Below are 57,671 nucleotides of genomic sequence, written 5' to 3' on the forward strand. Positions count from 1 at the left end.
TTTACCAATACATCAATCACTTTAGATGGACTCAATGCATTTGATACATATACAATAGGATCTTCAGACCATTCAACTATGTCAATCTTCTCGCCCTTTAATTCGTCAACGATTGCTTGTACACGCTGACCCTTTTGACCAACACATGAACCAACAGGATCAACTTCCGGGTCTCCGGCATATACAGAGATTTTCGAGCGGTCCCCAGCTTCTCTTGCTACCGATTTAATTTCAACTGTTCCATCAAAAATTTCCGGAACTTCCATTTCAAATAGACGTTTCAATAGACCGGGATGTGATCTTGAAATATAGATTTGTGGGCCCTTACTTGTATTCTCTACTTTGGTCACAAATACTTTCAAACGATCATGAACATGATATTCTTCACTTGGCATCTGTTCCGCTTCAGCGAGCTTTGCCTCCACTTTACCAAGATTAACATAGACAAAACGTGGATCTTTCCGTTGAATGATACCTGTCATAACATCTTCTTCTCGGTCAATATATTCTGAGAATATCACACCACGTTCAGCTTCTCGTACGCGCTGCGTAACAACCTGTTTTGCTGCCTGTGCAGCAATCCGACCGAAATCTTTCGGAGTCACTTCCACTTCTATAGTATCTTCTAGTGAATAATTCGGATCAATTCTTTTCGCTTCCTCCAGTGAAATTTCAAGTTGAGCATCTTCTATTTCTTCCACCACTGATTTCCTCGAATAGACACTCATTTTCCCTGTTCCTTCATTTAATTCAATCCGAACATTGGTTGCAGATTTGAAATTTTTCTTGTAAGCAGAAATCAGAGCAGCTTCTAATGCTTCCATTAGAATATCTTTTTCAATCCCTTTTTCCTTTGCCAAATTATCAATCGCGTCAAACAACTGACTGCTCACTATTATTTTCCCCCTTCAATTAAAACATAACAGCAAGTCTAGCTTTTGCTATCTTGTCATATGGTATTTCGACTATCTTTTTCCGCGTTTTAATTTTGTATTCGATTATGGCGTTATCTTCTTTAAATTCCTTGAGGATACCTTCGAATTCTTTTTCACCATCAATAGGCTCATAAAGCTTTATGAAAACATTATTATTGATATTATTTTTGAAATCTTCTTTTGATTTCAATGGTCGCTCCACTCCAGGTGAGGAAACTTCCAGGAAATAGGCTTCTGATACTGGATCGGTTGCATCCAATTTTTCACTTAATTGCTCAGATACCTCTCCACATTCGACAATATCGACGCCGCCTTCTTTATCAATATATACTCTTAAAAACCAGTTTTTCCCTTCTTTAACATACTCAATATCTGCAAGTTGTAAGTTTTTTTCTTTTAAAATAGGATCTAATAATTCTTCCGTAATTTTAATTACTTGGGAGCTCAACTTTCGTCCTCCTTAAATAGCGGTATTTATGCTTATTATAAACCAACCTGACTAATTTCATTTAAAAACAAGCCTAATCAATATAAAACCCCTGCCGAATTTCTGGTAGGGGGAAGCTTTAAAATCAAAACAATAACCTTTGTTAGCGACTAATTATAATTACTTTAGCCTACAAGATATAAAGGCAACACAATGAACGAAAGTGAACTGATGCCTTACTTATCGCACTGAGGTGAGTGAATACCATTAGTCACTGGGTACTGGAGCTTAGACGCGGCTGGTGCGGCATGAAAAATATTAATGCCGAAATTGTTATACTTTCCCACAGTATGAAGAAAGAGCGGGTAAAAACCCACTCTTTCAAACCGTCCGTATCGTTACTTTCCAAAATATAGTATAGCATATGTGATTTTCCAGTGCAAGATATGCACCACCTATACTATTTTTCCTGAAGAAATTCTTTTAATGCCTGCTGAAGTGTTGCTTTCGTTTCAATATTTTTACTATAATGCACGTCTCGGTTAATAAAATGGGAAACTACTTCTGGCCGCATCCCCGTAATTATTCCTTTACAACCTAACATGGTAATACCATCAATCAGCTTTATGAATAATTGGATGGAATCGCCGTGCATTTCAGCTAGACCTGAAAAATCTATAATCAAGGTTCGTACACCTTTTTGGCTTATATCATTCAAGACTTTCTCTTCAAGAATATTTCCGCGAAACTCATCAAGCATACCAATTAGTGGTAAAATACTCACATATCTTGTGACTGGGATAATTGGCGCAGAAAGACTCTCAACTAGTTTATTTTTAGACTCAAGTAACTGATCCTTGTAAGCTGAATAGCTTAAGAAAAAAGAACGGAAAAATTCATCAATCAAACTATTAATTTCAATTTGTAAATTATAAAATTCCTCTTTTTCGTTCAATTTCTTACCAATACGGTCAAACTCATAAAGAAATTCCCAAAGTGTTTTCCGTATCGCCTGGATCCATTCCAGTTTAAAGGCAAGTGTGAGTTTATGCGTAGCCCACGCAATACCTTCTCTCGTTCCTAGCTCTGTAACTGCTTCCTGCTTATTATCCACCACACTTAACACAAGATTGTAAGCATTCTCTAGTAAATTAATATTTCCAATCAAATTAAACTCTTCGATTTTATCACGAACATGTACGGCTTCCTCTAACAACATTCCTTCAAAAGCTACTCGATTATCTATTATAAATTCTTTAATTTCTTGATCCTCATTGTAGTTAAATTTCATTTCATCATCCCCTAATAGTATAAAACTGTAATAATGCTCTATAAGTAATGTAACTTCTAACTCCCTTATTAGTGTAACACGTTAACTTAACTTGAGGATATCATGCACATAACATGAGATTAACAATATTACGTTATTAGTTAGCTTCATATTGTTACTATTAGAATAAGGCTCTTTCCACAGTGCTTGTTGCTTCGCAGTTTATAGATATTCTGAGACAAACAACAATACTTTTCGGTGAAACGAGTAAACGAAGTCCCGGTATTCTAGAATAAAGATAATTGATTCTTATCTTCCATACCTTCCAAACAGCCATGGTTATCCAAATATTCGAGGACTGTTTTTGAAATTTTGCTTCTTTCGCGCAAATCTTCTTTAGAAAGAAATTCCCCTTCCCCACGGGCCTTTACAATATTGAGGGCTGCATTCGTTCCCAAACCATCCACAGCATTAAATGGAGGAAGTAATGTATTGCCATCCACAATAAATTCTGTTGCGCTAGATTTATACAAATCAACTTTTTTAAACGAAAATCCACGTTCACGCATTTCAAGAGAGATTTCCAACACCGTCAACAAACTTTTCTCTTTTGGTGATGCATCGTTTCCTTTTATGGTTATGCCATCCATACGACTGCGAATTGCATTAGAACCTTTAACCATTGTATCTAAATCGAAGTCATCTGCTCTTACGGTAAAGTATGCTGCGTAGAACAATATTGGATGATGAACTTTGAAGTAGGCAATTCTTATTGCCATCAATACATATGCTGCAGCATGGGCTTTTGGAAACATATATTTTATTTTTTTACAGGACTCAATATACCAATCAGGTACATTATTTTTGCGCATTTCAACGATCCATTCTTCCTGGAGTCCCTTCCCTTTTCGGACAAATTCCATAATTTTAAATGCGAGGGACGGCTCAAGACCCTTGTGCATTAAGTACACCATAATATCATCACGACAACCGATAACATCAGGAAGTTCACAAATTCCATCATTGATTAGGTCCTGTGCATTACCTAACCATACATCTGTACCATGTGATAAACCAGAAATGATTAACAATTCTGCAAATGTACTTGGTTTGGTATCTTCCAGCATCTGTCTTACGAATTTCGTCCCGAATTCCGGCACACCTAATGTGCCAGTTTTACAATTAATTTGTTCAGCGGTGACGCCAAGAACCTCAGGGCTCGAAAAGATCTTCATTACTTCCGCATCATCAGTTGGTATTGTTTTTGGGTCAATACCACTAAGATCCTCTAACATTCGAATTACGGTTGGATCATCATGTCCAAGTATGTCCAGTTTTAGTAAATTCTCATCAATGGAATGAAAATCAAAATGGGTTGTCCGCCACTCACTATTACGATCATCTGCAGGGAATTGTATCGGTGTAAAATCATAGATTTCCATATTGTCCGGTACAACAATAATTCCTCCTGGATGTTGGCCTGTCGTTCTTCTTACTCCAGTACATCCTTGAACAAGTCGATCTACTTCGGCATTTTTGTATATTAACTGTTTATCCGATGCATAGCCTTTCACATACCCATACGCAGTCTTTTCCGCAATGGTTCCAATTGTGCCCGCACGATATACATAATCAACACCAAATAGTTCCTTTGTATAGTTATGTGCTCGTGGCTGATAATCACCAGAGAAATTTAAATCAATATCGGGAACCTTATCACCTTTAAATCCAAGGAAAGTTTCAAATGGGATATCCTGTCCGTCTTTTGTTAATTCTGAATCACATTCTGGGCAATTTTTATCTGGCAAATCAAATCCGCTGGCAACGGAACCATCCGTTATAAATTCATTGAAATGGCATTTTTCACAAACGTAATGTGGTACTAATGGATTTACTTCCGTTATTTCCGTCATTGTTGCTACAAAGGATGATCCTACCGATCCCCTTGAACCAACCAAATATCCATCATCAAGTGACTTTTTAACGAGTTTATGTGAGATGAGATAGATGACGGCAAATCCATTACCAATAATACTTTCCAACTCTTTTTCAAGCCGATCCACTACAATCTGCGGTACAGTTTCTCCGTATATCTTCTTTGCACGACTATAACAAAGATCACGAATATCTTGTTCCGCACCCTCTATTGTTGGTGTATAAAGTCCATCTTTTACAGGGGAAACCTCTTCCAGTTGTTCAGCCATCGCATTTGTGTTTTGGACAACTATTTCATGTGCTACATCCTTACCTAGAAATTTAAAGCAATCCAGCATTTCATTTGTTGTTCGGAAAGGTGTATCTGGAAGTGTTTGCCTGTTTAGCGGGTTTCCAGCTTGGGAACTTATTAAAATTTGACGATACTGTTTATCATGGTCATCAATATAATGTACATTGCCTGTCGCAACAACAGGTTTATTCATTCGTTTACCCAATTCAACTAATTTCTTGATAATATCCAGAATCTGTGATTCATTCTGCACCAAATCTTTTTCAATGAGATGCGCATAATTAGCTGGTGGTTGTACCTCTATATAATCATAAAATTCCGCAGCTTGTTCCGCTTCTTCCGCAGACTTTTGCATCATCGTCTCGAAAACTTCACCTTTATCACACGCAGTCCCTATCAAAAGCCCTTCACGAAGCTTTTTTAAGAGAGATCTTGGTATCCGTGGTACTCGAAAGAAATAATCCATATGGGCACTGGAAACAAGCTTGTACAGATTTTTTAAACCTACTTGTGTTTGAGCAAATATTATACAGTGATAAGGACGTGAACGCTTATAAGCATCCCCTTCACCCATATGATTGTTTAACTCATTATGGTTGGTAATTTCTTTATCTAATAATTTTTTAACAAGCTTCCATAACAAATAACCGGTCGCCTCAGCATCATAGATTGCCCGGTGATGTTGTGTCAGTTCGATATCCAAGTGTTTACAAAGTGTGTTTAAGCGATGGTTTCTTAATTCCGGGATTAAAAATCTGGCGAGCTCCAATGTATCAATTACTGGATTCTTCGCTTTTTCATAATCAAACCGATTGAGTCCTTGATTTAAAAATCCCATATCAAAACTTGCATTATGTGCAACAAGAATATCGTCGCCCATCCATTCATGGAAATTTTTTAACACTTCTTCCACTTCAGGTGCATCTTTGACCATATCATCGGTAATCCCCGTTAAATTAATCGTTGTTTCAGACAATGGATGATGTGGATTTGCAAATGCTTCAAAGCGATCGATAATCTCACCTTGATGTATTTTAACTCCAGCTAGTTCAATAATCGTATCGTAAACGGCTGATAGCCCTGTTGTTTCCACATCAAAAACGACGTATGTTTCATTTTCAAGTTCCCGGTTAGCTTGGTTATAAGCTATTGGAACTCCATCGTCCACCAAATTGGCCTCAACACCGTAAAGCACCTTAATATTATGTTTCTTACCTGCAGCATGTGCATCTGGAAACCCTTGGACACCAGCATGATCAGTTATTGCAACTGCTTTATGTCCCCATTTTGCGGCCTGTGTCACAAGAACCTCCGGGGACACCACAGCGTCCATCTGACTCATTGTCGTATGTGCATGAAGTTCAACCCTTTTTTCGTCTTCCGGTGCTTCATCGATTCTTGATGTTACCTTAATTTCATGAATATCATTTGCCATCATCGCGAGTTCATTGGTATACATATCTGTTTGAATGCTGCCTCTAGCTTTAATCCACATTCCTTTTTTTACATTTGCAAACTTCGCTGCGTCCTCGTCCCCTTTAGAAAACATTTTAATCTGCAGGGAATCTGTATAGTCTGTTGCCTTAATAATTAGCAGACTTCTTCCAGAGCGAAGTTCTCTTACTTCAGAGGCAAAGATATAGCCTTGAACAGTTATGCGACGCTCTTCCTCAAGAATTTGGTCCATCGTTATTGCTTCATCTTTTATTTTGTAACCGATAGCGAGCGGTCTATTTTCATGACCTTCTTTTTCTTTATCTCGTTTTTCTTTTTCCTGTACTGTTTTTAATACTAACTGCTGATCTTCAATCGCCTTTTGATCTCTAAATTTTTGAATATCTGCAGCGTCGGTCTTAACATGAATCTCAAGCATATATGTCAGAACACCAATTTTACTACAATAGTTTCTGAAATCATTTTCAAGTCTTTTCTTTAATGCGCTGGCCTCTGCTTCATTTCTCGCTGTTAACATAAGCTTATTATTATTAACCTCGGGTATTTGGTTTTGCACTAAATCTCTATAACCAGGAGATAATTGTGTTAGTGATGTAATAAAATGCTTCCAGTAACCAATAATTGTTTCATCATTACATTTTTTATCATTAGCTTCAATCGTTACCTCGACCGTTGCAATCTGCTGAAAGGTTGCTTGTAATTTCAAAATAAACACTTGATATACTTCGAATGGGAGTATGCGATCAACATGTATATGAAAATGCCACATCTTCGTACTTTTAAATACTTCTAGTTTTTCTAAATAACTATCTTTAAAATAATTTGTAATGTGATCCTCCGACATTTCTAATTGCTTCAATAATAATTCCATTTTTTCCTTTTGCGATATGTCCATCCCATACACCTCCTATAACTTTTTAAAATTGCGATGCCCTTGTCAGCAAAAAGACAAGGGCATCACTTTCTTATGAACTTCTGAAACTCAGAGGAACAGGCGTTGAATATCATTCCATGTAACTACAATCATGAGCAGCATTAAAAATGCAAAACCAACAAAGTGAAAAATACCTTCTTTTTCAGGTGCAATCGGCTTCCCTCTTAATGCTTCGATACCAACAAATAACAATCTTCCCCCGTCAAGTGCCGGAAGTGGTACCAAGTTAACGATACCTAAGTTAATGCTTAACATTGCCGTCCACAGCATTAAATTCATAAACCCAGTTTGAACTACTTGATCTGTAGCGTCATAAATACCAACTGGTCCTGATAGCATGTCTATCGAGACTTGGCCGGTAACCAGCATCATTAAATTCGTTAAAATCATTTTAGTTGTTTCGTATGTACGTTCGAAACCATAAGTGAACGTACCTAGAAATGACTTCTCGAATCCTTGATATACGCCGATTTGTCCAACAGAGATAGGCTCACCAGTCTGATCTACCGTTTCTGCTTCATCAGGAATTACTGTTACCGGTTCTTCTGTATCGTTACGCAAGACAATCATATCTAATTCCTGTCCAGGATTTGCTCTAACTATAGAAGTAAACTCTTCCCATGTGGAAATGGAATTATCTTCAATTTGGATAATGACATCATCCGTCTGCAATCCAGCCTCTTTTGCTGGTGTATCAGGTAAGATATCGCCCATTTTTGCCTCTTCAACTGGTACTCCTTGTATTAAACCAATGATTACAAAGATAAAGATTGCTAATATAAAATTCATCATTGGCCCGGCAAATAACTGTATTGCTCGTTGTCCTGTAGTTTTAGATGCAAATTGGCGGTCATATGGTGCAATCTGTGTTTCACGTTCATCCATGACAAAAAATGCTTTAGGGTCTATATCAAAATGCAATTTATTATCCTCATCATCGATTTCATAGCCTTCAATTATAAGCTTATGGTCCAGATCCGCATGTTCTACTTCAATCACTCTGGCATTTGGATGTTTGGATTTATTATTAACTATAATTTTGGTAACATTACCTTCATTATTGAATTCAAGGCCGATATGATGCCCTGGTTTTAATTCAATAATCTCTGGGTCTTCACCGGCAACACGGACATACCCCCCTGCAGGAATAAGACGAATCGTGTATAATGTTTCATTTCTTGTAAAAGAGAATATTTTTGGACCAAATCCAATTGCAAATTCACGAACAAGCATGCCTGCACGCTTAGCAAATATCATATGGCCCCATTCATGGATAAAAACAAGCAATCCAAACATGAAAATAAATGCTATAACAGTGGTCAATAGAAGCACCTTCCTTTTTACTGGAACAGGTAATTTTTGATTTTAATTCGTAATCCATCTTGAAATAAGTTTAACCTGCTTATAAGAGAATGTTCAAGTGTTTTATCGCAATGATAAAATGAATATTTTAGAGATTGTTCAAAAAGCGGATAAAATGGACAAGACACTTAGCTCCCAGCAGCAATACGCATGCAATTAAAACGTGAGGAGCGGACGAGTGCGTGTTAAGTTGACTTCTACATATTCCACAAATATTTTAAAGTCGGACGAGTAACCGCAGTCCCAAGGCGGGGGCAGTCTTTAGTAGAGGTTTTACAATCGCCAACTGAAAACCTCGATGTATCTTTTGCCACGCTATCTAAGCATTCCATTTTATATAAAATGGATAAAGTGGAGTAAAGGAAGAACGAATAATAAACTGTCAAACCTGTCCAGTATTCCACCATGACCAGGCAATATATTACCGGAATCCTTTACACCATAATAACGCTTGAAAGCAGATTCAACAAGATCACCAATTTGCCCAAAAATTGATGCAATAACCGTAACAGCAATTACAATTATGATTGGGTGTGGAAATGGATTTACCATATGGAAAACAACGGCAACTATACATGCAAGCAAAATTCCACCTATAGCACCTTCAACCGTTTTATTAGGACTGATGACAGGCCATAATTTTCGTTTACCGAATGCACGTCCAAAAAGATATGCACCAGTATCTGTTGCCCAGATAATGAAAAAGGCATAAAGAATATTACTTAATGCATTACTTCCTTGGCGGGTCTCAATCAAGTAAAAAAAACCAAGACCAACATAGAATGCTGACAAAAGAATAAACCCAACATGGTCAAAAGTAAATTTATTCTTGACCAATACTGTATATGACAATAGGAGAAGAATTATGAGTGCCACCAGCTCAAATTTACTAAACCAACCAGTAGACAGTAGCGAAGACGAACTTGGGATGAGAATCATCCATAATAGTATAACAACCAAAATATTCGGTATTGCATATTTCCCTAAATCCTTCATTTTAATTAGTTCCATAAGTCCTACCGTAGCAATTAGATAAACTAGGAAGGTAAACGGAAGTCCCCCGATTATGACAAAAGGGAGGAGGACAATTATTGCAAGTATCGCTGTTATTGTTCTTTGTTTCATATGCCATCCATCACCTTAAATACCTCCATACCTTCTTTTCCGCTGTTTATAATCTTCAAGTGCATTTAAAAAGTTACTTTCATTAAAATCAGGCCATAATACATCAGAAAAACAAAATTCAGTATAGGCCAACTGCCAGAGCATAAAGTTACTCAGACGCTTTTCACCACCGGTTCGGATAAGCAGATCAGGGTCAGATAAATCAGTTGTAAAAAGATATTGGGAAAACTGTTTATCGTCTAATGAGTCAATTGACAGTTTTGACTCATCAATATCATGAATAATTTTCTTTACAGCGTGAATAATTTCAAGTCTACTGCCGTAATTTAAAGCAAAATTCAATAGAAGACCGTCATTACTTTTTGTTTTATCAACTGCATACTGAACTGCTTCTTTTGTATGATCTGGAAGCGCATCAAAATCACCAATTGTATTTATTCTAACATTATTGGAAATCAAACCCGGCAAATAAATGTGTAAGAATTCTTTTGGTAACCTTAAAATAAAGTCGATTTCAGACTTAGGTCTTTTCCAATTTTCAGTGGAAAAGGTATAAAGAGTAAGAATCTTAACATCAGCTTTTACCGCAGCTTTGACGATTTTATTTACAGCAGACACACCTTCTTTATGTCCTGCTATACGTGGTAAACCACGTTTTTGTGCCCAACGCCCGTTTCCATCCATAATAATAGCAACATGATTTGGCACATTGTCTACCCGTTCCACATCGATTTCTTTATTTTTTTTAGTAGTAAAAAAAGGAATTTTCCTTGACATAGTCTGTCCCCCGAAATGTTGTTACCTTCAATCCTCTAAACTTGTTTCTATGTTTGTAAAGGAATGATAGCTTATCCTAAAAACAGGATGAATCTATTTAGTGTTCCTATTATCCTTTTCCATTATAACGACTTTTACTGTTGAATACAAAAGCCCCCTTTAATAAGAGGGCTTTTGCATCTTACTCTGCAATATATGAATTATTAATACATTTAATGTTAAAGTAAGGTAAAAATATAATTTTTATCAGTTATACTTCTAATATTTCTTTTTCTTTGTTTTTGGCTACTTCTTCAAGTTTTGTAATATGATCATTGGTTGATTTTTGTACATCATCTTGAAAAGCACGCAAATCATCTTCTGTAATATCACCGTTTTTCTCCATTTTTTTCAAATTATCATTGGTATCACGACGAATATTACGAATTTGGATTCTTGACTCCTCTGCATACTTACCTACAACTTTAACAAGATCCTTACGTCTTTCTTCAGTTAGTGGAGGTATATTAATTCGAATCATATTACCATCATTCGACGGTGATAAGCCCAAATTAGCGATTTGGATAGCTCGCTCAATATCAGAAACAGCTGTTTTATCATATGGTGTAATAGTAAGTAATCTTGCTTCCGGGGCACCTACATTGGCCAACTGATTTAATGGAGTTGATGCACCATAATAATCAACATAGATATTATCCAAAAGACTCGGATTTGCCTTGCCGGCTCTTACAGATGCTAAGTTTTTTGAAAAAGCCTGTACTGCTTGTTCCATTTTTTCCTGCATTTGCTTCATAATTGCTTCCGACATAATTATTTCCCCCTTATTGTTGTGCCGATTGTTTCACCTTCGACAACTCTTTTAATATTGCCTTCTTCAGTAATAGAAAATACAATTAATGGAATATTATTATCCATACATAATGAGGATGCTGTTGAATCCATAACACCAAGACCTTCATTTAGCATTTCCATATAAGTCAGGCTCTCATACTTCTTGGCATCTTGGTTAGTTTTTGGATCGTCTGTATATACACCATCCACATTATTTTTAGCCATTAGAATAACTTCCGCTTCAATTTCCGCAGCTCTTAATGCCGCTGTTGTATCCGTTGAAAAATAAGGATTCCCTGTACCAGCCGCAAAAATGACAACACGCTTCTTTTCTAAATGACGAATTGCTTTTCTCCTTATGTATGGCTCAGCTACCTGGCGCATCTCAATTGATGTCTGTACTCTAGTTTGTATACCAATTGTTTCCAGACCATCCTGCAGGGCAAGTGAATTCATGATTGTAGCGAGCATACCCATATAGTCTGCTGATGCCCGGTCCATTCCCATTTCACTTCCAACTTTGCCGCGCCATATATTTCCTCCGCCTACAACGATAGCTATCTCAACACCAAGTTCTGCTACCTCTTTTACTTGTTCAGCGATGGAGTGAATCACTTTTGGATCAATCCCATAACCTTGATCACCACTTAAAGCTTCTCCACTTAATTTTAACACAATTCTACGGTACCGTGCTGTTGTCATAATAACCTCCATAGAAATTTAATATTTTATTATGATTTATAGAATACAGAGAGTAATTCATAAAATTATAAAATAGGGAACAGGTTACTGTTCCCTTTTTAGATTGAATACCTTATTTTTTAATTTGACTCATAACTTCTTCCGCAAAGTTTTCTTCACGTTTTTCCATACCTTCGCCTACTTCAAAGCGAACGAATGCTTTAACAGAAGCGCCTTTATCAGCTACATATTTTTTAACCTTTTGATCTGGATCTTTCACAAAGCTTTGTTCCAAAAGAACAATCTCTTCAAAGAATTTACCTAAACGGCCTTCAACCATTTTTTCAACAATTTTCTCTGGTTTTCCTTCGTTTAGCGCTTGTGTTTTTAATACTTCACGTTCGTGATTCACTTCTTCTTCAGAAACTGCATCACGAGATACATAACGAGGATTTACAGCCGCAACATGCATAGATACATCTTTTCCAACTTGTTCCTCTGTTGTCCCCTCAAGTAAAGATAGCACACCAATGCGTCCACCCATATGCAAGTACGCACCGAATGAATCATTGTCAGTTTTTTCCATTGCTACAAAACGACGAAGTGAGATTTTTTCTCCGATAGTCGAAACTGCTGCATTAATAACTGCTTCAACAGTTTCACCTTCACCATTCAATTTTTGTTGTAAAGCCTCTTCAACAGTAGCTGGTTGTTGGCTAACAACATGTTTGCCTAAGTCAGACAATAGTGTTTTAAATTGGTCATTTTTTGTAACGAAGTCAGTTTCACAGTTCACTTCGATAATTGCAGCTTTGTTACCTTCCACTTCAATATGTGTTAAACCTTCAGCAGCTATGCGGTCTGCTTTTTTAGCAGCCTTTGCCATACCTTTTTCACGAAGATAGTCAATTGCTTTATCAATATTGCCATCTGTTTCTTGAAGTGCTTTCTTACAATCCATCATTCCAGCACCAGTTTTTTCACGTAATTCTTTAACCATTTGAGCAGTAATAGCCATGAGAAATCCTCCTTTGAATAGTTACGCAATATATTTTTTAGAAAACTAAGGCTTATCGCCCAGTTTCAGTTGCACTTATACTAATTTCAGGTAAAAAGTTTACTTCCCTATCCGTGTAAAAAAGGTGATAAAAGGTTCATATCCTCTTATCACCCCACCTTTTCTAATTTATTCTTGAGTTGAACTTGTAGCAGTTTCTTCTGTAGCTTCTTCTGTTTGAGCTTTAGCTTCTTCTGCTTTAACTTCAACTTCTTCTGTTTCTTCTCCCTGTTTCACTTCTAAAATAGCGTCCGCCATTTTTGAAGTCAAAAGTTTAACTGCACGAATAGCATCATCATTTGCAGGGATAACATAATCTATTTCATCAGGATCACAGTTTGTATCTACAATTCCGATGATAGGAATATTTAATTTGTGTGCTTCAGCTATTGCAATACGCTCTTTACGAGGATCGACAACAAATAAAGCATCAGGGATTTTAGTCATTTCTTTAATTCCACCAAGGAATTTAACTAAACGATCTTTTTCTTTTAATAAATTAACAACTTCTTTTTTAGGAAGCACGTCAAAAGTACCGTCTTCTTCCATTTTTTCAATTGATTTCAATCGGCTGATACGTTTACGAATTGTTTGGAAGTTAGTAAGTGTACCACCCAACCAACGCTGGTTAACATAGTACATACCAGAACGTGTTGCTTCGTCACGTACAGAGTCTTGTGCTTGCTTTTTAGTACCTACGAAAAGAATAGTACCGCCATTTGATGCGATTTCTTTTACATAGTTGTATGCTTCATCAACCTTCTTAACCGTTTTTTGCAGGTCAATGATATAAATTCCGTTACGTTCCGTGAAGATGTATTTTTTCATCTTAGGGTTCCAACGGCGAGTCTGATGTCCGAAATGTACACCAGCTTCTAGCAATTGTTTCATAGATATAGCTGCCATAAATAATTCCTCCTAATGGTTTTTTTCCTCCGTTCAGATCATTTTTGTATACAGACTAGTCCATACAGACAGCACCAAATATACAAATTACCGAACGTGTGTATTTTTATTAACTTGTTCCATCTTTAAAGATAAACAGATTATTTACACCAAAAGTTAATATAACATACAGTTTCCTTGTAATCAAGCTTTTAAACATTTTTTTTGTGTAATTTAAGAATAATTTCTATTTCTGTTTTTCCACACTCTAATTTCCTGGCAATGTCACCGATAGCCATGCCTTTACCATGCATTTGAAGTACTTTTGATTCCAAAGAGGCTTCAAGCGTGTCTTCGTAACTAGTGGAAATATGCTGTTCCATACCTTGTTCCAATTCTTCTTCCATCCATTCCGTTCTTTGTGTTTTTTTATCTGTTGTTGGCTTGTTACTTGAGATTGTTTCATGTTTGCTCTTCTTCTCTGTTTGTAAATGTGCTTGTAGGCGACTATTTTCAGTTTTAATTTCCTGTAAATAGACTTCGAATAAACCTTCTATTTCTTGTAAATCTTGAGATTTTATAGTTTGAATCTGTTGAAACAGCTTATAGATTGCTCCAAGGGCAGCCAACTGCAATAAAAAACTAATTATTAATAGGAACGTCACCATCATAATTCTCCTTCAACAATGCTTATATCCGTTAACTTCGATAAACTTAGTAAGGACATGCTAGTGTCGGCGTTACAGCAATATCTATTTGCTCCGAGTAACCATAGCAAAGGATGTCACCCTAGCCGACCGGTCCTTTTTATACCTTTTTTGAACAGCACTATAAAGCATGCATTTTGTTTAATGTTTTTCTTAACTTAAAAATAGCTTTTTTGTGTATTTGTGAAATTCTTGAAGTGGTTAATTCAATAACTTGTCCTATTTCCGTAAACGTTAGTTCTTCATTATAAAATAGACTGATGACAAGTTGTTCTTTTTCATTCAAGGATTTGATACCTTCCATAAGCTCTTCTTTTATTTCATTCTTTAGTAAGTTCCTATCTGGCGAGATTACTGAATCATCAGGAATGGAATAACCAATCCCTTCTCTCATTTCACCTAAGTTCCCCTGTGGTTTTTCCTCGATAGAGAGAATATTCCCGAAAAGGGAATCCTTTATTGTTGTTTCTACTTCCTCTGCTGTCATTCCTGTTATTGTAGCAATTTCAGTAGCAGATGCCGTCCTTTGATGCATTTGTTCGAAATTTTCTTCAGCGTGTTCGATCTTTTTCGTTTTTTCTCTAATTGATCTTGGAAGCCAATCTTCTTTTCGTAGTCCATCAATGATTGATCCTTTGACACGAAAGGAAGCATATGTATCAAATTTCAAATCCCGACTAATATCAAATTTCTTTAGTGCATCATAAAGTCCCAAGAGACCGAAGCTTTTAATATCATCCTTACTAACATTACTTGGAAGATGACTTGATATCCGCTCAGTATGGTAATTAACTAAGTACATATAATTGGAAATAAGTTCATTGGCAGCTTCCCCACTCTTTTTTATTATCCAATCATCCCAAAGTTTCTGTTCAAGAGGAGAATATTTTGAATTCATTTAGTTGTACTCCCCTTCCATTTGTAATAATATAATTGGATTAGATAAAAAACACACCTTGATTTATTTTTCGGATACTTAATTTACAATCTTCTGGATTAAATTCAATCGTTCTACCGACATTCCCACCTACATCTGATGCCATTATAGGAATTTGAAGTTCTTGCAGTTTTTGTTCGACTGCTTCTATGTTCCTTGGGCCAATACGCATAACATCTGAAGCTTGCGAGAGTTGAAACATCTGTGCTCCTCCAGCCATCTTTGCCTTTAAAGCATATTTTCTTGCGCCGTTCTCAATAAGCAGATGAACGAGATACGGTATAGATGTGTCTGCATATTTAAATCTATTAAGGTTTACCTGCTTAGTGGTATGTGAATCTGGAAGCAGAACGTGAGATAAACCAGCTATTTTCTTAGATGAATCATAAATCACTACCCCGACACATGAACCAAGTCCTGAAGTTCGAATCGTATTTGGTGCACTTACTATATTTAAATCGGCAATACCCACTTTAATAACTTTGCTTGTCTCATTCATAATACTTGATTCCCAGTGCAGTAAATATTTTAATCAATGATTCTGGATCCGGCAATAAAAGAAAATTCCCTTTCATACCCTCGTTTGATCCATCATTTTGATTTATTTCTGTATCAATAATAATTGCATCGTCCGTTACTTGTGATAATTCCATTAAACCAGCTATTAAAATAGCTCCCACCATATCTATACCCAAATACGGTACAGAAGGTTGCATATTTATTTTGGTGAAATCAGATAATGCAGTTAAATAGGTTCCTGTTACAATATTCCCAATTTCATGCAATGCAGAGATTGCGATTTCATTCTCCTTATTATTATCAAACAAGGAGAAGTCTGGATCATTGGTGATTTTTCTGACAAGATACTCCGCTTCTTCCACTTTTAATAAAAAGCAGGCGGTTCCAGGTGCTTCCCCTTGGATTCGAAACATTAATCCGACAATTGTCTCTTCGGGTCTCCCAATTACTTCCACCAGCTCATCATAATTAACAATACTTACAGAAGGTACTTTCATTTCTATTTTTTGATTCAATAGCTTTGAAAGAGCTGTTGCTGCATTCCCCGCTCCAATGTTACCGATTTCTCTCAGTACATCTTTTTGATCACTTGTTAGCTCTAAAGAGTCCATCAGCTACACTTCCATTGATGTTATTTCGTCCATCTCGTCTAAAGCAAGAACTTTTGGCAAATCAAGTAGAATTAATAAACGATTATCTACCTTAGCGACACCTTCAATATAGTTTGCATCAACTGTGCCAATTACCTCTGGAGCAGGTTCAATTTGGTCTTGGGGGATATCGATTACATCATTTGCTGAGTCAACAATCAGTCCTACTTCCATCTCCTTGACCATTGAAATGATGATCCGTTTATTGTCATCATCATTAATCGAACCTTTCATCTTAAATCGAAGTCTTAAATCGATTACTGGAATGACCACACCACGCAGATTAATAACCCCCTTAACAAATAGAGCGGTTTGTGGAACCCGGGTGATGGGCATTAATCTTTCAATGGATCCAATAAGATTTACGGGTATTCCGTACTCTTCGTTCTCAAGTTGGAATATAATCATTTTTCTAGTTAAAGATGTTCCGTGATCCATAATAATCCCTCCATTATTATCTGTCGCAATGATAAAATATTTACAGTCGATGTTCAAAAAGGAGGATAAAAATGACCGAGAAGTTCGAGGCAGCGTAGCTTAGAATAAGGAAAGCTTCTCCGAAATTGCATCGCACGCAGGAAAAGTGGTTTTCTTTTCCAAGGAACGGAACGTATGCTGTTGATACGTGAGTAGCGGAAAAGCAAGCTAACGAGCTTCCACAGGATGTGGTCTTCGACGTTCGACACAGGACGTGTCGGTATTTAGGCGAAGCTCCCCTTTCTCGAAACGTCATTTTTACCGGACTTTTTGAACAACCACTTACAGCCTAGTTTTTGTTAACTTAACAAGTAGACTTGACACTTCATTTAAAGGTATATGGTAGTCTACCAAACCTGTCTTAACTGCAGATTTAGGCATCCCGTATACAATTGAAGTAACTTCATTCTCAGCAATAATAATCGAATTTGAATCTTTGTTTTTTATGTTTATAACTCCGTCCATACCGTCATTACCCATACCGGTTAAAACAACAGCGATTTTATTCATTTGTTTTAGTTTCACAATCGAATCAAATAAGACATTAACAGCCGGTCGATGACCTTTGATTGGGGCATCTTTCGATAAGTGAATTGCAAGTGTTGTTCCTATCCTTTTAACTGTCATATGATAATCCCCAGGCGCAATGTATACAGTGCCTTGTTTAATTATTTCACCGTGTATAGCTTCTTTAACATGGATTAAACTAAGTTTGTTCAGTCGTTCTGCCAATGATTTCGTAAAGCCGGATGGCATATGTTGGACGATTAAAATTGGGGCGATAAATGTTACCGGTAAATTCGTCAATACCTGCTGGAGTGCCCTTGGACCACCTGTAGAGGTACCAATTGCGACAATTGTTTTGTCAAAGCGTTTCCCATCGAATAAAATTAATTTCTGATCAGTTGGACTGCTCCCTGTTAAGTTCTTTTTCGTTTTTGCTTGTGAGGTCGTATATACCTTGAACCTAATTTCATTCGCTATTGTTTGGATATCCAGTGAAATGGGTCCCGTTGGTTTTGCAATAAATTCAACCGCACCATTCGATATTGCTTCAATTGTTTTGGTATTCCCTTCTTTCTTCATACTGGAAAGCATGACAACCGGAACAGGATGTTTTTGCATAATTTCTCGTAATACATCCATTCCATCCATGATTGGCATATGTACATCCAATGTAACGACGTCCGGTGAAAGTTGGATAATCTTTTTAATTCCTTCTTCTCCATTTCGGGCAGTGGATATTACTTCCATCCGAGGATCATTATTCAGAATATCGGTAATCGTCTTTCTCATAAAAGCAGAATCATCGATAACTAATACTCGGATTGGCTTCACCCCGTTCACCCCTCAATCAATCGTTTTAATTTTTCTATAAATGTAATGGACGACTGTCCATGAATTTCCTTGGAATCTTTTAGATAATTGTTTGTAATTTCCTTGATTGCCTTTGCTGCTTTTGATCTATGATTGAATAAAACATATGGTACTTGTTTAATAACAGCTTGTGTAACTGTTTTATCATCAGGTATAATCCCCATTGAACGACTTTGAACATGTAGAAATTTAGAAACAACATCATTAAAACGTCGGAGTGACTTCTGCCCCTCCTGATACCCAAGTGAACGGTTCATAATAACGTAAATAGGCATGCTTCTCTGCATGTTGACCACATGTTTGATCATTCCATATGCATCTGTAATGGCTGTAGGTTCTGGTGTGGTTATAACGATACATTCATCTGAGGCTAGTATGAAAAACAATCCATCTTCCGTCACACCTGCCCCCATATCAAAGATAATATAATCATACATCTGAACTAGTTCCCTGTATTGGTCATAAAAAAACGACCTATCTGTTTCGCGCATGTTAAATAAATGATTCAATCCGGAACCTGCTGCAATATAGGACAAACCATTTGGTCCTGTTTCAATAATTTCATGGACCGATAAATGGTCTTCAAATAAATTAATGATTGACTTCTCGGCATGCACCCCCATAAGGATATCAATATTTCCCATTCCCATATCGAGATCAATAACCAACACTTTCTTTTGGGTGTTTATCAGCTGTAAGGAAAAATTTAATACAAAGTTGGACTTCCCGACACCACCCTTTCCACTTATAACCGATATCGTTTTCGCCTGGTTAGGTGTCCTGTTATTATCCAGTTTGCGTCTAAGTCCCTCAGCCTGGTCATATATCACTATGTTCACCCACTAATAGATTACTAATATTTTCAAGGTTCACTTCTATTACATCTTCAGGTACATCCTGGCCGTTTGTAATACAGGCAATACCAACTTGGTTTCCTAACGATATATTTAAGATACTCCCATAATGGCTTGTCTCATCTAATTTCGTGAAAATAACTTGATGAATAGGTAGATGCTTGAACTGGTTAAAGATTTCCGTATTATCTACTGGCTTTGTTGTCAAAGATAATACGAGGTATGTATCCATCGTATCCATATTAATAGTCGTTTTTAATTCTTGGACATATTTCTTATCTCGATAATTTCTTCCTGCAGTATCAATGAGAATGACATCATAAGAAGTGAATTTCTCAATTGCAACATAGTAATCTTCTATCGAATAGGCTACTTCAAGTGGTACATCCAATATCCGGGCATAGGTTTTTAATTGCTCCACTGCACCAATTCGGTATGTATCCGCAGTAATAAAAGCCACTTTTTTCTTTTCTTCAAGGATCATTTTTGCTGCAATTTTTGCAATCGTAGTCGTTTTGCCAACACCTGTTGGTCCAACAAATTGAATTACCTTTTTATCATAAATAATTCCATGTGATTCAATCAACGCTAACTTAGTTTCTATCGTTTTCTTCACAGCATTCATGATAGTTTGGGGGCTCTGTTCTTCTACTGAACGTTCAAATTGCTCAAAGGCAGTATGAATAACATTTTCAGAAATCTCGTAATCTACTTCTTGGCTTAATAAATGCTCATAGGCAAACTGAAAATCTGGAGGAAATATTCGGTCATCCTGCCTTTTTTGAACCTCTACCATCTTCTTTAATTTTTTAATCTCCAGAAGTACTTCCTGGTTTTCGTGATTCATCTGTGTTCGCTGATTCGTTTGTCCCTCTAATACACTATAAGGCTTTGAATTCTTTTTTTCCGTTAACGGTTGTGGGTCTAGTCCAGCAACAACTTCTATATTTTTCTTTTTGAAAAAGCCAAGAAAACCACCTTGCAAAATTTCCTTTGAATGGAGAATAATTGCATCAGATCCGAGTTCTTTGCGAATTTGGTTCATTGCTTCCGGCATGGTTGATGCCACATATTTTTTTATTTTCAAGCTACATTCACCACCCCTACACTTTGTACCTGTACATTTGGTTCCAGTTCATTATAGGACAATACAACCACTTGCGGCAGAAAGCGATCAAGCAATTGCCTTAAGTACATTCGAATAGCTGGTGAACAAAGAACAATGGTTGATTCCTCTTGAAGTGCGAGCTTTTCTGCTTCCGTATGAATTGATTTGATAATTCCCTGCTGTGATTCAGGATCAAGGGAAAGATAATTGCCATGTTCCGTTTGCTGGATATTTTCGGCTATTAGTTTTTCAACTTTCCCCGAAACTGTGATAACTTTAAGTGACATATCATGATTTGCATATTGTTTGGTTATTTGAGATGACAAAGCTTGCCTGACATATTCCCCAAGCAACTCCGTATCATTCGTCATTTTTGAAAAGTCTGCTAGCGTTTCGAAAATGACAGGAAGATTTCTGATTGATATCCCCTCCCTAAGTAGTTTAGCAAGTACCTTCTGAATATCTCCTATAGCCAATGGTTCTGGCGTTACTTCATCCACCAATATAGGATAACTTTCTTTCAGATGGTCAATTAGTTCTTTCGTTTCCTGTCTGCCCAACAATGTATGTGCACGCTTTTTAATGATTTCCGTAATATGTGTGGATACAACGGATGGAGGATCAACTACCGTATAACCAGATAGTTCGGCCTCATCTTTATTTTCTTCAACTATCCATTTTGCTGGCAGACCGAAAGCCGGTTCTTTTGTATCGATGCCTTCGATTTCGTCGTCACTGAAATCCGGTGCCATTGCTAAGTAATGATCTAGCATTAGTTCTCCTGATGCAACTTCTTCCCCTTTAATTTTTAACCGATATTCGTTTGGGTTTAGTTGGATATTGTCTCGTATTCTGACTACAGGAATAACGATGCCTAGTTCAATCGCTAACTGTCTTCTAATCATGATAATCCGATCCAATAAATCCCCACCCTGGCTAGTGTCAGCTAGCGGTATAAGTGCATAACCAAATTCAAATTCAATCGGATCCATATTTAAAAGACTAACAACATTTTCTGGAGACTTCATTGCTGCAGTTTCTGTTTGATCTTCTTCTTCAATATCTGGAATTTCCGGTTCTTTGGATTGTCTCTGAATAAAATAGGCACTTAAAGCCAAAAAAGAAGCAAGTAGAGTTGTTAGAAAAAAGTTGATTGGTGTAAGACCAAGCAAAAATATTGTCCCTGCAGCAATATAAAGTAGCTTTGGAAACTGTAAAAGCTGTTCGGTAACTTCCGAACTTAAATTACCAGATCCGGCTGATCTTGTCACCACAATACCGGTAGCAACAGAGATTAAAAGCGCAGGAATCTGACTTACAAGCCCATCCCCTACCGTAAGTCTCATAAAGGTATCAATAGCTTCCCCAAATGACATACCCATTTGGACCATACCAATAATAAGTCCAAAAACAATATTGATCAGTACAATAATAATACCTGCAATCGCATCCCCTTTTACGAACTTACTGGCGCCATCCATCGATCCGTGAAAGTCTGCTTCTCTTTCGACTTTTTCTCTTCTTTCTTTTGCCTGCTTTTCTGAAATTAATCCCGCATTTAAATCGGCATCAACACTCATTTGCTTTCCTGGCATTGCATCAAGAGAAAATCGTGCAGCAACTTCTGACACACGTTCAGATCCCTTTGTAATAACGAGAAAGTTTATAAGGACTAGAATAATAAAGACCACAAACCCGACAAGAGGATTTCCCCCGATTACAAAAGAACCGAATGTATCAACAACGCCACCAGCATCTGCTTCGGAAAGGATTGATCTTGTAGTTGAAACATTCAGTGCCAGTCGAAACAATGTCAATAATAAAATTAATGTAGGAAAAACAGAAAACTGCAGTGGTTCTGTCGTGTTCATGGACACTAATATAACAATGAGTGCTAATATAATATTAATTAAAATTAAGAAACTTAACAGCCAACCCGGTAGCGGGATGACTAACATAATGATGACTAGTATTACTGCTAAAAGTACTGATAAATCCCGCGCTTTCATGGATGTCTCTCCTTATTGAAGATGTTCAAAAAGTCCGGTAAAAGAACTTCTCGGTCCTTTTTATCCTCCTTTTCGAACACACACTAATTACTCAAACCTTTTTCTCTAATCGATATACATAGGCAAGAACCTCAGCTACTGCTTTAAAAAACTCTTCTGGAATTACATCACCAATTTCTGCGGTATGATACAGCCCTCTGGCCAAGACTCTGTTTTCCATCGTTACCACATTATTCGCTTTTGCAATCTCCTTAATTTTCAATGCTGTTTGGTCTGTTCCTTTTGCTAAAACATATGGTGCACTTGCTTTTTCTTCATCATACTTTATAGCAACAGCATAATGTGTAGGATTTGTTATAACAACATCAGCATTCGGTACTTCACTCATCATTCTTCTTGTCGCCATCTGTCTTTGCTTTTCTTTAATTTTCGATTTAATTAAAGGGTCACCCTCAACATTTTTGTATTCATCTTTAATATCTTGTTTTGTCATTTTCATATTTTTTTCGAAATCAAATCGTTGGTAGGCATAATCAAAAACAGAAAGGAACATTAAGGCAATGATTGCTGCTATTCCCATGATAAAGGTAACCCTTCCGAAAAAGGCTAGAGAATTCTCTGCATTCGTAAAGGCTGTCATGAGCATATCGTCTTTATATATCCAAATAACCATAAATGTAATAGCACCAATGAACACTATTTTAAGCAGCGATTTCAAAAGTTCAACAACTGCCCGTATGGAGAATATCCTTTTTGCACCTTGAATGGGATCTATCTTTTTTAAATCAAACTTTAAAGGCTCTGTAGTAAATAAGAAGCCTACTTGCATTAAATTTGAAGTAATGCCAGCAATCATTGCTATCACCATAACTGGTGCAAGCATTTTTGCCGCTTTCATAACTGAACTAGTGAAAATCTGTTGAACAGATATTTCGGTGAGCTCCCAGTGAATAAATTCGGTAAAGGATTGCTCATAAAATCCAGTCATTTGTTCCAACATAAATCCACCAAATAGAAATAAGGAACCTAAACAAAATAGCAATAAAATGGAAGTATTAATATCCTGACTTTTCGCAACTTTCCCCTTTTTCCGTTCGTCATTACGCTTCTTTGGAGTTGCTTTTTCGGTTTTTTCACCTGCAAAGAATTGCAAATCCAATTTCAAGTGCATATCACGCACCTCCAAATAGCTGCATAAGACCACGCATCACATCAAACATCGTATTGAAAAGACGACGTACAAGTGTGATATACAATGGTAAAAATACAAGTATTGCAATAAAGCTGACTAATATTTTCAGAGGCAAACCGACTACGAAGACATTCATTTGTGGTACAGTTCTAGCGATAATCCCCAATGCTACATCTACTAGAAACAAGCAACCAACAATTGGTATGGCAATCTGAAAGGCTATTAAAAACATTGTATTAAATGTAGTTATAATAAATTCAGCAATCGAGCTGTTTCCAAATGGGATAAAGGTATCAAGCGGTATAAAATTATAGCTATTAAAGATTCCATCAATGATCAAATGGTGACCATCTACTGCTAACAGAAATAATAGGGCAATAAAATTAAAATATTGTCCCGTTAACGGACTTTGTGCACCTGTTTGGGGATCCATCACATTCGCAATGGCGAAACCCATCTGGAAGTCAATAAATCCGCCAGCAATCTGAAGTGCCGAAACAATAATAAAAGCAATCAGACCAATCAGTAATCCAATCAAACCTTCTTTTACGATTAAGAATATGTACATCTCATTAAGAATAAATGCAGAAGCATCGACCGTATAAAACATAATCATCGCCAAAAAGAAACTGAATCCAATTTTAAACTGCAGTGGTATTGTTCGATAAGAAAATAATGGCATGGTAACAAAAAACGCCAATACCCGAACTAAAATAAGCAAAAAAACTGGAAGACTATTCACATTAATTATATCAAGCATGTTTTACCCTACAAACTGATTAATATTTTGTAATATATTTTCTGTAAACTCTACCATTGTTGTGAGCATCCAAGGACCAAAGAAAATAAGACCAACCAATACCGCCACTATTTTCGGAATAAAGGCTAAAGTCTGCTCCTGAATTTGTGTAGTTGCCTGAAAAATACTCACCAGAAGACCTACAGCAAGAGCCAGTATAAGCAATGGACCAGTAACAAGTAAAATCGTATAAATACCTTGTTCAGCCAATGTTAATACAAATTCACTGCTCATTTGAACAAGCTCCTTTCACGTATGTCGTGTAGCACCTAAAAACCACTTAGTAGTGATTGTGTAATTAAGTACCACCCATCTACCAATACAAATAACAGGATCTTAAATGGTAGTGAAATCATAACAGGTGGCAACATCATCATCCCCATTGACATAAGCACACTTGCTACTGCCATATCAATAATTAAAAACGGAATAAAAATCATGAAACCCATTTGAAATGCTGTTTTCAACTCACTGATAGCAAATGCTGGTACGAGCGTTGTCAGCGGGATATCCTGAACAGTTTCTGGCGTCTCGGCCTGTGTATAATTCAGAAACAGATCCAGATCCTTTTGTCTTGTATGCTGTGCCATGAAATCCTTTAGTGGTGCACTGGCGTTTTCATATGCTTCATCTAACGTTATTTCTTCATCAAAAAGTGGTTGTAAACCTTGTTCATACACCTCACTAAATGTAGGTGCCATAATAAAAAATGTTAAGAACAATGCTAAACCAATTAATACCTGGTTCGGTGGCATCTGCTGGGTAGCCAAAGCACTCCTGACAAATGAAAGAACAATAACGATACGTGCGAAACTCGTCATTAAGATCAGTATCCCTGGAGCCAGTGAAAAGATAGTTAGTAATAGTAATAATTTAACGGATGTTGATACACTTGCCGGGTCTGAACTGGAAAATATATCGATAAATTCATTCATGAGGATCTTCCTTGTGTTTATTAATCATTTTATTTCTATTTTGTTTCAGATTCTCCAGCTCTTTAGAAAACAACGCTTTGAAATTATTTTCTGACGGATCAGGTTTAGCGTCTTTTTTATTTGGAATTAGTGAAGTAAGTAAAGCTCCACCAGGAAAATTATCAGTTGTACGCTCAGAACTCAGCAAAATATCTCTCTTAACCTCTTCATCGGTTATTTCTTGCAGCAACTCTACATTTTCTCCAACACCAACTAAATAAAGCTGGCTACCGATTCGGATAATTTGGATTGACTTATTTTGCCCAACTGAAATACCGCCGAGATTGTCCAATGCCTTAACATGATTAAAAAGTTTATTTCTTTTACTTAAAAACTTAATTAAAATGTAAATAAGAGCAATAACAAGTATTAAAGCGAAGAACATTTTTACGATTTCGAATGCCAATGAACCGTTACTTTCCGTACGGTTAAGCAACTCATTATTATTATCTTCCGTTTCATTCTTTGGATTAGCCGGTTCTCCGCAATCAACTTCTCCCCCCATGCAATCAGCAACATTTGGTGTTGCTGATACCTTTTCATAGAAGAATATCGTAAACATGAAGACACATATACAAAAGACATATCGGATTGTTCTGTTCAAAACTACTCACTCGTTTCTTAACTTAAAGCTTTTTGAATTGCTTCAATTACTCTGTCTCCCTGGAATGGTTTTACGATGAAGTCTTTCGCCCCAGCTTGAATTGCATCAATAACCATTGCCTGCTGCCCCATCGCAGAACACATAATGATTTTTGCATCTGGATTGTCTTTCTTTATTTCTTTCAATGCAGTAATTCCATCCATCTCTGGCATTGTAATATCCATTGTTACCAAGTCTGGTTTCAAGTCATTATATTTTTCGATTGCCTGAACCCCATCTTGTGCTTCACCTACAACTTCAAATCCATTTTTGGTTAATATATCCTTAATCATCATTCGCATGAATGCTGCATCATCTACAATTAAGATTCTGTTTGCCACTGTAAATCCCCCTATAATCGATTATTTAAGTTTCATGATTCGGTCAGATTGACTAATAATATCTGTTACCCGCACTCCAAAGTTCTCCTCTATGACAACTACTTCACCTTCAGCAACCAACGTCTCATTAACTAGAATGTCTACCGGCTCCCCTGCAAGTTTGTCCAACTCGATAATGGAACCAGATGACAAATCCAATATATCTTTAATTGATTTTTTGGTTCGCCCAAGCTCCACGGTTACTTTTAAAGGTATATCAAGCAGCATCTCCAAGTTTCGATGTTCATTACTATTCAACTCTACCTTCTCAAAATTGGAAAAGGTTGCCTGATGGATTGGTGCCGAACTAGCGACACTCTCATTCCCTAAATATTTTGGCTCGGACTTTTCTTTGTTTAATTTTTTCTGTGACTGTTCGCTCTCAATAGTTGGCTCCTGTACCATTTTAGAATGATTTTGACTTACATCAGGTTTCTCTAGTTCTAGCGTTGCCGCTGCTTCTTCTACATCTGAATCATCATTAAGCAACTGTTCTACTAGACTTTTTGCGAATTGCAATGGAATCAGCTGCATCATATTGGAGTCGATTAGATCGCCCACTGTCAGTTTAAAGAATACTTTCACATATACACCTTCATCAAAAACAGCTGCCGTGTCATCACCATCTTCACTACCCAATATGGTTGGTGGAGAAATATCCACCCGCTTATTGAAAACGGTAGACATACTTGTCGCTGCAGCTCCCATCATTTGATTCATCGATTCCTGAACAGCACTTATATGAATGTCGTTCAATTCATTGTCAGGGTTTGTTCCATCCCCACCAAGCATGATATCGGCTATAACCGCTGCATCAGCTGCTTTAATCACAAATACATTTTTCCCAGTAAAGCCTTCTATGTAATTGACCTGAATACTTACTGGTTCAAATGTAATACCATCACTCAGCATATCTCTTTCAATAACATCTACAACAGGAGTAGTAATCTCTACTTTCTGATTTAATAGTGTCGACAGGGTTGTTGCTGAACTGCCAAAGGAAATATTGCCTATTTCACCTAGGGCATCTATTTCTATTTCAGAGAGATAGTTCTTTACGGTTGTTTTTGATGTTTCACCATCATCCGCCGATATGTTAAGAAGCGCATCTATTTCATCTTGTGAAAGCATACCGTCATTCATCATTTTCGTTCACCCCATTTATTTCTTCTAAAACTTGCACAGACATTTTTTTCTTAAACTTTCCTGGCTGTACATTAAATTTTGGTTCGTTATTGACTGAGAGTTTAAGTGGCATGTCTATCTGCTGATCTAAAGCGATGACATCATCTTTAGCAAAATTCAAAAAGTCATTGATTGAAATGGTTGTTTCACCAAGGATTGTTTTCAATTCAACTTCTGCTTGTATTAGATTTTTTGACATTTTATTAAATGCCTTTTCATCTCTGTTCTTCTTCGTTGATTGCATCCAATAATGTGCAGAGAGCTTTGGAATGATAGGTTCCAAAATGATATGTGGTATGCAAATATTAATCATACCTGTTGTTTCACCTATGGCCGTTGTAAGTGAGACAACAACTACCGTTTCATTAGGTGCCACCTTTTGCATAAATTGCGGATTTTCTTCAAACTCTTCTAATACTGGATCGATTTCAATAACAGAACTCCAAGCTTCCTGTAATGTTCCAACTGCTTTTTCAAAGATTTGACTTAATAGCAACTTTTCTATCTCTGTTAAACCATCAATCTTATTTATCGTATTTCCTTTACCACCTAATATCCTGTCGAGCAGGGCATAAGCGATGTTCGGGTTGACCTCCATGATCAGGTTTCCATCCAGTGGTGCAACACTATACACATTTAATACGGTCATACTTGGAACGGAACGGATAAATTCCTCATATGGCACTTGATCAACCGATGTTACCGTAATATTTACATAGCTTCTTAATTGGGATGAAAAAAATGTTGTCAGCATTCTGGCATAGTTTTCATGGATTCTCGATATGCTTCTTATTTGATCTTTGGAGAATCGTAATGCGCGTTTAAAATCGTATACGCGTACTTTTTTCTCCTGCTCTTCTCTCTTTAATTCTTCAGCATCCATTTCCCCTGAAGAAATTGCAGATAACAAGGCATCTATTTCATTTTGTGAAAGAACTTCATCCATTAACCATACTCACCTCCTAGTAGGAGTCTACATTTTATTGAAGTATCTTATTTATTGTATATACTTCAGTAATTTTTCCTTCAGTCATTAATTCATTAAGCTTTGTCATCACTGTCTGCTCCAATTCAGCTAGACCTGATTTAAAATCTTCTTCTGATTTTGTTGCCAATTCCTTAATCAAAATATTTTTCAGTTGGAAATCACGCTTAGCAATTTCCTCTTTTGCCTTTTTCCCATCTGTGACAATTTGAAACTGTATTCTAACAAAGGTTCCATCTTCCAAGTCCGTCGTTATTTCAGGTGATTCATAGGAATACTCCACAATGTCATCAATCGTTTGTGTATTGCCTTCTTCACTTTGACCGGTAACATTTAAAACAACAACCAAAGCTGCGACAGCACCTAATAATAATATCACTAATGATGTAATCATTGTTTTGACTAACCTACTCATTTTCTTCACCGGCTTTCCTATGTACTTGTTGCAATCCGATTAGCTGATAGTAATCCGTTATCATACGGGTCACCTCAGATGCCTCATCCTTCACTACTATTATTTTACCGTTCGTCAGTGAAATCGTTGTATCTGGTAAGGATTGTACTTGTTCAATTAGGACGGCATTGAGTATAAAGGGATCTCCATTCAGCCTTTTTAAATTAATCATATATATTTGGCGGGAGTATGCTGTGTTTATATACCATACTCCCTACCTCCCCATTATCGTTTTAAGTTAACAAGCTCTTGAAGAATTTCATCAGATGTCGTGATAATTCTTGTGTTAGCCTGGAATGCACGCTGCGCAGTAATCATCTCTGTGAATTCCTCAGCAAGGTCGACATTGGACATTTCGAGAGAACCACTGATAATTGACGCAGCTCCATTTGCTTCGGGAGTAACTAACCCTTCTACTAATCCAGCATTAGGTGAATCTAAATATAAATTGCTTCCATCTTTTTGTAAACCTGCTGGATTGGAAAAACTTGCAAGACCAATTTGTCCAGCTACTTCTGTTGCGCCGGCTGGATTAATATAGTTTACTATTCCGTCTGTTTGAATACTGAAGCTCTGAGCATTTGCTGGAATATTGATATTCCCTCCTAAACCTTGTAAATATAGACCATCTGAATTTACTACATCACCATTATCATCCAAATAGAAATTACCTGCTCTAGTATAATAGGTTGTTCCACCTGTCTCCTGCAGCACAAACATACCATCACCTTCAATTGCTAAATCAAGTGGGTTGTTTGTAGTTTGTTGAAACCCCTGTGTATGGATATTACTGATTGTTCCAAGTTTTGAACCTAAACCAACCTGAGATGCATTGATTCCACCACGTGTATCAGTTGCACCCTGTGCTCCCGTGGTTGTTTGACTCATTAAATCCTGAAAGTTTACTGTCGCCTTTTTGTAACCTGATGTATTCACATTGGCAATATTATTCCCGATAACATCTAATTTTGTCTGGAAGTTTTTCATTCCGGAAATCCCTGCATACATGGAACGTAACATATTAATTATCCCCTTTAAAATGGTTATTTTTAGCTGTATCTGTCAGTCAACAGCATGTATGGCCTCCCATAAGGGTCCAGCCTAGTCATTGATTAAAATCGTACCGTTAATATTTGTGAAAATTCTGTTTGTCGCTTCCTCGCGGCCCATCGCAGTTACTACCGTATGATTCGTCGCATTCACGAGCAATGCTGCATTGGTTGTTACAACGAGTGAATCGGTAATCCCTTTTTTCTTTGCCTGCTGCATTTGTTCACCAATTTTCTGCCATTGTTGTTCATCGATATGGATATTTCGTTCTGTTAGACGCTGTGAAGCATGTTTGCTTATTTTAGGTGGTTGTTGCTGCTCCGTTAATATATCTTTAAAATTAGACGATGTAACATGTTGCTTCGGCTTGGAAACTGATGGGTATTGTAGTGCATGCTGTGGGACTTGATGAATGCGATGATCCATTACCATTCACTCCCTTATTCAGTTACATTTTCGTCTGGACTTCCATCAAAGTTAGAATCCTTTACTTGCGTAACTGCATCTGCATAGATTTTTTCTCCGTTTTCCAGTTCAAGTACAGCCCATCCTTCATATTGACTGACTGCCACTACTTTGCTGGAAGTGCTCCCTGTTTCAACACCTGTTTCCTGATCAATTGCCTGATAGGATACTTCTTTACCAATCATATGGCTATATTCGATCACAGGTGAAATGAGTTGGCTTTGTACCAAAGTATCAATCGACTTCGTCATATTCATCATCTGTTCCAGTGAAGAAAATTGGGCCATTTGTGAAATAAACTGTGTGTCATCCATCGGTTGTGTTGGATCCTGGTTTTGCAATTGCACCATCAATATTTTTAAAAATTCGTCTTTACCAAGTTCAGCACTTGGTACCCGTGTCTTCGGCTGATTACTTAAATATAACGTCGGATCAATTGTTGTCATTGACTCCACCTACACTTTCTCATTCATTAGCAGTTCCTCAAATTGACGTTCAAAGCTATTTTCACTACTATTGCTTTCTTTTTGATTTGATTGATCCGATTCGGATTGTTGCCCGGGCTGGTCTTTTAACTGTTCATTATCCCGTTCCTTCTGTGCACTGGCAGACTGTATACTTGCTTCTTGCTTCTCAATTACCACCTGATGTGGTGAAAACATATTTTTCAGTTGATGAATATTCGATTCGAGCATTTCTTTTGCAGCTGCTGAAGTGACAAGAATTTTAACACTCATTTCTCCATTTATTTGTGTAAAACGAACCATCATTTCTCCTAAATTGTCCGGACGTAATGAAATGGATAACTGATTCGTACCATTAGGCAATGTTGAAAATTTACTTGCATTGATGGTCTTTTGAAACTGTTCCATCAATTGCTGATCTGCAGGCATTGTTTGCGTACGTTGCGACTGATTAATGTATATTGAGTATTGTTCGAGCTTCGACAATGGAGCTTGTGTATGCAGTTGTCCATTCGTAAGATTTGCCTTTTCAACTTCAATTGCATTGCCAATCCATTTGGATATATCACTAACTGTAACCAATGAATGCGTATTATATTGTTGCTTACCGGCAAAGTGCTCTCTCTTTTGAAAGGTTTCCAGAACATTTTTCCAAATGCCAAGTTCTGCACTTTCATTACTGATGGCAAATAGCTGTTGTTGAATAACGTTTTTATTGTTTGAGCTTTTGGTCAATGCTTGCCATTGCTGAAGTAATTCCAATATTTTTGGTGCTGACTTGATCATATCTTCCTTTGTGTTTAATTTGGAAATAACCTCTTGTGCCTGTGACACTAATGATAAAAATTGCGTCTGCAGCACAGACTCATCTGTTTTCTCTACAGCAAAAACTGGTGTTGAACCCATCAATCTTGGATTGCTTTCCATCCATCTAGCAGTTATTGAATTTTTGTCAACAGCATGATTGTTAGAATTTTCATCCTTCGTTTCACGCTTACCCACTGCATCAATGATTTGATCCATAAATCCCCATAATTTCTCAGGTATAGCATCCATTTTGCTTGAGGTTGTAAATGATTGCTCATCACCTTGTAGGAATTGATTGTACAATTCAACTAACATATTTTCTTCTGTCAATCCATAATCACTCAACAAATCTTGCATTTCTATAGGTAAATCTTCCATATTAAATAAAGCAAATGAAGTATCTTCAATCACATTCAAATCCATATCGACGTCTGCTTTCGTGAAATCAACTTTGCTTCGATTTAATAGACTTTGAAATTGTTCGGCTGAATCACCCATTATGGCTGTAGATTTATCACTAGAAGCTTTACCAGACTGTACTTGCTGTATGATCATCCCGAGACTGTTCAATTTTTCACCTCCTTTCAAATAAAAAAGTTAGTCTTCGTTTGAAATAAGGGCTTGAGTAAATTCAGCAGCAATTTCCGGATCCATTGCTTCAAGAATTTCACCACGCACTTCATCAGATACTTCTTGTAGGATCAATACCGCTGTATCACTTTCCAAATTTTGAAGGATTGCTGCAGCTTGGTCGCTTTTCATCTCTTCATAAGAACTTGCAATCATATCAATTCCTTGATTTTCTGTATCTTGCTCGGTCGGAGATTCTTCTGTATCATCGGTTTCTGCCTGATTGTTTTCAAGCTTTACAATCTCTTGTTCCAGCAGATTAATCGTTTCCTCGAGATCGCTAATATTCCGATTCAATTCAATTATTTCATTATCTTTATCTTCATTATTTGCTTGTGCTTGCCGTTCCTTATGTTCCGTTTCCTTTTCCTCTTCTGTCGTCACGATTTCTGAAATAATCGGAATCTGATTTCCTTTTTCTTTTGCCCAATCCGTCACATTTATACCGGCTACACCCATCACTACGATTACAAGAGTAATGATGATGATTAGAGGAAAAACGATTGCAAACACAAACCATAGAATAGGGTTCATTTTTTTCTGTTTATCTATATTTTTATCTTTCATTTGCTTCACCTGTTTTTGTGGCTTAAATATTGTGTAATGGATAGTTCATCCATAAATTTATTTTCTACTCGCTTTTTATTATCCTCTTCTGCAATTTTGCGAATCTCTATGATTTTCTCAAACTTTTTCATTTCTATATGGGCGTCCGTTAGTATGACTTGTTTGGATTCCATATCATTTCTTGCTCTTTGGACAAGATATTGGATTTCACTAATCTGCCTGTTCAATCGCTCGATATATAGTGCCTGTTCTTTAATTTGCTCAATCTGTGTCGTTGATTGAATAAAATAATCATAGGATTCTTCTGCATTTTCCTTTTTACGTAATAGGTTATATAGTTTCGTTGCTATTTTTTCAAAAGAATCCAATGATTGCTGATATGCTTTATGGGCTGTCTTTTTTTCATCTTCACGTAAATGTAGAATCTTGGTGAATGCTATCGTTTTCGTCATTAATTCATTCCTCCGTTAAGCAGGTTTTTCATTAATTGAATTGTTTCTTCCAAGGTTTTCTGGTCATAAACGTCCTGTTTTAAGAATTCCTGTATTTTTGAATAATAAGCAATTGCATGGTCAATTTCCTGATTAGTTCCTCTTTTATATGCACCGATGTTAATTAATTCACTATTCTCTTCGTAAATAGCTAGCAATCTGCGAATCTGCCTGGCTATTTCTTTATGTTCTGCGTCTGCCACCATATTCATGACTCGACTGATTGACTTTTGAACATTGATTGCAGGAAATTGTCCCCGTTCTGCAAGCTTCCGATCCATAATAAAATGCCCATCCAGGATCCCACGAACAGCATCTGCAATCGGGTCATTCATGTCATCTCCATCGACCAACACCGTATAAAATGCTGTGATGGTTCCAAATGCATTTGTTCCAGTTCTTTCGAGTAGTTTAGGAAGCACGGAAAAGACAGAAGGCGTGTACCCTTTTGTTGTTGGTGGTTCTCCAATCGCCAAACCAATTTCTCTTTGTGCCATCGCTACCCTTGTTACAGAATCCATCATCAGATTTACCTTGTAACCAAGGTCACGAAAGTACTCACTAATTGCCGTTGCTGTATATGCTCCCTTTATTCGCATTAATGCAGGCTGGTCAGATGTAGCAGCAACTACAATCGATTTCTTCAATCCTTCTTCACCCAAGTCATGTTCAATAAATTCTCTGACTTCACGACCACGTTCACCAATAAGCGCAATCACATTAATATCTGCACTACTATTCCTCGCAATCATTCCAAGCAATGTGCTTTTACCGACTCCGCTCCCTGCAAAAATTCCAACTCGTTGACCTTCACCCATTGTTAATAAAGAATCGATTGCTTTTACACCAACTTGAATCGGATTTCTAATTGGTGGTCGGGTCATCGGATTTGGCGGTGCCTGATCTGTCAAGTAACGTCTTAATCCTTTCGGTAGAGAAGATACATTATCAAGTGGCATCCCCAATGAGTCCACAACACTGCCAATCAGTGATCTCCCAATCTTAATCGTAAGTGGTTTCCCTGTGGATTCAACGAGGCAACCAGGCCCGATTTCAGTAACTTCTGCATATGGCATGAGAATAATCTTTTCATTATTGAATCCGACTACTTCTGAAATGATTGGAGGTCGATTACTGGAAGCAGCATGAATATAGCAAACTTCCCCAATATTTGCTGCTGGTCCCTCCGATTCAATCATCAAACCAACGACACGGAGCACTTTACCATATCGAATGTACGTATCAGCACTCTCAATTACAGATAAATAATCAGTTATGTTCATGATCGTTTCTCCATTAGGTAATCGTGTAACACTTCTCGGATCTTTAATAATTGTGTATCGACACTTGCATCTATCTGTCCAAATGGATGTTCAATTAAGCAAGCATTTTCCGCGAGGTTTTCATCAATATAGATGGTAAGTTTTGTTTCCTTTTCAAGTAATCGCACTAGTTCTTCTCTATGCTGTACAACTAAATCATAGGTAGATGGGTGCAGATTGATAGTTACAACAGATTGGTCTTTTATTTCCTTGATTGCTCCTTTAACAATTCCCATAAATGTAGAAGATTCTTCAGCAATTTGCTGATTCAGAACTTTCCCAGCCACATTGACAGCTAGTTGCAAAATGGCTTCATCACTTTTTTCAATGATTGTGTGATATTGATTTGTAGCAGCATCAATCAGATGATTTGCTTGTTCTAGCTTTGATTTATATTCGGCATAACCGTCTATTTCGCCTTGTTTGAAACCCGCAGTATAACCTTCTAGTTTAGCCTCTTCAATCCATTGCTTTTTCTCACTTTGCCAATTCTCTTTCTCTACTGTAATCGTCTGATTTGTTTGTTCAACCAATGTTTGTTTCTTTTGGGATAATTCCTCTATTTCCTTTTGCATTGCTTTGACTTTCTGCTGCTGAATAACTTCTTGATTCTTTTCTATATGTTCGTGCTCTTGATCAGGAGCTTTCCGGAGTAGCTCTACTGGTTTGATTTTTATCAGCTTTTGATTCGGATAATATCTGTTTTCTGAATCAGACAATGATATCGTCTCCCCCGCCTCTAGCGATGACTATTTCCCCGATATCTTCCAGTCTACGAATGGCAGCTACGATTCTCGTTTGAGCTTCTTCCACATCTCGTAGTCTGACAGGCCCCATGTATTCCATTTCTTCTTTAAATGTTTCCGCCATACGCTGTGACATATTTTGGAATACGACCCCTTTCACCTCGTCACTGGCAACTTTAAGAGATAGCCTCAGATCCTCATTTTCCACTTCTCGTACCACGCGCTGGATTGCACGATTATCCAGAATGACAATATCTTCAAACACAAACATCCGTTTCTTGATTTCATCTGCAAGTGTTGGATCCTGAATTTCCAGTGCATCGAGTATTGTCCGTTCGGTACTTCGATCAACACCATTTAAGACTTCCACGACTGCTTGTATACCACCTGTTTGCGTATAATCTTCCGTTACAGAAGCAGAAATATTTCGTTCCAGAACCTGTTCCACTTGACTGATTATCTCTGGTGACGTCGAATCCATCGTAGCAATCCTTCTCGCAATATCAGCCTGCATTTCCTGTGGCAAGGAAGATAAAATTTGCCCGCTTTGTTCTGGATCCAAGTAGGATAGAACAAGAGCAATTGTTTGTGGATGCTCACCCTGGATAAAATTAAGAACTTGCTGAGGGTCGGCTTTTCTTGCAAAATCAAACGGCCTTACCTGCAAGGAAGAAGTAAGTCGGTTGATAATATTCGACGCTTCCTGTTTTCCAAAGGCTTTTTCCAGTACATCCTTGGCATAACCAATACCACCCTGTGTAATGTAATCCTGTGCTAAAGCTATATGATGGAATTGTTCAATGATATCTTCCTTTAAACCGGAATCTACTTTCTTTACTGAGGAAATTTCCAAGCTCAGCTTTTCAATTTCTTCTTCTGACAAATACTTATAGACTTGTGCTGAAACGTCTGGACCTAAGGAGATTAATAGAATAGCTGCCTTTTGTTTTCCTGTTAATGTAGCTTTTTGTCTTACCATTATTTTTCCCTCCTAGTCTTCTCCTATCCAGCTTCTCAGCAATTTGGCAAAGTCTTCCGGATTATCTTTTGCTATTTTCTCTAATTGTTTTCTTCTCACAACGGATTCTGATTCTTCCTCCTGTGGCATGTCAGGAACATCCGTCATCATCGGTTCTACAACTGTTTCTTCTATCATTTCCTCTTCTTCTTTGTTTCTGTTTCGAATTAAGAGAACAATTAGCAGTATGATAATCAACAGTAAAATTGCACCAACAACATACATCCATGTCGGAATAGCAGGGGATGTAGTTTCCGTAACAGTTGGACTCTCCGTGAATTCCTGGAAGACAATGGAGGTTTTTTCTTCTGGAACGACTTCTCCATAGTCTTCATCAATGGTTGTACCCACAATCGAATTAAGAATCGAATGGAAACCTTCTTCAACTGCCATTTGTTCCGGTTGTGTTAAATATTCAACATCATTTCCATTAACACTCGTTACATTATCTACTGCAACCTGGATTCCGAGATCCCTAACTTTATAAGGACTTTCAACGATTTCCTTCCTGATGCGGTTGAATTCATAATTGATTGTCTCTTTATCCAGTTCATAGTCCCCATCCCCATTTGCGCCTGCTGGATAGTTGGTAACATCTTCATCACCGGTTCCAGCTACACCACCTGCAGCGGCATCACCGCTATAAGATTCCTGAATTGTTTCTAAACTTACTGGTAAGCCTTCAACATTTTCAATATCAACTGGCTCAACAAGTTCTTCTGTTCTATTTTCCTGTGTGAAATCAACATCAGCAGTGACGGAAACCAGTACATTATCTGCACCGACCATTGTACCCAGCATTTGCTGCAGTCTTCTTTGGATATCTCGTTCAATATCCTTTTTTACTGTTTGCTGGTATGTATAAGTATCGCCGTTCCTTGAGACTGTTTGACTATTCCGGTCAAAGTACTCAAAGTATTGATTCATAATCACAATGTTATCTGCAGATAAATTAGGAACTGCTTTTGAAACTAAATGATAAAGTGATTCTACTTGATTACCTTGAAATTGATACCCAGGTTTTGTATTCAATACGATGGAAGCACTCGCTTCACCGGTCGATTCACTGGCAAAAACAGGATCCTCAGGCATATTGATCATGACCTGAGCATCTTCAATACCATCAATGCTTTTAATTAGATTAGCAAGCTCCGATTGCATTGCATCAAGTTTCATAATATTAAACTCGTTATCTGTTATTCCCCATGATGTATTCTCACTGAAAAAGGAATAATCAATATTCCCGCTGTCAGGTAAACCAATGCTCGCTAAGTCAACAAGTAACGTTTCCACTTCTTCTTCTGGAACAGATATTGTTGTACCAGCATCGCTAAGTTCATATGAAACTGCCTTGGTATCCAATTCTGCTTTAATTTGTCCAACTTCCTGTAATGACAAATTATTATATAATGGTACATATTTCGTATTTGTACTGAGAAGGGAAAGAACTGCAATGAATACTACTGCTGTAATTATTACTCCCAGAAAAATTCCCTTCTGGCCCTTTGAACGACTTGTCCAAAAAGTGGTTACAGTCTCTTTCCATTTCAAAAAATTTTCCTTCATATTTTCCCCCACCAAAATGCAATGAATTATCGATCAGCAATTTAAGAATGCGACCCATTTGCTTTAAATTTATATGTAGTGTTTATACTTGCATTCTCATAATTTCATTGTAGGCATCGATAACTTTCTTTTGTACTTGCACGGTAGTCTCGAGTGTAATACTTGCTTTTTGGGCTGTGATCATTACATCGTGCAGATCATCTATATTGCCAGTCGCCAATGCTTCAGTCTTGCTGTCTGACTCCATTTGAATCTCGTTTAGATTCTCAATTGCCCCTTTTAACGAATCAGCAAATGTCGCCTGTGCTTCTCCTGGTGTCACAGCTGATTTTGAATTCAGACTGGTGGGTTCTAAAATCTGTGAAACATTATTTATTGAAATTGTCATAATTCATACTCCTCATTTCTATTTGCCGATTTCCAATGCTTTCATTAACATGCTTTTACTTGCATTAAGCGCAGTGATATTGGCTTCATAGGATCTAGTTGAACTCATCATGTCAACCATTTCTTGTAGTGGATCCACATTAGGCATTTCTACATATCCTGCTTCATTTGCATCCGGATGTTCCGGGTTATAGACGAGCTTAAAAGGTTCCCCGTCCTCAATGATTGCGGAAACTTTCACACCTGAACTTCCACTAGTATTCGTAGCATTTTGTAACAGGGACTTGAAGCGACTTCCCTCTGCTTCCATAACGACCATTTTCCTTCTATATGGTTCATATTCCCCGTTTTCATTTAAAACAGCCCTTGTAGATTGTGCATTAGCGATATTCGAGGAAACAACATCCATTCGAAGTCTTTGAGCAGTTAATGCACTTGCACTCGTGTTGATAGAATTAAAGATTGACATCGATTAATTACCTCCTCTTATTACTGTCTGAAGGCTGCCAAACTTACCATTAATCCGATCAACTACACCATTATAGTAAATTTGGTTTTTAGCAAGCTCTGTCATTTCTTTATCAATGTCCACATTATTACCATTGTGGTTATAGGTTGTGTTGGAATTAGTTACTACTTGATATGACGAGTGATGGCTTTTATCGAAAGGGAGGTGTTTTTCACTGGTTCGCTTAGCTTGAAGAGAAGATGAAAGTGCATCGTTCAAGGCATTTTTAAAAGTTACTTCCTGTGATTTATAGCCCGGTGTATCTGCATTGGAGATATTTGTTGATATTGCATTATTTTTTGCTGTTGCATAATCAAGTGAATGCTCTAACTTGTTGATTGTTCCACTGAATAATTTCATTATTGGTAACCCCTTATTTTTAAAAATTAGACGGTCATAATTTCTTTTCATACTACGAATATTGTAATTTAATTCACAGACAAAGTCTATCACTTTTCGACAATTTACAACAACTTTACATAAAATAGTTAAAAATAACTAGTATTATTTCATTATTTATCATCCTTTTTTTGGAAAAATGACTTTTTAACGACAAAATTAGACCTTTTTTTAAATTATATGTAATTTCCGAATGTTAATTTTCTGTTTGAAGGTTCATTTAGCAACCTTAACTACCGGGTGAAAATACCCAAAACAAAAAGCTAGCACATAACCATGCTAGCTTTTTGTTAGTATAATTCTTAACAATACTTATCTTGAACGAAGTTTATCCAGTTCTACGAGGAATTTATCGTTTAACACTTTAATATAAGTACCTTTCATTCCAAGTGAACGTGATTCAATAACTCCGGCACTTTCAAGCTTTCTTAACGCATTAACAATTACAGAACGTGTAATTCCAACTCTGTCAGCGATTTTACTTGCAACCAATAACCCTTCATGACCGTTTAACTCTTCGAAAATGTGATCAATTGCTTCTAACTCACTATAAGAAAGGGAACTGATTGCCATTTGTACAACTGCTTTACTTCTGGCTTCCATTTCGATTTCTTCTGTTTTCTCATGTAGAATTTCCATTCCAACAACGGTTGCGCCATATTCTCCAAGCAGAAGATCGTCATCATTAAAATTCTCATCGACTCTTCCTAATATCAACGTTCCTAGGCGCTCTCCACCACCAATAATTGGGACAATCGTAGTTAAACCATCCTTGAACAATTCCTTGCTTTCAACAGGGAAAACTGAATGCGGACTATCAATATCAAGGTTTGCCGTTGTTTCACGAATATCTTGAAGCCCCTTTGTATATTCTTCAGGGAATTGTCTGTCCTCAAGCATTGCTTTCATACGTTCATTTTGGATTTCTTGATTTACAGCAAATCCAAGTAGTTTCCCACGTCTGCTTACGATGTAAACATTCCCTTTGATTACATCTCTTAATGATCCAGACATTTCGTTAAAATTAACCGATTTTCCTGTAGCTTTTTGTAACATTGCGTTGATTTGTCTTGCGCGATTTAATAGATCCATGATGATCCTCCATTTCAATTGTGAAAATTATAGTATAAATTGACTTAAATCTTTGTTCTGTACAATCATGTTTAATTTCTGATCTACATAACTCTCTGTTATTTCTATTTTTTCCATTGTTATATCAGATGCTTCAAATGATAAATCTTCTAATAATTTCTCCAAAATTGTGTGTAGCCTTCTTGCTCCAATATTATCTGTCTCCTGATTAACCTGAAAGGCAATTTCTGCCAGTCTCTCTATAGCTTCGTCTGTAAAAATAACATTTATACCTTCTGTTTTCAGTAATGCTTGATATTGTTTGATTAAAGCATTGGACGGTTCGGTCAATATTTGTTTAAAGTCATCAACCGATAATTTTTCAAGTTCGACCCTGATTGGAAATCTTCCTTGCAGTTCTGGAATAAGATCAGACGGTTTAGACATATGAAAAGCACCTGCGGCGATAAAAAGCATATGATCCGTTTTTACAGGACCGTGTTTTGTTACCACAGTTGAACCTTCCACAATGGGTAAGACGTCACGCTGTACACCTTCCCGGGAGACATTGGCAGTGGAATCCTGTTTTCCCGATACCTTATCTATCTCATCAATAAAAAGGATACCCATTTCCTCCGCCCGCTTAACCGCAATTTGGACCACTTCATCCATATCTATCAACTTCCCTGCTTCTTGCTGTATTAAAACCTTTCTGGCTTCAAAAACTGGCAATTTGCGTTTCTTCTTTTTTGATGGCATGAATTGTCCAAATGTGTCTTGCATATTCATTCCCATGTTTTCCATACCCGACCCTTGCAGCATGTCAAACATAGACGGAGCGCTTTCCTCGATTTCTACGGTTACCATATGGTCTTCCAATTCACCTAAAGCTAATTGGTGTTGGATTCGTTCTCGTTTATTTCGGATTTCCTCATCTTTTTCTTGTTCATCTGAAGGTTCCTCGTTGGTAGATGACTGATTGGGAAATAACATTTCAAATGGATTTTTAACGCTAGATTGTTTTTTTGCTCCAGGGACAAGCAGTTTCACAAGTCTTTTATTTGCTTCCTGCTCAGCCGTTCCCATAACATCCTTCATTTTTTCTTCCTTCACCATACGAACAGCCATTTCTACAAGATCACGAACCATTGATTCCACATCACGACCTACATAACCAACTTCCGTAAATTTGGTAGCCTCTACCTTTACAAAAGGGGCGCCGACAAGTTTTGCAAGCCTCCTTGCAATCTCTGTTTTTCCAACACCGGTAGGACCAATCATTAAGATATTTTTCGGTACAATTTCTTCTTTTAAATCTTCATCAAGCTGCATACGTCTGTAACGATTTCTTAACGCAACGGCCACTGACTTTTTCGCCTGTTTTTGTCCGATAATATATTTATCCAATTGATCCACAATTTGTTTTGGAGTGTAATTCATTTCCATTTTTAGGAAAAACCTCCCTTATTAATCAAGTACTTCCAATGTAATAAAGTCGTTTGTATATACACAGATTTCACCAGCAACTTCCAAGGCTGTTTGGGCTATTTCTTTTGCTGTTAAATTACCAGAATGTTTGACAAGTGCTCTGCCTGCACTTAATGCATAGTTTCCACCAGAACCAATTGCTAAAATACCGTCATCTGGTTCAATAACTTCGCCAGTACCTGAAACTAAGTACATATTTTCTTTGTTCATAACGATTAGCATTGCTTCCAGCTTACGAAGGACTTTATCTGTACGCCATTCCTGTGCAAGTTCAACAGATGCTCTCGTTATATTACCGTTAAAGGCTTGGAGTTTACTCTCAAATTTCTCAAATAATGTAAAGGCATCTGCTACCGAACCAGCAAAACCCGCCAAAACTTTTCCATTATACAGGGTGCGGACTTTCTTTGCTTTATGTTTCATAACAACAGCATTTCCCAATGTGACTTGCCCGTCACCACTCATTGCACATTGCCCATTATGCTGAATTGCAAAGATGGTCGTTGCATGCATTTCATTTGTCATTCCATTCACCTCACTAATCCCTGTTTTGATCATTTGCTCGTGGATGGCTTTTCATATATACATCACGAAGATGATCTTTTGTTACGTGTGTGTATATCTGTGTTGAGGATAAACTTTCATGACCAAGCAATTCTTGCACAGTACGAAGATCTGCACCTTCATTCAGCATATGTGTTGCAAATGTATGACGTAATTTATGTGGATGCACATGAACGGTTAATGCGGCTCTTTCAACTATTTTATTTAAAATTGTACGTATTCCCCTTGTTGTAAGAGGCTTGCCTCGAGCATTCAAAAAGACAACATCTGTAGATACATCGGCTTTTTCCAATAATTTTGCCCTGCCCTCATTTATGTATGTCTCCAATGCGATTTCCGCAAACCGACCGAATGGAACATAACGCTCTTTCCGTCCCTTGCCTTTAACGAAAATAGTACCGATTGAATAATCAATATCCGTAAGCCTCAACCCCTGGCATTCACTCACCCTTATTCCGGTACCATACAGCACTTCAAGTATTGCTTGATCCCGCCCACCTGTTGGTTTGGTCATATCATTTACTTCAAACAGTTTTTCCAATTCTTCCATATATAAAAATCCTGGAACCGATTTACTTGTTCTAGGTAAATATATATGTACAAAAGGATTAGATTTAACCAATTCTTCTCGTTCTAGAAACTTGTAAAAACTCCTCAAAGAGGAAATCTTCCTTGACACGGATCTTCTTGCGAGGTTTTGGTCATATAAAGTAGTTAGAAACAATCTAACATCACGTTGCTCTATTGCATTTAAATCGTGAATACCTTCTTGGTTTAAAAAGTTGAAGAAAGTTTCCAGATCATTCCGATAATACTTCACGGTATAAGGGGATGCATTCTTCTCAATCTGCAAATACTCTACAAAAGCTTCACTATATTTCATATAATTAGTCAAAATGTTCACCTCATTGAACAGCGGATAAATCATAGCATATTCCAAAACATAAAGCAATGGATTTAACTAAATTGCAACAAAATTCTGAATCGTAGTTTAGATTAAAAAATGTAAACTTACAATTGGTTATTTCGCTGTAAAGTAATTTGACTTACCACTGCGTAATTATAGCCATAGGAATTAATATAGTCAATAAATTAATACCTAATTATTTCTAAAAATAAAAATACAGTGAAGTTTTTGTGAACACCCTAATACCGTTATAGCCAACTTACTACTAAATTATTCCCAATTCTTTAATTTTATTCTTTGTCTCTTCTGTTCCAAGTTCATATAATCTTTGATAAACACTTATTAAGGAACGATCATATGTTTCTCTCTCACTGTCTACCTTTGCTTCATCAAAAGGATTAATAGAGATGTCTTCAACAGCATCCTTGGATTCATTATCCATTGTCTGGAAGATTTGTTGTATTTCCAATAATTCCTGCTCATCAGCTATAATTTCATATTCCACCTGATTATCATCTATCGAGACATCCCTAATTTCTTTCGTATCAATCGTAACAAAAAAGTGATTTTTAGTTACCATCACTATCATCTCCTTTCGTATACGTAGACAATTCCCCTCCTAATGATAATTGAAACTTTCTAAAAAATCCGAGATGGAGACAAAAGGAAAAGCTGCTCAAGTAAATGAACAGCTAACTTTGTGCTACTTCTTTGTATTCACAATTCGTACACTGTATTTGTACCTCTTTTTTGGATTTCTTTTCAACCAACAGAGAGTCACACTTTGGACAAGGTCTTGAAATTGGTTTATCCCAGGACACAAAGTCACACTCTGGAAACTGATCGCAACCATAGAAAGTTCTTCGTTTCTTTGATTTTCTTTCGACCACATTACCATCTTTGCATTTCGGACATTTTACTCCTATTTCTTTTAAAATTGGCTTTGTGTTTCTGCATTCAGGGAAGTTGGAGCATGCAAGGAACTTACCGTATCTCCCCATTTTATATACCATTTCATTGCCACAGTTTTCGCAATCAATCCCTGCCGGCTCATCTTTAATTTCTATTTTTTCCATCTCTTTTTCAGCTATATCCAATCGCTTGCTAAAGCCCCCATAGAATTCATCAATAATTTTCATCCATTCTATTTGGCCTTCTTCGATGGAATCCAAATCTGTTTCCATCTTCGCGGTGAAATGCGCATCAATAATTTCCGGGAAAAACTCCTCAACTAATTCACATACTATTGTTCCAAGCTCTGTAGGAATAAAGCGTTTGTTGTCCATGGACACATAACCCCTACGCTGAATCGTATCCAATGTTGGTGCATATGTTGAGGGGCGTCCAATACCTTGCTCTTCCATTGCGCGTACGAGTCTGGCATCCGTATATCTCGGAGGCGGCTGTGTGAAATGCTGGTTCGGTATGATTTCTTTGGATTCTACAGTTGTTCCTTCAACCAGATCGGGAAGTAATTTATCTTCCACTTTTTTGTTGTCGTCTGTTCCTTCTACATATACTCTCATAAATCCTTTGAATTTTATCTTTGAACCAGTCGCACGAAATTCAACATCATTATTTAGTAAATGTACTGTCATCGTATCCATTACAGCAGGAGACATTTGACTTGCGACGAACCGCTCCCAAATCAGTTTATATAATCGAAGTTGTTCCCTAGAAAGAACATCTTTTAACGTTTTGGGATCTCTTAGTGTAGATGTCGGACGTATCGCTTCATGGGCGTCTTGAGCACCTTCTTTATTTTTTACAGCTTTGGATGCTCCGAGATACTCTTTCCCATAATTTTCTTCGATATAAGACTTAGCCTCTTGTTTAGCTGTTTCTGAAATCCGTGTGGAATCTGTACGCATATACGTAATCAACCCTGTGATGCCACCTGCTTTTCTACCTAAATCAATTCCTTCATATAACTGTTGCGCAAGCATCATTGTTTTTTTTGCACGGAAATTGAGTTTTCTAGCTGCTTCTTGTTGGAGGGAAGACGTAATAAAAGGCTGTGCGGGATTTCTTTTTCTTTCTCGTTTATTGACCTTATCGATTGCAAACTTATCCCCATTCAACCTAGCTTTTATATCGTTTACATCTTTTTCTGTTTTTAATGCTGCTTTCTTACCTTCGATCCCGTAAAAATTACCATCAAATATTTCCGCATCCTTTTGAAATTTTGCATCAATGGACCAATATTCTTCTGGTTCGAAGCTTTTAATTTCCTTTTCACGGTCCAGAATCATTTTAAGTGCAACTGATTGGACACGCCCTGCGCTTAAGCCCTTTTTAACTTTCTTCCAAAGCAATGGGCTGATATTATAACCTACTAGTCTGTCCAATATTCTTCTAGCCTGTTGTGCATCTACAAGATCTAAATCAATTTTTCTAGGATGTTTGAATGACTCTTTTATCGCATCTTTCGTTATTTCATTAAATACGACTCGACAATCTGAATTCTCATCCACATTTAAAATGTGGGCCAAATGCCAGGCGATTGCTTCTCCTTCACGATCCGGATCGGCTGCGAGATATATTTTCTTCGCTTTTTTTGCTGACTTTCTTAATTCTTTGAGTACATCGCCTTTCCCGCGAATCGTGATGTACTTTGGTTTATAATTATCTTCCACATCAACACCCATTTGACTTTTGGGTAAGTCACGAATATGACCCATCGATGCTTTTACCGTATATTTTTTTCCTAAATAGCGTTCAATCGTCTTTGCTTTTGCTGGCGATTCAACGATTACTAGATAATCTGACATGATAGTGCCTCCTAAAGTGAGGTTGACAATTTACGATTTGAAATCTTTTCTAATACTAAGTTCATCTTTCAAATTTGTCAAACTTGCAATATTTATCTTTCTATTTTATATAATTAAAATTAGTTACATTATTCATTAACCATTCCATTCCATTCTTCTAAGATATCCATCGGTTCTTGAACCAGTTTTGCCCCATCCTGTATCATTAAATGGCATCCCTTTGTTTGCGGATATATGGGAGATCCTGGAACAGCAAATACTTCTCTTCCTTGTTCAAGAGCTTGTTCAACTGTAATCAATGTACCACTTCTCTCGGTAGCTTCTATTACAAGCGTACCAAAACTTAACCCACTTATTATCCGATTTCTCTCAGGGAAATGATACCTTGCAGGCGGAATGTCTGGCGGATATTCCGATAAAACTAGTCCATTTTTCGCAATTTGGTGGTAAAGAGATATGTTTTGCTTTGGATAAATATGCTGAAAACCACCACCTAGTACGGCGATTGTTTTACCCTTATGTCCAAGTGCAATTTTATGTGCTAAACTATCAATTCCCTTTGCCATCCCACTCACAATAAGCCAGTTCTCCTTGACAAGTGGGTTCACAATCAATTCCATTTTTCGAGAAGCTTCCACTGATGGACTTCTCGTACCTATAACACTTAATGCAGGATTATAGGATAATAGTGATGTATCACCAACTGCATATAGTACGAGAGGGGCATCATTTATTGTATTTAACATAGGTGAATAACTTTCGTCAACTATTGTGATGATATTAAAACGATCCATATCATACAAAATCTTTTGTCTTAAAGTTAGATTATGAAGATCGGAAAATAAAGATGCGGCATTTTTTCCTGGCAGGGAGTATTTGCTGGAGATTTCTGTTTGAGACAAATGGTAAATTTCGCTTAGCGTGGGATCATATTGAAGGAGTTTGTGAATAAACTTTCGGGTTATACCTCGACAGCGATGCAAATGTATTAATTTATTACGTAACGATTTCAATCGAAAACAGTCCTTTCATCATAAAGAATCGGAACCTAGAATTTGAAAAACTCCAGGTTCCCAGTGAATTCTTTGTTAATATGTCTAGCTTCCTGTATTTAGTGCGTCTTACACTTTTCGTCCAAACCTTTTTCTTTCAATACTTTAATCATTGTTTCTCCCATTACTGCAGGGGTTTCTGCTACAGCTATTCCACATGATTCCATGATGCGGATTTTTTCAGCAGCTGTACCTTTCCCACCAGAAATGATTGCTCCGGCATGGCCCATGCGTTTGCCAGGAGGTGCAGTTGCCCCGCCTATAAAGCCAACAACGGGTTTAGTCATGTTGGCTTTAACCCATTCAGCAGCCTCTTCTTCAGCTGTTCCACCAATTTCACCAATCATAACAACTGCTTCTGTTTCAGGGTCTTCGTTAAATGCAGATAAAACATCAATAAAGTTAGTACCATTGACAGGGTCTCCACCAATTCCAACTGCAGAAGTTTGACCATAGCCTGCTTGTGTTAATTGGTGTACTGCTTCATATGTCAATGTTCCGGATCTGGATACTACACCAATATGTCCTTTTTTGTGAATATATCCTGGCATAATACCAATTTTAGTTTCATCAGCAGTAATTACTCCTGGACAGTTCGGTCCAACTAAACGCGTTTTCTTACCTTCCATATAGCGTTTTACTTTTACCATATCCAATACTGGAATATGCTCCGTAATACAAATAACAAGATCCAACTCAGCATCTGTCGCCTCTATAATAGCATCTGCAGCAAAGGGTGCTGGCACATAAATAACAGACACTGTTGCACCAGTAGTATCTACTGCATCTTTAACTGTATTAAATACTGGTACACCTTCAACCTCAGAACCAGCCTTTTTAGGTGTTACCCCACCAACGATTTTCGTGCCATATTCAAGCATTTGTTTCGTATGGAATTTAGCTGTCCCACCTGTTATTCCTTGGACAATAACTTTCGTATCTTTATTAACATAAACACCCATTTTCAACCGTCCTTTCTATATTAAAAATAAAGGCTTTTGCTCCACTTATAAGAAAGCATAACTTTCACTAAAAATTAGCTGACCATGGAAACAATTTTCTCTGCACCATCAGCCATTGATGTTGCTGGAGTGATGTTTAATCCTGATTCTTCAAGAATTTGTTTACCCTTGTCAACATTTGTTCCTTCCAAACGAACAACAAGCGGTAATTCCAATCCAACTTGTTTAGTTGCCTCTATAACACCTTCAGCAATAACATCACACTTCATGATGCCGCCGAAAATATTTACGAAAATACCTTTAACATTTGAATCGGACAAAATAATTTTAAATGCCTCTGTTACTTTTTCCGCAGTTGCGCCGCCCCCAACATCAAGGAAGTTAGCGGGGTCTCCGCCATAATGGTTAATAATATCCATCGTAGACATCGCAAGCCCGGCACCATTAACCATACAGCCAATGTTTCCGTCCAATGAAACATAGCTTAGGTCATATTCGGATGCCTCAATTTCTTTTTCATCTTCTTCTTCTAAATCACGCAGTTCCATGATATCTTTTTGACGATATAGTGCATTATCATCGAAGTTTAATTTCGCATCGAGTGCAAGAACCTCCCCGTCACCTGTAGTTACAAGTGGGTTAATTTCTGCAATCGAACAATCTTTTTCAATAAATGCATTATATAAAGCTGTCATAAACTGCACAGCTTTTCCGATTAGTTCATCAGGTATATTGATGTTAAATGCTAATCTTCTAGCTTGGTAAGGTGATAGACCAATTACAGGATCGATAATTTCTTTGAAAATCTTTTCAGGAGTAGCTTCTGCTACTTCTTCAATCTCTGTACCACCTTCTTCAGATGCCATGAAAACAACACGTGATGTCACGCGATCAAGGACAACACCTACGTAATATTCTTTCTTAATGTCACAGCCCTCTTCAACAAGTAAACGCTTAACTTCTTTACCTTCTGGACCTGTTTGATGTGTTACAAGTGTTTTTCCAAGAATTTCATCCGCATATGTACGAACTTCTTCTAAGTTTTTAGCAACTTTCACTCCACCAGCTTTACCACGGCCACCGGCATGTATCTGCGCCTTGACAACGGTTACAGCAGTGCCAAGCTTTTCTGCTGCCTGTACAGCTTCATCAACCGTATAAGCTACATAGCCATTCGGAACCTTTACACCGAATTGGCGTAAAACTTCTTTCCCCTGATACTCATGAATGTTCATTTTCCATCCTCCTATCAATTTCACTGCAATACTATTGTATAAAAGAAAAACAAATTTCACAAGAAATAGAGAAATTTGTTTTTTCTATTAAGTATTAGAATTCTATTCTTTCCGTTGCATTTGCTTGTCTGCATGATAGACAAATGAAAATACTTCCGCTACAGCCTGATATAATTCTTCCGGAATGGTTTCATTTATATTAAGCTCTGCAAGCAATTCTACTAGTGAGGCATCTTCCAAAATTGGAACATCATTTGCCTTCGCTCTTTTAATGATTTCATCAGCAACTAGACCTTTCCCCGTAGCAGTAATCATTGGTGCAACACTCTTTTTTTGATCATACGTGAGTGCTGTGGCTTTTCTCCTTTTTTCTGTCATATGCGATAATCAACTCCTTGATACGAAGATTGATATGGCTTTATTCTATCCGTACCTGTCTTTTTTTGTTCCTGTAAGGCTTTAAAATGAATAGAAGAAAGGTGATAATTCAATGCATCTAACCCCTGTGATAGTACAGGTTGAATGGACTGTGTATAATCTTTTAATTTTGGATATTCATCATTATATATCGTAACGGAAACAGAACGCTTTTGAATATTCATATCAATCACGGTTTGCTTCAAATGCTCCAGATTTAAATAAAACAATATTCGACAGTAATCGGGATCAATTTTCCCGTCCGCAGTTTTCCTGCTCTCAAATTCAAGTTCCATATCTTTCGTTAATCCCAGTTTTTCAGCAGGTATTTGCATGGATGCTTGAATGAAATTTGCCGATTCATTTACTGAATTTAACTGCATTCCATTAATAAAATGCAGCAACTGCCCTGCTTTCTCCTGTATGGTTCCATCACTGTGCTGTAGCAACTGTAGCAACATAGATTTAATACTTTTATTATCTTCTTTTAAATTTGTTGCTATGTTATTTTCATAAGATAAACCAGTGTACTGCAATACTTGATTAATCTGCTGCAAAAACTGCTCTTTTGGTGAAGCATTCGTAAATAGATTGTCTAGTTTTATAGATGACAAAGCAGTAGTTAACTGTGTATATGTTCGCTGATCACTGAATGTCTTTAGTACGCTTAAAACATGTTCTAAGTGCAACGAATTATTTGACAGTACCCTTATCGATTGTTCGGATGCAGCAGAAAGATGGGGGGTAATTTTTTGGAACAATTGTTCTTTTAGATCAGTAAATTCCTTCTGTGTTAATACAGTGTCAGCTACGACTTTTTGCCTTAATTTATTTTCAAATAGATTCAGTATTTCCTCGGAATGTGTAACAAGTGCTTGTTTATTTAAAACTACTTGTTCCATTGCCTTCACGATAACATTTGTATTTAGATGGAAAGGTATTTTCATATCTAAAGAATGCGTTGATGTACCATTCTTCTCTAATATCGCTTTTGGCTGCCCCCAAGCTGATTTCCATGTTGCAAAGTCCACCGCTTTATCCAACAGCCCGACAGACTTTAAAACTTGGAATATCTGCTGTCTATTACTAGTATTGTCTGCGTTTATTTGCCTAGTTAATGATACTTTTTCACTCACTGGGGGATTAATAATTTGCTCCATTTTGAAAGTGAGATCTGTACTTGGCTTTAGTTGTTTGAGAAGTTCCCGCATTTGTGTTGTCAGGTCCGTACTATTTTTAGAATTCAACGCATTAAATACGTTTTCCGTGATTGGTAAATTACGCTTAATCATCTCTACTAATTCTTGCTGGGCGGGTCCTTTATGTTTGATTGTGTCCAATAATTGCAAAGCATTTTTCAACTGTGTCCGATCAAACGAGATACCTTGACTAATAATTTTATTTACGAGTGCTATATTACTTTTTGTTGTTTTCAAACCAAGCTGCTCTATCAGGTTCCAGGCAACACTTTTTGATTGTGATTGCAACTCTTCGCCGAGAACTTTCAGATGAATGGTTTCTTCTGAAGACTGTACTTGGAAGTGATATCTTCCTTCAATGGATAGGGATGCTTCCAACTGAGCAATCAAATTTTTACTACCAAGCTGAATTTGTGCTTTATTGTCCGGATAGATTTTAAGGATCTTACCTTGAATAATTTGACCGGGTCTTAGTTTCTGCTGTTCCTGATGAATCTTTGACATTTTTTCACCAATAATTTTGTGAATACTCAACGGTTACATCCCCTTTTTTAGAAAACTTGTGCATTTGGGTGATGCCTTGGTTGTACTTATATAATTCGAAAGTACTATACTTTTTTGTATGAAAAAAATTAACCTAATTTATTAACAGGAGCAAAGGTCTTTCTATGATAAGGGGAAGCCCCAGCCTCTTGCAGTTTTTCCATATGATGCTTTGTACCATATCCCATATTCTTTGCGAATTCATATATCGGATATTCATTATGTATTTCCTTCATTAAGTTATCCCGGGTTACTTTCGCCAAAATACTTGCCGCTGCAATTGAAATACTCTTCGTATCACCTTTTACTAGTGATTCAGATGTGCATGGCAATTGTTCCAGCTTAACAGCATCCACCAATAAATGATCAGGAGTATGTGTTAATTGATCAAACGCTTCCCGCATCGCAAGTTTGGTTGCTTCAAATATATTAATTTTATCTATCTGATGATTGTCGATAATTGAAATGCCATAACATACTGCTTGTTCTTTAATGATTGTAAAAAATGTATCTCTTGTCTGTTCATTCAATTGTTTGGAATCATTCAATCCCATTAATTTGAAATCTTCCGGAAGAATAACAGCCGCAGCAACAACCGGACCAGCGAGTGGTCCTCTACCAGCCTCATCGATTCCTGCTATGAGTTTGGATCCATTGGAATAGGCCATTCTTTCATAGCTTGTCATTGCATAAAAATTAGCCTCTAGCTGCTTGTCTTTCATTTTCTGTTTTTCATAGCTATTCAATAGTGACTGAACACCCTTGCGTTCATCCATTTTAAGTTCGGTAATATCCGCTTCACTTAATTCGCCGTTTTTCATTAACTTTTTTATAACAGCAATCGATTGTTTTTCCATTATTCCACCTTACTCTCTATCTTATATCGGTTCGTAGTTGGGTATATTAAATGTTGTTCAAAAAATCCGAACTGCGCACTGATCGTCCCAGCGATAATATTTGTTGTGTTTACTGCGAAATCTTTAAATTAAAACGTTACTTTAAGTTTAATTCCAAAGACCTGTGCTGTCGCGGTCGTCCGGTATCGTTCTGGGCGGATGCGGATGCGCATCCTTAGCACGGCCTCAGCCCCGAAGAGAAAATCACTCTTCTGGTCTTCGGACACGTGCTGTTTCCGCAAGAGTCACCGCCCAGAACAATACCGGACTGGTGATGCTATATGATGCTGTTTTAGCCATTGCAAACTCAGTAATTGACAAGCAATATGCTAACTAGCTCTGGGAAATACACGTAGACTTCTGCGTGAGTGTATTTCCCAGAGCGGTCGCCGAAGTTACTTATCTATGACGTATTTCATACTAACTACGAGAGTTATAACGGAACAATTCTTTTCGGTGGGACGAGTAAACCCCAGTCACAAACATGAATCAAAAAGCCTTTAAAATAAAAACACACATCCTAAGAGATGCATGTCTTATTTATTTATTGGTGTTTCTAACGTAATATTTCCTAATCTCCCTGTACGTAAATCCCTTATAAAAATATCGGAAACTTTTTCAAAATTTATCTGTCCACCGCTTTCCAGTGCACCTCTTTGTTTTCCGATTGCATTAAATATTTCCAGCATATCATCCATGTTCCGATTGATATTGTATCTCTCTTCCAGCTGGTCTGGATAATGCTCTCGCATATAGTTAATAACAAATGCAGTTATGTCCTGTAAGGAAAGAAGCTGATCTTTAATCGTTCCAATTGCGGCAAGCCTGTAACCGACAACTTCATCTTCAAATTTGGGCCATAAAATACCTGGTGTATCGAGAAGTTCAAAATCCTTTTTGACTTTAATCCAAAGCTGTTGCTTTGTAATACCAGGACGATCACCTGTTTTAGCGGCCTTTCGCATTGCGAGCCGGTTAATTAGTGTTGATTTCCCAACATTTGGTATACCAACGATCATCGCTCTTGCCGGTCTTGGTTGGATCCCCTTCTTCATGAGCTTCTCCATCTTTACCTGTCCGAGCTCTTTTGCCATTTGGATAACTCGATTAACATCTGCTTTATTATTAACATCTACCGCAATTGCTGGAATCCCCATCTCTTTAAAATGGCTAATCCATCTCTCTGTTTCACGTTGATCAGCTAAGTCTTTCTTCATCAAAACGATCATTTTCGTTTTGCTTTGCATCACTTGTTGCAGCATTGGGTTTTGCGAAGAGAAAGGTGCTCTTGCATCCACTAGTTCCATAACGAAGTCAACAAGTTTTAGTTTTTCTTCCACTTGCCGTCTTGCCTTTGCCATATGTCCGGGAAACCATTGTATTGACATAATTGTTTATTCCTCATTTCCTAAGAATTGCATTCGACTGAAGGGCCAATAAATCAGGCTTGTTTTGCCGACCAATTGTTCCATTGGAATGACACCGAGCATCCTGCTGTCCGTTGAATTCCCTCTGTTATCACCCAAGACAAATACATGCCCTTCTGGAATCACCTCGTGACCTCCAGGTAGCTCTTCAAGTGTAAAATCATTTGTTAGCGTCTGATATGGTTCCATATTTTCTTTTTGCTCATTCAGGAAAGGTTCATCAACTTCTTCACCATTTATATATAACACGTTATCTTCTACAGCTACATGTTCTCCCGGTAGACCGATAACACGTTTAATAAAGTCTTTCTGGACGGAAGCGTGGAAAACGACGATATCAAACCTATCTGGTTCCTGAAAATGATATGAAAATTTATTTACAATCATTTGATCCCTATCATGAAGGGTCGGCAGCATGGACGGTCCATCAACCACAATTGGCGCAAAAAGGAACATACGGACTATAAATGCCAACCCAAACGCAAGCAATAATGCTTTTATCCAATCAAACCATTCATTTCTTTTCTTCTTCGCCACATATTCCCCTCCGAGCCATCTATATCTATCTTTATTGTAAGCCAGCTTTGTACATTCATACCATCTTAAAATCGTTCAGTGTCAAAAAAAAACAAAAAGGAGCTTGTGCAATTTTTGCCAAGCTCCTTTCCAATAACGTTTTTATTCAGCTCGCTCTGATTAGCGACGTTCTTTAATACGAGCTGCTTTTCCGCGTAGATTACGAAGATAATATAATTTCGCACGACGTACAATTCCACGACGAGTCACTTCGATTCTGTCAACTCTTGGTGAATGTACTGGGAAAGTACGTTCAACACCTACACCGTAAGAAATTTTTCTTACTGTAAATGTTTCATTGATTCCACCATTTTGGCGTTTAATAACAACACCTTCGAATATCTGAATACGTTCGCGAGTTCCCTCTACAACTTTAGCGTGAACCTTAACCGTATCACCAGCACGAAAATCGGGACGATCTGTACGAAGTTGATCTTTTGTGATGTCTGCAATTAGTTGTTGCATTCTACTTCACTCCTTCCAAACCAATGTTCATGAATCATAATAGAACAGCGGAACATCGTTTATATGTACTTAACGTACTTAAGCACAATACCTAATATATCACATTGAAATTAATAGTTCAACATTTTTTCAATCATTTTCACTTTTTTTAATGTTATTCAATACTGCCTGATCTTCTTTACTCAAAGTGTAGTTTTCCAAAAGATCCCGCCGACGCGAATAGGTCCGTTTTAATGATTCTTCTTTGCGCCAATTCTTAATTTTAGCATGGTCCCCAGACAACAAAATATCAGGAACCTTAATTCCGCGAAAATCTGCTGGTCTCGTATAATGTGGATGTTCAAGTAGTCCTGTAGAGAAGGAGTCTTCTGGTGCAGATTCTTTATTACCTAATACATCAGGAAGCAAACGAACAACACTGTCCACAACAACCATGGCCCCCAGTTCTCCCCCGGTGAGTACATAGTCACCAATCGACAATTCATCTGTCACAAGATGCTCCCTGATCCTCTCATCATAGCCCTCATAATGGCCACAAATGAAAATAAGATGTTCTTCATTTGCTAATTCTTCTGCTTTCTGTTGAGTAAAGGTTTCTCCCTGTGGACACATCAGTATGACACGAGAGGTTGTCTTATTTTTTTTCTTCACATCAGAAACCGCATCAAAAATAGGTTGTGGGGACAATACCATTCCGGCTCCGCCGCCATATGGATAATCATCGACCTTCATATGTTTATTCTCTGTGTAATTTCTGAAATTTACGAGATTATAACTAAATTTCTCTCTTTCACTAGCCCTTTTCAATATAGAAGAATTGAACACACCCGAAAACATTTCTGGAAAAAGAGTTAATATATCAATTTGCATTAATCCAGCAGTCCTTCCATTGGTTCTATAACTACCTTTCCGGCATTAATATCTACTTCTTTTACTATATCATCAATATAAGGAATTAATATGTCTTTCCCCTGTTCTTGCTTAATGACCCACACATCATTTGCCCCAGGTGAGAGGATTTCCTTGATTTGTCCTAATCTCTTATCATTAGTTGTGTAGACTTCACAACCAATAATCTCATGGTAATAATATTCATCTTTATTTAAATCCGTTAATTGTTCTTCTCTGATTTTTAGCACGCAGCCCTTAAATGGCTCCACAAGGTTTATATTTCCATATCCCTTGAATTGAACAAGGTCAAAACCCTTATGTATCCGGTGTGCAGCAATTAATAACTTTATTGGCTTGTCATCCTTAATGACATATACGGATTCTCCCGGTGTAAACCGTTCTTCAAAGTCACTAATCCTAAGTATCTTGACTTCTCCCTTGATGCCATGTGTATTCACTATTTTACCAATACTAAACATTTTAATATCCATCATATCACCTTCTATTTCTCAATTCTTATAACGATATCATCTTGAAGGACGATTGTCTGGTTCTCCATTATTTCTTTCCAGTTTGAACCAACTTCCACTTCAACAAGAGCATCAACTTCAGACTCAATAATTTCACTTCCAATTTCCAGTGTTGCCAATTGGTCTATTTTAAAATCAATAAGTTTGATCTTCTCTTTACGATTATTAATCTCCTGCTGAAAACGCTGCTCGATATCCTGCTTAGAAACTCCTGATTTATTTTGTAGTTTCCTTTTTTCAAATAGGAGTTGTTGACACTCTTGTTCAAGTCGCAATTTGTGATTTTCGAAATTGCTGTATATTTTTTCTTTACTCTTCTGGGTAACAACTTGCTTGATAATAACCTTTTTAATGATATTCACTGGATCTCCTCGCTCCCGTAAAAAATCTTTTCATTATACCTGTTTATCTATCGTAGTTAGTATAAGTTTTTACAGTTTCTAATATGGAAAAGGGAAAGAAGAACCCATTTGCGGGGTCCACTTTCCCTTTACATAATATCCAAATAAATGCGTTTATTACCATCTGACTTAGCTGCATAGACAACCGTACGAATTGCTTTTGCAATACGTCCATTTTTTCCAATTACTTTTCCGACATCATCTTGGTTAACAGTAAGATGATAAACGATCTTTATATCTTCTTCTGTTTCCGTAACAACGATATCGTCCGGGTAATCAACTAATGAGGCAACAATCGATTCTATTAGGGCTTTCATGATATCACACTACTTATTTAGAATTTTTATTATCGTGGAATTTTTTCATGATGCCTTCATTTGAGAAAAGATTACGTACTGTATCACTTGGTTTCGCACCTTTTGTCATCCAATCAAGTGCTTTTTCTTCATCTATTTTAACTTCAACTGGATTAACTACTGGATTGTATGTTCCAATTTGTTCAATAGAACGTCCATCACGAGGAGAACGTGAATCAGCTACAACGATACGATAAAATGGGTTTCTTTTAGATCCCATACGTTTCAAACGGATTTTAACTGCCATTATTTGCACCTCCAATAAAATGTTTATCACAATTTTA

General features: G+C 37.2%; 63 protein-coding genes (1 of these 63 only partly in view). All 63 read right to left on the bottom strand.

Annotated features, from left to right (window positions below; genetic code table 11):
- Positions 1 to 893, bottom strand: the 5' portion of a protein-coding gene (nusA, locus tag BV906_RS07655; RefSeq protein WP_087972872.1) for a transcription termination factor NusA. The gene continues 211 nt to the left of window position 1, outside the view; the window shows 893 of its 1,104 coding nt (coding positions 1-893); the start codon lies at positions 891 to 893; the stop codon falls past the left edge of the window.
- 19 nt (positions 894 to 912) lie between these two features.
- On the bottom strand, positions 913 to 1,383 hold the full coding sequence (gene rimP, locus BV906_RS07660; protein ID WP_087972873.1) for a ribosome maturation factor RimP: 471 nt from the start codon (positions 1,381 to 1,383) through the stop codon (positions 913 to 915).
- Between the two features lie 439 nt (positions 1,384 to 1,822).
- Entirely contained in the window at positions 1,823 to 2,653 is an 831-nt protein-coding gene (locus tag BV906_RS07665) for an STAS domain-containing protein (protein WP_087972874.1), read from the bottom strand.
- A gap of 266 nt (positions 2,654 to 2,919) precedes the next feature.
- The gene (locus tag BV906_RS07670; RefSeq protein WP_087972875.1) at positions 2,920 to 7,209 is read right to left on the bottom strand and encodes a PolC-type DNA polymerase III; all 4,290 of its coding nucleotides are present in this window, start codon (positions 7,207 to 7,209) and stop codon (positions 2,920 to 2,922) included.
- 87 nt (positions 7,210 to 7,296) lie between these two features.
- Positions 7,297 to 8,571: an RIP metalloprotease RseP gene (gene rseP, locus BV906_RS07675; RefSeq protein ID WP_087972876.1), complete on the bottom strand. Its 1,275-nt coding sequence runs from the start codon at positions 8,569 to 8,571 to the stop codon at positions 7,297 to 7,299.
- Positions 8,572 to 8,943: 372 nt separating this feature from the next.
- Positions 8,944 to 9,735 (bottom strand): phosphatidate cytidylyltransferase, encoded by a 792-nt coding sequence (locus BV906_RS07680; RefSeq protein WP_087972877.1) that lies wholly within the window; start codon positions 9,733 to 9,735, stop codon positions 8,944 to 8,946.
- 15 nt (positions 9,736 to 9,750) lie between these two features.
- A complete protein-coding gene (locus tag BV906_RS07685) occupies positions 9,751 to 10,512 on the bottom strand; it encodes an undecaprenyl pyrophosphate synthase (RefSeq protein ID WP_087972878.1) in 762 nt (253 codons plus the stop codon).
- Positions 10,513 to 10,762: 250 nt separating this feature from the next.
- The gene (frr, locus tag BV906_RS07690) at positions 10,763 to 11,320 is read right to left on the bottom strand and encodes a ribosome recycling factor (RefSeq protein ID WP_087972879.1); all 558 of its coding nucleotides are present in this window, start codon (positions 11,318 to 11,320) and stop codon (positions 10,763 to 10,765) included.
- A 2-nt stretch (positions 11,321 to 11,322) separates the two neighbouring features.
- A complete protein-coding gene (pyrH, locus tag BV906_RS07695) occupies positions 11,323 to 12,045 on the bottom strand; it encodes a UMP kinase (protein WP_087972880.1) in 723 nt (240 codons plus the stop codon).
- A gap of 112 nt (positions 12,046 to 12,157) precedes the next feature.
- Positions 12,158 to 13,042 (bottom strand): translation elongation factor Ts, encoded by an 885-nt coding sequence (gene tsf / locus BV906_RS07700; protein ID WP_087972881.1) that lies wholly within the window; start codon positions 13,040 to 13,042, stop codon positions 12,158 to 12,160.
- 168 nt (positions 13,043 to 13,210) lie between these two features.
- Positions 13,211 to 13,987: a 30S ribosomal protein S2 gene (gene rpsB / locus BV906_RS07705; RefSeq protein WP_087972882.1), complete on the bottom strand. Its 777-nt coding sequence runs from the start codon at positions 13,985 to 13,987 to the stop codon at positions 13,211 to 13,213.
- 191 nt (positions 13,988 to 14,178) lie between these two features.
- Positions 14,179 to 14,634 carry a DUF6115 domain-containing protein gene (locus BV906_RS07710; RefSeq protein ID WP_087972883.1) on the bottom strand — a complete coding sequence of 152 codons (456 nt, stop codon included), beginning with the start codon at positions 14,632 to 14,634 and terminating at the stop codon, positions 14,179 to 14,181.
- Positions 14,635 to 14,794: 160 nt separating this feature from the next.
- The gene (locus BV906_RS07715; RefSeq protein WP_087972884.1) at positions 14,795 to 15,571 is read right to left on the bottom strand and encodes a FliA/WhiG family RNA polymerase sigma factor; all 777 of its coding nucleotides are present in this window, start codon (positions 15,569 to 15,571) and stop codon (positions 14,795 to 14,797) included.
- Positions 15,572 to 15,611: 40 nt separating this feature from the next.
- Positions 15,612 to 16,109, bottom strand: coding sequence for a chemotaxis protein CheD (locus tag BV906_RS07720; protein ID WP_087972885.1), 498 nt, complete (start codon positions 16,107 to 16,109; stop codon positions 15,612 to 15,614).
- Positions 16,102 to 16,740, bottom strand: a complete 639-nt coding sequence (locus BV906_RS07725; protein WP_087972886.1) for a chemotaxis protein CheC — start codon at positions 16,738 to 16,740, stop codon at positions 16,102 to 16,104. Before BV906_RS07725 ends, BV906_RS07720 begins: the two co-directional genes overlap by 8 nt.
- Positions 16,741 to 16,743: 3 nt before the next feature.
- Positions 16,744 to 17,217, bottom strand: a complete 474-nt coding sequence (locus BV906_RS07730; RefSeq protein WP_087972887.1) for a chemotaxis protein CheW — start codon at positions 17,215 to 17,217, stop codon at positions 16,744 to 16,746.
- A gap of 321 nt (positions 17,218 to 17,538) precedes the next feature.
- Entirely contained in the window at positions 17,539 to 18,594 is a 1,056-nt protein-coding gene (locus tag BV906_RS07735) for a protein-glutamate methylesterase/protein-glutamine glutaminase (protein ID WP_087972888.1), read from the bottom strand.
- A gap of 5 nt (positions 18,595 to 18,599) precedes the next feature.
- On the bottom strand, positions 18,600 to 19,472 hold the full coding sequence (locus BV906_RS07740; RefSeq protein WP_245844005.1) for a MinD/ParA family protein: 873 nt from the start codon (positions 19,470 to 19,472) through the stop codon (positions 18,600 to 18,602).
- Positions 19,453 to 20,574: a flagellar biosynthesis GTPase FlhF gene (gene flhF / locus BV906_RS07745; RefSeq protein ID WP_087972890.1), complete on the bottom strand. Its 1,122-nt coding sequence runs from the start codon at positions 20,572 to 20,574 to the stop codon at positions 19,453 to 19,455. The genes BV906_RS07740 and flhF overlap by 20 nt, the downstream gene beginning before the upstream one ends.
- Positions 20,571 to 22,604, bottom strand: coding sequence for a flagellar biosynthesis protein FlhA (gene flhA, locus BV906_RS07750; protein WP_087972891.1), 2,034 nt, complete (start codon positions 22,602 to 22,604; stop codon positions 20,571 to 20,573). Before flhA ends, flhF begins: the two co-directional genes overlap by 4 nt.
- 91 nt (positions 22,605 to 22,695) lie before the next feature.
- On the bottom strand, positions 22,696 to 23,775 hold the full coding sequence (gene flhB / locus BV906_RS07755; RefSeq protein WP_087972892.1) for a flagellar biosynthesis protein FlhB: 1,080 nt from the start codon (positions 23,773 to 23,775) through the stop codon (positions 22,696 to 22,698).
- A 1-nt stretch (position 23,776) separates the two neighbouring features.
- Positions 23,777 to 24,556: a flagellar biosynthetic protein FliR gene (fliR, locus tag BV906_RS07760; RefSeq protein ID WP_087972893.1), complete on the bottom strand. Its 780-nt coding sequence runs from the start codon at positions 24,554 to 24,556 to the stop codon at positions 23,777 to 23,779.
- A gap of 3 nt (positions 24,557 to 24,559) precedes the next feature.
- Positions 24,560 to 24,829 (bottom strand): flagellar biosynthesis protein FliQ, encoded by a 270-nt coding sequence (gene fliQ, locus BV906_RS07765; RefSeq protein ID WP_087972894.1) that lies wholly within the window; start codon positions 24,827 to 24,829, stop codon positions 24,560 to 24,562.
- A gap of 35 nt (positions 24,830 to 24,864) precedes the next feature.
- On the bottom strand, positions 24,865 to 25,530 hold the full coding sequence (fliP, locus tag BV906_RS07770) for a flagellar type III secretion system pore protein FliP (protein WP_087972895.1): 666 nt from the start codon (positions 25,528 to 25,530) through the stop codon (positions 24,865 to 24,867).
- Positions 25,523 to 26,074 (bottom strand): flagellar biosynthetic protein FliO, encoded by a 552-nt coding sequence (locus tag BV906_RS07775; protein WP_245844007.1) that lies wholly within the window; start codon positions 26,072 to 26,074, stop codon positions 25,523 to 25,525. Before BV906_RS07775 ends, fliP begins: the two co-directional genes overlap by 8 nt.
- Before the next feature lie 116 nt (positions 26,075 to 26,190).
- Positions 26,191 to 26,553, bottom strand: a complete 363-nt coding sequence (locus tag BV906_RS07780) for a response regulator (protein WP_087972897.1) — start codon at positions 26,551 to 26,553, stop codon at positions 26,191 to 26,193.
- 21 nt (positions 26,554 to 26,574) lie between these two features.
- Positions 26,575 to 27,738, bottom strand: coding sequence for a flagellar motor switch phosphatase FliY (gene fliY / locus BV906_RS07785; protein WP_087972898.1), 1,164 nt, complete (start codon positions 27,736 to 27,738; stop codon positions 26,575 to 26,577).
- A complete protein-coding gene (gene fliM, locus BV906_RS07790; protein ID WP_087972899.1) occupies positions 27,728 to 28,723 on the bottom strand; it encodes a flagellar motor switch protein FliM in 996 nt (331 codons plus the stop codon). The genes fliY and fliM overlap by 11 nt, the downstream gene beginning before the upstream one ends.
- A 34-nt stretch (positions 28,724 to 28,757) precedes the next feature.
- On the bottom strand, positions 28,758 to 29,177 hold the full coding sequence (gene fliL / locus BV906_RS07795; RefSeq protein WP_087972900.1) for a flagellar basal body-associated protein FliL: 420 nt from the start codon (positions 29,175 to 29,177) through the stop codon (positions 28,758 to 28,760).
- The gene (locus BV906_RS07800) at positions 29,170 to 29,388 is read right to left on the bottom strand and encodes a flagellar FlbD family protein (protein WP_087972901.1); all 219 of its coding nucleotides are present in this window, start codon (positions 29,386 to 29,388) and stop codon (positions 29,170 to 29,172) included. Before BV906_RS07800 ends, fliL begins: the two co-directional genes overlap by 8 nt.
- 53 nt (positions 29,389 to 29,441) lie before the next feature.
- Positions 29,442 to 30,236: a flagellar basal body rod protein FlgG gene (gene flgG / locus BV906_RS07805; RefSeq protein WP_087972902.1), complete on the bottom strand. Its 795-nt coding sequence runs from the start codon at positions 30,234 to 30,236 to the stop codon at positions 29,442 to 29,444.
- A gap of 81 nt (positions 30,237 to 30,317) precedes the next feature.
- Positions 30,318 to 30,692 carry a TIGR02530 family flagellar biosynthesis protein gene (locus BV906_RS07810; protein ID WP_087972903.1) on the bottom strand — a complete coding sequence of 125 codons (375 nt, stop codon included), beginning with the start codon at positions 30,690 to 30,692 and terminating at the stop codon, positions 30,318 to 30,320.
- A 14-nt stretch (positions 30,693 to 30,706) separates the two neighbouring features.
- A complete protein-coding gene (gene flgD / locus BV906_RS07815; RefSeq protein WP_087972904.1) occupies positions 30,707 to 31,177 on the bottom strand; it encodes a flagellar hook assembly protein FlgD in 471 nt (156 codons plus the stop codon).
- Positions 31,178 to 31,186: 9 nt separating this feature from the next.
- The gene (locus BV906_RS07820) at positions 31,187 to 32,572 is read right to left on the bottom strand and encodes a flagellar hook-length control protein FliK (RefSeq protein WP_087972905.1); all 1,386 of its coding nucleotides are present in this window, start codon (positions 32,570 to 32,572) and stop codon (positions 31,187 to 31,189) included.
- 27 nt (positions 32,573 to 32,599) lie between these two features.
- Complete coding sequence (locus BV906_RS07825; protein ID WP_087972906.1) at positions 32,600 to 33,199, bottom strand: MotE family protein; 600 nt, start codon at positions 33,197 to 33,199, stop codon at positions 32,600 to 32,602.
- A 5-nt stretch (positions 33,200 to 33,204) separates the two neighbouring features.
- Positions 33,205 to 33,651 (bottom strand): flagellar export protein FliJ, encoded by a 447-nt coding sequence (fliJ, locus tag BV906_RS07830; protein ID WP_087972907.1) that lies wholly within the window; start codon positions 33,649 to 33,651, stop codon positions 33,205 to 33,207.
- Complete coding sequence (fliI, locus tag BV906_RS07835; RefSeq protein ID WP_087972908.1) at positions 33,651 to 34,973, bottom strand: flagellar protein export ATPase FliI; 1,323 nt, start codon at positions 34,971 to 34,973, stop codon at positions 33,651 to 33,653. Before fliI ends, fliJ begins: the two co-directional genes overlap by 1 nt.
- Positions 34,970 to 35,731, bottom strand: coding sequence for a flagellar assembly protein FliH (gene fliH, locus BV906_RS07840; protein ID WP_176330294.1), 762 nt, complete (start codon positions 35,729 to 35,731; stop codon positions 34,970 to 34,972). The genes fliI and fliH overlap by 4 nt, the downstream gene beginning before the upstream one ends.
- Complete coding sequence (gene fliG / locus BV906_RS07845) at positions 35,724 to 36,737, bottom strand: flagellar motor switch protein FliG (RefSeq protein WP_087972910.1); 1,014 nt, start codon at positions 36,735 to 36,737, stop codon at positions 35,724 to 35,726. Before fliG ends, fliH begins: the two co-directional genes overlap by 8 nt.
- Before the next feature lie 12 nt (positions 36,738 to 36,749).
- Complete coding sequence (gene fliF / locus BV906_RS07850; RefSeq protein ID WP_087972911.1) at positions 36,750 to 38,342, bottom strand: flagellar basal-body MS-ring/collar protein FliF; 1,593 nt, start codon at positions 38,340 to 38,342, stop codon at positions 36,750 to 36,752.
- Positions 38,343 to 38,424: 82 nt separating this feature from the next.
- Positions 38,425 to 38,730: a flagellar hook-basal body complex protein FliE gene (gene fliE / locus BV906_RS07855; protein WP_087972912.1), complete on the bottom strand. Its 306-nt coding sequence runs from the start codon at positions 38,728 to 38,730 to the stop codon at positions 38,425 to 38,427.
- Between the two features lie 18 nt (positions 38,731 to 38,748).
- Positions 38,749 to 39,198, bottom strand: coding sequence for a flagellar basal body rod protein FlgC (gene flgC / locus BV906_RS07860; RefSeq protein ID WP_087972913.1), 450 nt, complete (start codon positions 39,196 to 39,198; stop codon positions 38,749 to 38,751).
- A gap of 3 nt (positions 39,199 to 39,201) precedes the next feature.
- Positions 39,202 to 39,597 carry a flagellar basal body rod protein FlgB gene (flgB, locus tag BV906_RS07865; protein ID WP_087972914.1) on the bottom strand — a complete coding sequence of 132 codons (396 nt, stop codon included), beginning with the start codon at positions 39,595 to 39,597 and terminating at the stop codon, positions 39,202 to 39,204.
- Between the two features lie 351 nt (positions 39,598 to 39,948).
- Positions 39,949 to 40,728, bottom strand: coding sequence for a GTP-sensing pleiotropic transcriptional regulator CodY (gene codY / locus BV906_RS07870; RefSeq protein ID WP_087972915.1), 780 nt, complete (start codon positions 40,726 to 40,728; stop codon positions 39,949 to 39,951).
- A gap of 27 nt (positions 40,729 to 40,755) precedes the next feature.
- A complete protein-coding gene (gene hslU, locus BV906_RS07875) occupies positions 40,756 to 42,153 on the bottom strand; it encodes an ATP-dependent protease ATPase subunit HslU (RefSeq protein WP_087972916.1) in 1,398 nt (465 codons plus the stop codon).
- 21 nt (positions 42,154 to 42,174) lie between these two features.
- The gene (hslV, locus tag BV906_RS07880; RefSeq protein ID WP_087972917.1) at positions 42,175 to 42,720 is read right to left on the bottom strand and encodes an ATP-dependent protease subunit HslV; all 546 of its coding nucleotides are present in this window, start codon (positions 42,718 to 42,720) and stop codon (positions 42,175 to 42,177) included.
- A gap of 13 nt (positions 42,721 to 42,733) precedes the next feature.
- A complete protein-coding gene (gene xerC / locus BV906_RS07885) occupies positions 42,734 to 43,642 on the bottom strand; it encodes a tyrosine recombinase XerC (protein ID WP_087973541.1) in 909 nt (302 codons plus the stop codon).
- Between the two features lie 289 nt (positions 43,643 to 43,931).
- Positions 43,932 to 44,246 carry a hypothetical protein gene (locus BV906_RS07890; RefSeq protein ID WP_087972918.1) on the bottom strand — a complete coding sequence of 105 codons (315 nt, stop codon included), beginning with the start codon at positions 44,244 to 44,246 and terminating at the stop codon, positions 43,932 to 43,934.
- Between the two features lie 112 nt (positions 44,247 to 44,358).
- Positions 44,359 to 46,437: a type I DNA topoisomerase gene (gene topA / locus BV906_RS07895; RefSeq protein ID WP_087972919.1), complete on the bottom strand. Its 2,079-nt coding sequence runs from the start codon at positions 46,435 to 46,437 to the stop codon at positions 44,359 to 44,361.
- A gap of 128 nt (positions 46,438 to 46,565) precedes the next feature.
- The gene (dprA, locus tag BV906_RS07900; protein WP_245844009.1) at positions 46,566 to 47,231 is read right to left on the bottom strand and encodes a DNA-processing protein DprA; all 666 of its coding nucleotides are present in this window, start codon (positions 47,229 to 47,231) and stop codon (positions 46,566 to 46,568) included.
- A gap of 317 nt (positions 47,232 to 47,548) precedes the next feature.
- Complete coding sequence (gene sucD, locus BV906_RS07905; RefSeq protein WP_087972921.1) at positions 47,549 to 48,451, bottom strand: succinate--CoA ligase subunit alpha; 903 nt, start codon at positions 48,449 to 48,451, stop codon at positions 47,549 to 47,551.
- A gap of 74 nt (positions 48,452 to 48,525) precedes the next feature.
- Positions 48,526 to 49,686, bottom strand: coding sequence for an ADP-forming succinate--CoA ligase subunit beta (sucC, locus tag BV906_RS07910; protein WP_087972922.1), 1,161 nt, complete (start codon positions 49,684 to 49,686; stop codon positions 48,526 to 48,528).
- Between the two features lie 102 nt (positions 49,687 to 49,788).
- The gene (locus BV906_RS07915; protein WP_087972923.1) at positions 49,789 to 50,064 is read right to left on the bottom strand and encodes an EscU/YscU/HrcU family type III secretion system export apparatus switch protein; all 276 of its coding nucleotides are present in this window, start codon (positions 50,062 to 50,064) and stop codon (positions 49,789 to 49,791) included.
- Positions 50,061 to 51,836 (bottom strand): hypothetical protein, encoded by a 1,776-nt coding sequence (locus tag BV906_RS07920; protein WP_087972924.1) that lies wholly within the window; start codon positions 51,834 to 51,836, stop codon positions 50,061 to 50,063. The genes BV906_RS07915 and BV906_RS07920 overlap by 4 nt, the downstream gene beginning before the upstream one ends.
- A gap of 98 nt (positions 51,837 to 51,934) precedes the next feature.
- Complete coding sequence (locus BV906_RS07925; RefSeq protein WP_087972925.1) at positions 51,935 to 52,702, bottom strand: ribonuclease HII; 768 nt, start codon at positions 52,700 to 52,702, stop codon at positions 51,935 to 51,937.
- A gap of 575 nt (positions 52,703 to 53,277) precedes the next feature.
- Complete coding sequence (gene ylqF / locus BV906_RS07930; protein ID WP_087972926.1) at positions 53,278 to 54,129, bottom strand: ribosome biogenesis GTPase YlqF; 852 nt, start codon at positions 54,127 to 54,129, stop codon at positions 53,278 to 53,280.
- A 6-nt stretch (positions 54,130 to 54,135) separates the two neighbouring features.
- Positions 54,136 to 54,705 (bottom strand): signal peptidase I, encoded by a 570-nt coding sequence (gene lepB, locus BV906_RS07935; protein ID WP_087972927.1) that lies wholly within the window; start codon positions 54,703 to 54,705, stop codon positions 54,136 to 54,138.
- Positions 54,706 to 54,864: 159 nt separating this feature from the next.
- On the bottom strand, positions 54,865 to 55,209 hold the full coding sequence (gene rplS / locus BV906_RS07940) for a 50S ribosomal protein L19 (RefSeq protein WP_087972928.1): 345 nt from the start codon (positions 55,207 to 55,209) through the stop codon (positions 54,865 to 54,867).
- A gap of 129 nt (positions 55,210 to 55,338) precedes the next feature.
- On the bottom strand, positions 55,339 to 56,079 hold the full coding sequence (gene trmD, locus BV906_RS07945; protein WP_087972929.1) for a tRNA (guanosine(37)-N1)-methyltransferase TrmD: 741 nt from the start codon (positions 56,077 to 56,079) through the stop codon (positions 55,339 to 55,341).
- Entirely contained in the window at positions 56,079 to 56,591 is a 513-nt protein-coding gene (gene rimM, locus BV906_RS07950; RefSeq protein ID WP_087972930.1) for a ribosome maturation factor RimM, read from the bottom strand. Before rimM ends, trmD begins: the two co-directional genes overlap by 1 nt.
- 11 nt (positions 56,592 to 56,602) lie before the next feature.
- Complete coding sequence (locus tag BV906_RS07955; RefSeq protein WP_087972931.1) at positions 56,603 to 56,992, bottom strand: YlqD family protein; 390 nt, start codon at positions 56,990 to 56,992, stop codon at positions 56,603 to 56,605.
- 128 nt (positions 56,993 to 57,120) lie between these two features.
- Positions 57,121 to 57,348 carry a KH domain-containing protein gene (locus BV906_RS07960; protein ID WP_087972932.1) on the bottom strand — a complete coding sequence of 76 codons (228 nt, stop codon included), beginning with the start codon at positions 57,346 to 57,348 and terminating at the stop codon, positions 57,121 to 57,123.
- 13 nt (positions 57,349 to 57,361) lie between these two features.
- Entirely contained in the window at positions 57,362 to 57,634 is a 273-nt protein-coding gene (rpsP, locus tag BV906_RS07965) for a 30S ribosomal protein S16 (RefSeq protein WP_087972933.1), read from the bottom strand.
- Positions 57,635 to 57,671: the final 37 nt, after the last annotated feature.

The organism is Oceanobacillus rekensis (assembly GCF_002153375.1).
Classification (GTDB): domain Bacteria; phylum Bacillota; class Bacilli; order Bacillales; family Amphibacillaceae; genus Oceanobacillus; species Oceanobacillus rekensis.

Excerpts from the sequence above, each read along its gene's own strand:
- flgD (WP_087972904.1), bottom strand. The coding sequence starts at position 31,177 with ATGACAACAATTGATCCGACGTTATATTTAAGTAATCAGCCGAAGACA.
- trmD (WP_087972929.1), bottom strand. The coding sequence starts at position 56,079 with ATGCAAATTGATATATTAACTCTTTTTCCAGAAATGTTTTCGGGTGTG.
- rpsP (WP_087972933.1), bottom strand. The coding sequence starts at position 57,634 with ATGGCAGTTAAAATCCGTTTGAAACGTATGGGATCTAAAAGAAACCCA.
- BV906_RS07825 (WP_087972906.1), bottom strand. The coding sequence starts at position 33,199 with ATGAAAGATAAAAATATAGATAAACAGAAAAAAATGAACCCTATTCTA.
- BV906_RS07925 (WP_087972925.1), bottom strand. The coding sequence starts at position 52,702 with ATGGAAAAACAATCGATTGCTGTTATAAAAAAGTTAATGAAAAACGGC.
- fliR (WP_087972893.1), bottom strand. The coding sequence starts at position 24,556 with ATGCTTGATATAATTAATGTGAATAGTCTTCCAGTTTTTTTGCTTATT.
- ylqF (WP_087972926.1), bottom strand. The coding sequence starts at position 54,129 with ATGTCAATACAATGGTTTCCCGGACATATGGCAAAGGCAAGACGGCAA.
- fliG (WP_087972910.1), bottom strand. The coding sequence starts at position 36,737 with ATGGTAAGACAAAAAGCTACATTAACAGGAAAACAAAAGGCAGCTATT.
- flhB (WP_087972892.1), bottom strand. The coding sequence starts at position 23,775 with ATGCACTTGAAATTGGATTTGCAATTCTTTGCAGGTGAAAAAACCGAA.
- BV906_RS07810 (WP_087972903.1), bottom strand. The coding sequence starts at position 30,692 with ATGGATCATCGCATTCATCAAGTCCCACAGCATGCACTACAATACCCA.
- dprA (WP_245844009.1), bottom strand. The coding sequence starts at position 47,231 with ATGGATCGTTTTAATATCATCACAATAGTTGACGAAAGTTATTCACCT.
- BV906_RS07720 (WP_087972885.1), bottom strand. The coding sequence starts at position 16,109 with ATGAATGAGACAAGCAAAGTTATTAAAGTGGGTATTGCCGATTTAAAT.
- BV906_RS07680 (WP_087972877.1), bottom strand. The coding sequence starts at position 9,735 with ATGAAACAAAGAACAATAACAGCGATACTTGCAATAATTGTCCTCCTC.
- BV906_RS07670 (WP_087972875.1), bottom strand. The coding sequence starts at position 7,209 with ATGGACATATCGCAAAAGGAAAAAATGGAATTATTATTGAAGCAATTA.
- BV906_RS07890 (WP_087972918.1), bottom strand. The coding sequence starts at position 44,246 with ATGGTAACTAAAAATCACTTTTTTGTTACGATTGATACGAAAGAAATT.
- fliJ (WP_087972907.1), bottom strand. The coding sequence starts at position 33,651 with ATGACGAAAACGATAGCATTCACCAAGATTCTACATTTACGTGAAGAT.
- hslV (WP_087972917.1), bottom strand. The coding sequence starts at position 42,720 with ATGACAAATGAAATGCATGCAACGACCATCTTTGCAATTCAGCATAAT.
- BV906_RS07715 (WP_087972884.1), bottom strand. The coding sequence starts at position 15,571 with ATGAATTCAAAATATTCTCCTCTTGAACAGAAACTTTGGGATGATTGG.
- flgC (WP_087972913.1), bottom strand. The coding sequence starts at position 39,198 with ATGTCAATCTTTAATTCTATCAACACGAGTGCAAGTGCATTAACTGCT.
- flgG (WP_087972902.1), bottom strand. The coding sequence starts at position 30,236 with ATGTTACGTTCCATGTATGCAGGGATTTCCGGAATGAAAAACTTCCAG.
- fliF (WP_087972911.1), bottom strand. The coding sequence starts at position 38,342 with ATGAAGGAAAATTTTTTGAAATGGAAAGAGACTGTAACCACTTTTTGG.
- hslU (WP_087972916.1), bottom strand. The coding sequence starts at position 42,153 with ATGGAAATGAATTACACTCCAAAACAAATTGTGGATCAATTGGATAAA.
- codY (WP_087972915.1), bottom strand. The coding sequence starts at position 40,728 with ATGGATCTATTAAATCGCGCAAGACAAATCAACGCAATGTTACAAAAA.
- BV906_RS07800 (WP_087972901.1), bottom strand. The coding sequence starts at position 29,388 with ATGATTAATTTAAAAAGGCTGAATGGAGATCCCTTTATACTCAATGCC.
- flgB (WP_087972914.1), bottom strand. The coding sequence starts at position 39,597 with ATGAAATTATTCAGTGGAACAATCAACAAGTTAGAGCATTCACTTGAT.
- sucD (WP_087972921.1), bottom strand. The coding sequence starts at position 48,451 with ATGGGTGTTTATGTTAATAAAGATACGAAAGTTATTGTCCAAGGAATA.
- fliL (WP_087972900.1), bottom strand. The coding sequence starts at position 29,177 with ATGAGTAGGTTAGTCAAAACAATGATTACATCATTAGTGATATTATTA.
- flhA (WP_087972891.1), bottom strand. The coding sequence starts at position 22,604 with ATGAAAGCGCGGGATTTATCAGTACTTTTAGCAGTAATACTAGTCATC.
- rplS (WP_087972928.1), bottom strand. The coding sequence starts at position 55,209 with ATGCAACAACTAATTGCAGACATCACAAAAGATCAACTTCGTACAGAT.
- BV906_RS07685 (WP_087972878.1), bottom strand. The coding sequence starts at position 10,512 with ATGTCAAGGAAAATTCCTTTTTTTACTACTAAAAAAAATAAAGAAATC.
- pyrH (WP_087972880.1), bottom strand. The coding sequence starts at position 12,045 with ATGACAACAGCACGGTACCGTAGAATTGTGTTAAAATTAAGTGGAGAA.
- topA (WP_087972919.1), bottom strand. The coding sequence starts at position 46,437 with ATGTCAGATTATCTAGTAATCGTTGAATCGCCAGCAAAAGCAAAGACG.
- BV906_RS07915 (WP_087972923.1), bottom strand. The coding sequence starts at position 50,064 with ATGACAGAAAAAAGGAGAAAAGCCACAGCACTCACGTATGATCAAAAA.
- fliI (WP_087972908.1), bottom strand. The coding sequence starts at position 34,973 with ATGAACATAACTGATTATTTATCTGTAATTGAGAGTGCTGATACGTAC.
- frr (WP_087972879.1), bottom strand. The coding sequence starts at position 11,320 with ATGTCGGAAGCAATTATGAAGCAAATGCAGGAAAAAATGGAACAAGCA.
- fliP (WP_087972895.1), bottom strand. The coding sequence starts at position 25,530 with ATGAATGAATTTATCGATATATTTTCCAGTTCAGACCCGGCAAGTGTA.
- fliQ (WP_087972894.1), bottom strand. The coding sequence starts at position 24,829 with ATGAGCAGTGAATTTGTATTAACATTGGCTGAACAAGGTATTTATACG.
- xerC (WP_087973541.1), bottom strand. The coding sequence starts at position 43,642 with ATGAAATATAGTGAAGCTTTTGTAGAGTATTTGCAGATTGAGAAGAAT.
- sucC (WP_087972922.1), bottom strand. The coding sequence starts at position 49,686 with ATGAACATTCATGAGTATCAGGGGAAAGAAGTTTTACGCCAATTCGGT.
- rpsB (WP_087972882.1), bottom strand. The coding sequence starts at position 13,987 with ATGGCAGCTATATCTATGAAACAATTGCTAGAAGCTGGTGTACATTTC.
- BV906_RS07725 (WP_087972886.1), bottom strand. The coding sequence starts at position 16,740 with ATGGACTCTTTAGAGCTAACAAGTGATCAAAAAGATGTACTGAGAGAA.
- fliE (WP_087972912.1), bottom strand. The coding sequence starts at position 38,730 with ATGACAATTTCAATAAATAATGTTTCACAGATTTTAGAACCCACCAGT.
- rimM (WP_087972930.1), bottom strand. The coding sequence starts at position 56,591 with ATGGATATTAAAATGTTTAGTATTGGTAAAATAGTGAATACACATGGC.
- tsf (WP_087972881.1), bottom strand. The coding sequence starts at position 13,042 with ATGGCTATTACTGCTCAAATGGTTAAAGAATTACGTGAAAAAACTGGT.
- BV906_RS07775 (WP_245844007.1), bottom strand. The coding sequence starts at position 26,074 with ATGGGGGGAGAAGTTGATTGCGGAGAACCGGCTAATCCAAAGAATGAA.
- BV906_RS07665 (WP_087972874.1), bottom strand. The coding sequence starts at position 2,653 with ATGAAATTTAACTACAATGAGGATCAAGAAATTAAAGAATTTATAATA.
- BV906_RS07710 (WP_087972883.1), bottom strand. The coding sequence starts at position 14,634 with ATGGTGACGTTCCTATTAATAATTAGTTTTTTATTGCAGTTGGCTGCC.
- BV906_RS07730 (WP_087972887.1), bottom strand. The coding sequence starts at position 17,217 with ATGGATCACGGAACATCTTTAACTAGAAAAATGATTATATTCCAACTT.
- fliY (WP_087972898.1), bottom strand. The coding sequence starts at position 27,738 with ATGATGAATGACGGTATGCTTTCACAAGATGAAATAGATGCGCTTCTT.
- BV906_RS07960 (WP_087972932.1), bottom strand. The coding sequence starts at position 57,348 with ATGAAAGCCCTAATAGAATCGATTGTTGCCTCATTAGTTGATTACCCG.
- fliM (WP_087972899.1), bottom strand. The coding sequence starts at position 28,723 with ATGGATGAAGTTCTTTCACAAAATGAAATAGATGCCTTGTTATCTGCA.